50 protein-coding genes are annotated in these 57,671 nt (G+C 47.9%); 31 read left to right on the top strand and 19 right to left on the bottom strand.

The window, feature by feature from the left end; translation table 11 throughout:
* The first annotated feature begins 88 nt into the window (after window positions 1-88).
* Entirely contained in the window at window positions 89-1,063 is a 975-nt protein-coding gene (locus WBJ53_RS14085) for an AAA family ATPase (RefSeq protein WP_338876780.1), read from the top strand.
* Between the two features lie 349 nt (window positions 1,064-1,412).
* Here WBJ53_RS14085 and htpG read toward each other — a convergent pair whose 3' ends face one another.
* A complete protein-coding gene (htpG, locus tag WBJ53_RS14080) occupies window positions 1,413-3,257 on the bottom strand; it encodes a molecular chaperone HtpG (RefSeq protein ID WP_338876779.1) in 1,845 nt (614 codons plus the stop codon).
* A gap of 198 nt (window positions 3,258-3,455) precedes the next feature.
* Between htpG and WBJ53_RS14075 the strand changes: the two genes are divergently transcribed.
* Entirely contained in the window at window positions 3,456-3,764 is a 309-nt protein-coding gene (locus WBJ53_RS14075) for a rhodanese-like domain-containing protein (RefSeq protein ID WP_338876778.1), read from the top strand.
* Window positions 3,765-3,842: 78 nt separating this feature from the next.
* Here WBJ53_RS14075 and WBJ53_RS14070 read toward each other — a convergent pair whose 3' ends face one another.
* The 3 genes from WBJ53_RS14070 to rplS all read right to left on the bottom strand — a co-directional run bounded on the left by WBJ53_RS14070 (window position 3,843) and on the right by rplS (window position 6,081).
* Window positions 3,843-4,772: a bestrophin family protein gene (locus WBJ53_RS14070; protein ID WP_338876777.1), complete on the bottom strand. Its 930-nt coding sequence runs from the start codon at window positions 4,770-4,772 to the stop codon at window positions 3,843-3,845.
* Window positions 4,773-4,821: 49 nt separating this feature from the next.
* A complete protein-coding gene (dapF, locus tag WBJ53_RS14065; RefSeq protein WP_338876776.1) occupies window positions 4,822-5,595 on the bottom strand; it encodes a diaminopimelate epimerase in 774 nt (257 codons plus the stop codon).
* 111 nt (window positions 5,596-5,706) lie between these two features.
* Entirely contained in the window at window positions 5,707-6,081 is a 375-nt protein-coding gene (gene rplS / locus WBJ53_RS14060; protein WP_338876775.1) for a 50S ribosomal protein L19, read from the bottom strand.
* A gap of 114 nt (window positions 6,082-6,195) precedes the next feature.
* Between rplS and WBJ53_RS14055 the strand changes: the two genes are divergently transcribed.
* Together WBJ53_RS14055 and WBJ53_RS14050 are read left to right on the top strand one after the other, a co-directional pair.
* Window positions 6,196-7,698 carry an NAD(P)H-hydrate dehydratase gene (locus WBJ53_RS14055; RefSeq protein WP_338876774.1) on the top strand — a complete coding sequence of 501 codons (1,503 nt, stop codon included), beginning with the start codon at window positions 6,196-6,198 and terminating at the stop codon, window positions 7,696-7,698.
* A gap of 225 nt (window positions 7,699-7,923) precedes the next feature.
* A complete protein-coding gene (locus WBJ53_RS14050; protein WP_338876773.1) occupies window positions 7,924-8,088 on the top strand; it encodes a hypothetical protein in 165 nt (54 codons plus the stop codon).
* 66 nt (window positions 8,089-8,154) lie between these two features.
* Here the strand turns inward: WBJ53_RS14050 and feoB are convergent, their stop codons facing one another.
* The 3 genes from feoB to WBJ53_RS14035 all read right to left on the bottom strand — a co-directional run bounded on the left by feoB (window position 8,155) and on the right by WBJ53_RS14035 (window position 11,509).
* Window positions 8,155-10,269, bottom strand: a complete 2,115-nt coding sequence (feoB, locus tag WBJ53_RS14045) for a ferrous iron transport protein B (RefSeq protein WP_338876772.1) — start codon at window positions 10,267-10,269, stop codon at window positions 8,155-8,157.
* An 81-nt stretch (window positions 10,270-10,350) separates the two neighbouring features.
* Window positions 10,351-10,575: a FeoA family protein gene (locus tag WBJ53_RS14040; protein ID WP_338876771.1), complete on the bottom strand. Its 225-nt coding sequence runs from the start codon at window positions 10,573-10,575 to the stop codon at window positions 10,351-10,353.
* 109 nt (window positions 10,576-10,684) lie between these two features.
* Window positions 10,685-11,509 (bottom strand): TSUP family transporter, encoded by an 825-nt coding sequence (locus WBJ53_RS14035; RefSeq protein WP_338876770.1) that lies wholly within the window; start codon window positions 11,507-11,509, stop codon window positions 10,685-10,687.
* 41 nt (window positions 11,510-11,550) lie between these two features.
* Here WBJ53_RS14035 and WBJ53_RS14030 point away from each other — a divergent pair, with 41 nt between their 5' ends.
* The 8 genes from WBJ53_RS14030 to WBJ53_RS13995 all read left to right on the top strand — a co-directional run bounded on the left by WBJ53_RS14030 (window position 11,551) and on the right by WBJ53_RS13995 (window position 18,604).
* The gene (locus WBJ53_RS14030) at window positions 11,551-12,225 is read left to right on the top strand and encodes a heme exporter protein CcmB (RefSeq protein ID WP_338876769.1); all 675 of its coding nucleotides are present in this window, start codon (window positions 11,551-11,553) and stop codon (window positions 12,223-12,225) included.
* 91 nt (window positions 12,226-12,316) lie between these two features.
* Entirely contained in the window at window positions 12,317-12,976 is a 660-nt protein-coding gene (ccsA, locus tag WBJ53_RS14025; RefSeq protein ID WP_338876768.1) for a cytochrome c biogenesis protein CcsA, read from the top strand.
* Window positions 12,977-13,047: 71 nt separating this feature from the next.
* Window positions 13,048-13,302, top strand: a complete 255-nt coding sequence (locus WBJ53_RS14020) for a CcmD family protein (RefSeq protein ID WP_338876767.1) — start codon at window positions 13,048-13,050, stop codon at window positions 13,300-13,302.
* A gap of 79 nt (window positions 13,303-13,381) precedes the next feature.
* Entirely contained in the window at window positions 13,382-13,837 is a 456-nt protein-coding gene (locus WBJ53_RS14015; protein ID WP_338876766.1) for a cytochrome c maturation protein CcmE, read from the top strand.
* Entirely contained in the window at window positions 13,834-14,031 is a 198-nt protein-coding gene (locus WBJ53_RS14010; RefSeq protein WP_338876765.1) for a hypothetical protein, read from the top strand. Before WBJ53_RS14015 ends, WBJ53_RS14010 begins: the two co-directional genes overlap by 4 nt.
* A 259-nt stretch (window positions 14,032-14,290) precedes the next feature.
* Entirely contained in the window at window positions 14,291-16,954 is a 2,664-nt protein-coding gene (ccsA, locus tag WBJ53_RS14005) for a cytochrome c biogenesis protein CcsA (protein ID WP_338876764.1), read from the top strand.
* Between the two features lie 17 nt (window positions 16,955-16,971).
* Window positions 16,972-17,205, top strand: coding sequence for a hypothetical protein (locus tag WBJ53_RS14000; RefSeq protein WP_338876763.1), 234 nt, complete (start codon window positions 16,972-16,974; stop codon window positions 17,203-17,205).
* A gap of 109 nt (window positions 17,206-17,314) precedes the next feature.
* Window positions 17,315-18,604, top strand: a complete 1,290-nt coding sequence (locus WBJ53_RS13995; RefSeq protein WP_338876762.1) for a hemolysin family protein — start codon at window positions 17,315-17,317, stop codon at window positions 18,602-18,604.
* A 9-nt stretch (window positions 18,605-18,613) separates the two neighbouring features.
* Here the strand turns inward: WBJ53_RS13995 and WBJ53_RS13990 are convergent, their stop codons facing one another.
* Both WBJ53_RS13990 and WBJ53_RS13985 read right to left on the bottom strand, forming a co-directional pair.
* A complete protein-coding gene (locus tag WBJ53_RS13990; protein ID WP_338876761.1) occupies window positions 18,614-19,180 on the bottom strand; it encodes a DUF1572 domain-containing protein in 567 nt (188 codons plus the stop codon).
* Window positions 19,181-19,269: 89 nt separating this feature from the next.
* Window positions 19,270-21,177: a PAS domain-containing protein gene (locus WBJ53_RS13985; RefSeq protein ID WP_338876760.1), complete on the bottom strand. Its 1,908-nt coding sequence runs from the start codon at window positions 21,175-21,177 to the stop codon at window positions 19,270-19,272.
* 204 nt (window positions 21,178-21,381) lie between these two features.
* Here WBJ53_RS13985 and pyrE point away from each other — a divergent pair, with 204 nt between their 5' ends.
* The 4 genes from pyrE (at window position 21,382) to WBJ53_RS13965 (ending at window position 25,680) form a co-directional block, all read left to right on the top strand.
* Window positions 21,382-22,029: an orotate phosphoribosyltransferase gene (gene pyrE / locus WBJ53_RS13980; protein ID WP_338876759.1), complete on the top strand. Its 648-nt coding sequence runs from the start codon at window positions 21,382-21,384 to the stop codon at window positions 22,027-22,029.
* 127 nt (window positions 22,030-22,156) lie between these two features.
* Window positions 22,157-22,621 carry an OsmC family protein gene (locus WBJ53_RS13975; protein ID WP_338876758.1) on the top strand — a complete coding sequence of 155 codons (465 nt, stop codon included), beginning with the start codon at window positions 22,157-22,159 and terminating at the stop codon, window positions 22,619-22,621.
* Entirely contained in the window at window positions 22,618-23,052 is a 435-nt protein-coding gene (locus WBJ53_RS13970) for a (4Fe-4S)-binding protein (protein WP_338876757.1), read from the top strand. The genes WBJ53_RS13975 and WBJ53_RS13970 overlap by 4 nt, the downstream gene beginning before the upstream one ends.
* Before the next feature lie 429 nt (window positions 23,053-23,481).
* Complete coding sequence (locus tag WBJ53_RS13965; protein ID WP_338876756.1) at window positions 23,482-25,680, top strand: bifunctional alpha,alpha-trehalose-phosphate synthase (UDP-forming)/trehalose-phosphatase; 2,199 nt, start codon at window positions 23,482-23,484, stop codon at window positions 25,678-25,680.
* Between the two features lie 7 nt (window positions 25,681-25,687).
* Here WBJ53_RS13965 and WBJ53_RS13960 read toward each other — a convergent pair whose 3' ends face one another.
* Window positions 25,688-25,891 carry a hypothetical protein gene (locus tag WBJ53_RS13960; RefSeq protein ID WP_338876755.1) on the bottom strand — a complete coding sequence of 68 codons (204 nt, stop codon included), beginning with the start codon at window positions 25,889-25,891 and terminating at the stop codon, window positions 25,688-25,690.
* Window positions 25,892-26,122: 231 nt separating this feature from the next.
* Here WBJ53_RS13960 and WBJ53_RS13955 point away from each other — a divergent pair, with 231 nt between their 5' ends.
* Both WBJ53_RS13955 and WBJ53_RS13950 read left to right on the top strand, forming a co-directional pair.
* A complete protein-coding gene (locus tag WBJ53_RS13955; RefSeq protein WP_338876754.1) occupies window positions 26,123-26,800 on the top strand; it encodes a response regulator transcription factor in 678 nt (225 codons plus the stop codon).
* A gap of 12 nt (window positions 26,801-26,812) precedes the next feature.
* Complete coding sequence (locus tag WBJ53_RS13950; protein WP_338876753.1) at window positions 26,813-28,177, top strand: HAMP domain-containing sensor histidine kinase; 1,365 nt, start codon at window positions 26,813-26,815, stop codon at window positions 28,175-28,177.
* Window positions 28,178-28,522: 345 nt separating this feature from the next.
* On the opposite strand, the gene WBJ53_RS13945 is transcribed toward WBJ53_RS13950, so the two are convergent.
* Window positions 28,523-29,917: a DUF389 domain-containing protein gene (locus WBJ53_RS13945; RefSeq protein WP_338876752.1), complete on the bottom strand. Its 1,395-nt coding sequence runs from the start codon at window positions 29,915-29,917 to the stop codon at window positions 28,523-28,525.
* Between the two features lie 91 nt (window positions 29,918-30,008).
* On the opposite strand from WBJ53_RS13945, the gene WBJ53_RS13940 reads away from it, so the two are divergent.
* Entirely contained in the window at window positions 30,009-31,277 is a 1,269-nt protein-coding gene (locus WBJ53_RS13940; RefSeq protein ID WP_338876751.1) for a sodium:proton antiporter, read from the top strand.
* On the opposite strand, the gene WBJ53_RS13935 is transcribed toward WBJ53_RS13940, so the two are convergent.
* Entirely contained in the window at window positions 31,274-32,689 is a 1,416-nt protein-coding gene (locus WBJ53_RS13935; protein ID WP_338876750.1) for a chloride channel protein, read from the bottom strand. The two genes, WBJ53_RS13940 and WBJ53_RS13935, sit on opposite strands and share 4 nt — an antisense overlap.
* Window positions 32,690-33,024: 335 nt before the next feature.
* Here WBJ53_RS13935 and WBJ53_RS13930 point away from each other — a divergent pair, with 335 nt between their 5' ends.
* Both WBJ53_RS13930 and WBJ53_RS13925 read left to right on the top strand, forming a co-directional pair.
* Window positions 33,025-33,951, top strand: a complete 927-nt coding sequence (locus WBJ53_RS13930; RefSeq protein ID WP_338876749.1) for a hypothetical protein — start codon at window positions 33,025-33,027, stop codon at window positions 33,949-33,951.
* A gap of 40 nt (window positions 33,952-33,991) precedes the next feature.
* Window positions 33,992-34,210 (top strand): copper chaperone, encoded by a 219-nt coding sequence (locus tag WBJ53_RS13925; RefSeq protein WP_338876748.1) that lies wholly within the window; start codon window positions 33,992-33,994, stop codon window positions 34,208-34,210.
* Window positions 34,211-34,267: 57 nt separating this feature from the next.
* On the opposite strand, the gene WBJ53_RS13920 is transcribed toward WBJ53_RS13925, so the two are convergent.
* Entirely contained in the window at window positions 34,268-34,624 is a 357-nt protein-coding gene (locus WBJ53_RS13920; protein WP_338876747.1) for an STAS/SEC14 domain-containing protein, read from the bottom strand.
* Window positions 34,625-34,845: 221 nt separating this feature from the next.
* On the opposite strand from WBJ53_RS13920, the gene WBJ53_RS13915 reads away from it, so the two are divergent.
* The 4 genes from WBJ53_RS13915 to WBJ53_RS13900 all read left to right on the top strand — a co-directional run bounded on the left by WBJ53_RS13915 (window position 34,846) and on the right by WBJ53_RS13900 (window position 42,379).
* The gene (locus tag WBJ53_RS13915; protein WP_338876746.1) at window positions 34,846-36,558 is read left to right on the top strand and encodes a tetratricopeptide repeat protein; all 1,713 of its coding nucleotides are present in this window, start codon (window positions 34,846-34,848) and stop codon (window positions 36,556-36,558) included.
* 226 nt (window positions 36,559-36,784) lie between these two features.
* Window positions 36,785-39,979: a CusA/CzcA family heavy metal efflux RND transporter gene (locus tag WBJ53_RS13910; RefSeq protein WP_338876745.1), complete on the top strand. Its 3,195-nt coding sequence runs from the start codon at window positions 36,785-36,787 to the stop codon at window positions 39,977-39,979.
* On the top strand, window positions 39,976-41,184 hold the full coding sequence (locus tag WBJ53_RS13905; RefSeq protein ID WP_338876744.1) for a TolC family protein: 1,209 nt from the start codon (window positions 39,976-39,978) through the stop codon (window positions 41,182-41,184). The genes WBJ53_RS13910 and WBJ53_RS13905 overlap by 4 nt, the downstream gene beginning before the upstream one ends.
* Before the next feature lies 1 nt (window position 41,185).
* Window positions 41,186-42,379 (top strand): efflux RND transporter periplasmic adaptor subunit, encoded by a 1,194-nt coding sequence (locus WBJ53_RS13900; protein ID WP_338876743.1) that lies wholly within the window; start codon window positions 41,186-41,188, stop codon window positions 42,377-42,379.
* 315 nt (window positions 42,380-42,694) lie between these two features.
* On the opposite strand, the gene WBJ53_RS13895 is transcribed toward WBJ53_RS13900, so the two are convergent.
* Both WBJ53_RS13895 and WBJ53_RS13890 read right to left on the bottom strand, forming a co-directional pair.
* A complete protein-coding gene (locus WBJ53_RS13895; RefSeq protein ID WP_338876742.1) occupies window positions 42,695-43,054 on the bottom strand; it encodes a transcriptional regulator in 360 nt (119 codons plus the stop codon).
* A 124-nt stretch (window positions 43,055-43,178) separates the two neighbouring features.
* Entirely contained in the window at window positions 43,179-44,525 is a 1,347-nt protein-coding gene (locus WBJ53_RS13890) for an NAD(P)/FAD-dependent oxidoreductase (RefSeq protein WP_338876741.1), read from the bottom strand.
* Window positions 44,526-45,410: 885 nt separating this feature from the next.
* Between WBJ53_RS13890 and WBJ53_RS13885 the strand changes: the two genes are divergently transcribed.
* Entirely contained in the window at window positions 45,411-47,081 is a 1,671-nt protein-coding gene (locus WBJ53_RS13885; RefSeq protein WP_338876740.1) for a hypothetical protein, read from the top strand.
* Window positions 47,082-47,308: 227 nt separating this feature from the next.
* Window positions 47,309-47,782, top strand: coding sequence for a hypothetical protein (locus WBJ53_RS13880; RefSeq protein WP_338876739.1), 474 nt, complete (start codon window positions 47,309-47,311; stop codon window positions 47,780-47,782).
* Window positions 47,783-47,898: 116 nt separating this feature from the next.
* Here the strand turns inward: WBJ53_RS13880 and WBJ53_RS13875 are convergent, their stop codons facing one another.
* A complete protein-coding gene (locus WBJ53_RS13875) occupies window positions 47,899-49,530 on the bottom strand; it encodes an ATP-binding cassette domain-containing protein (protein WP_338876738.1) in 1,632 nt (543 codons plus the stop codon).
* 163 nt (window positions 49,531-49,693) lie between these two features.
* Between WBJ53_RS13875 and WBJ53_RS13870 the strand changes: the two genes are divergently transcribed.
* Both WBJ53_RS13870 and WBJ53_RS13865 read left to right on the top strand, forming a co-directional pair.
* Window positions 49,694-50,359 (top strand): DUF2461 domain-containing protein, encoded by a 666-nt coding sequence (locus tag WBJ53_RS13870; RefSeq protein WP_338876737.1) that lies wholly within the window; start codon window positions 49,694-49,696, stop codon window positions 50,357-50,359.
* A gap of 36 nt (window positions 50,360-50,395) precedes the next feature.
* On the top strand, window positions 50,396-52,129 hold the full coding sequence (locus tag WBJ53_RS13865) for a right-handed parallel beta-helix repeat-containing protein (RefSeq protein WP_338876736.1): 1,734 nt from the start codon (window positions 50,396-50,398) through the stop codon (window positions 52,127-52,129).
* A 67-nt stretch (window positions 52,130-52,196) separates the two neighbouring features.
* On the opposite strand, the gene murI is transcribed toward WBJ53_RS13865, so the two are convergent.
* Window positions 52,197-53,030 (bottom strand): glutamate racemase, encoded by an 834-nt coding sequence (murI, locus tag WBJ53_RS13860; RefSeq protein WP_338876735.1) that lies wholly within the window; start codon window positions 53,028-53,030, stop codon window positions 52,197-52,199.
* A gap of 105 nt (window positions 53,031-53,135) precedes the next feature.
* Here murI and WBJ53_RS13855 point away from each other — a divergent pair, with 105 nt between their 5' ends.
* Window positions 53,136-53,807, top strand: coding sequence for an ion channel (locus WBJ53_RS13855; protein ID WP_338876734.1), 672 nt, complete (start codon window positions 53,136-53,138; stop codon window positions 53,805-53,807).
* Window positions 53,808-53,911: 104 nt separating this feature from the next.
* On the opposite strand, the gene alaS is transcribed toward WBJ53_RS13855, so the two are convergent.
* Window positions 53,912-56,572 (bottom strand): alanine--tRNA ligase, encoded by a 2,661-nt coding sequence (gene alaS / locus WBJ53_RS13850; RefSeq protein ID WP_338876733.1) that lies wholly within the window; start codon window positions 56,570-56,572, stop codon window positions 53,912-53,914.
* A gap of 99 nt (window positions 56,573-56,671) precedes the next feature.
* Between alaS and WBJ53_RS13845 the strand changes: the two genes are divergently transcribed.
* Entirely contained in the window at window positions 56,672-57,031 is a 360-nt protein-coding gene (locus WBJ53_RS13845) for a MerR family transcriptional regulator (protein ID WP_338876732.1), read from the top strand.
* 10 nt (window positions 57,032-57,041) lie between these two features.
* Here WBJ53_RS13845 and WBJ53_RS13840 read toward each other — a convergent pair whose 3' ends face one another.
* Window positions 57,042-57,455 (bottom strand): hypothetical protein, encoded by a 414-nt coding sequence (locus WBJ53_RS13840; RefSeq protein ID WP_338876731.1) that lies wholly within the window; start codon window positions 57,453-57,455, stop codon window positions 57,042-57,044.
* Window positions 57,456-57,671 lie beyond the last annotated feature (216 nt).

The following is a 57,671-nucleotide window of genomic DNA, read 5'->3' as shown; positions in this document are numbered from 1 at the left end:
AGTTTTCGACTTATCGCTTTTAGTGCTTCGCGAGCGTAATGCAGCAGAGCACTAAAAACGATAAACTGAGAACTGAAAACTCACACCAATGCAAGCGACATCCTTTACATATCATACCAAAATCCACGAGGTATTCAACGAGATGAGCCAGGTTGTGGTTGGGCAGGAGCGCCTGCTCAATCGGCTGCTTATTGGGTTGTTTACGGGTGGCCATATTCTGCTCGAAGGTGTTCCCGGACTAGCCAAAACACTGACAATCAATACCCTGGCTAAAGTATTGGAGCTTGATTTTCAGCGCATTCAGTTCACACCCGACCTATTACCTGCCGACCTGATCGGAACCATGATTTTCAATCAGAAAACGGCAGAATTCGAGGTAAAGCAGGGACCGATTTTTGCCAACCTGATTCTGGCCGACGAAGTAAACCGCTCTCCGGCTAAAGTGCAGGCGGCATTACTGGAAGCCATGCAGGAACGTCAGGTTACTATCGGCGAAGAAACATTTGTGCTCGACCGTCCGTTTCTGGTGCTGGCCACCCAAAATCCCGTTGAACAGGAAGGAACCTATCCGCTCCCCGAAGCGCAGGTGGATCGATTCATGATGAAGGTCTTTGTCGATTATTTGAATAAGGATCAGGAACTGGAAGTGATGCGCCGAATGTCGAACATGAATTTCGACTATGAAGTAAAGCCCGTTCTGGGTAAAGAAGACCTCGTAGCCATTCGCGACGAGATCAACAGCATCAGCATCTCCGAAACACTCGAACGGTATATCATCGAGCTGGTTTTTGCCACCCGCCGACCGATGGAATATAACCTCCGCGACGAAGCCCGGTATATTCAGTTTGGTGTGTCGCCCCGGGCAAGCATCAACCTCAATCTGGCGGCTAAGGCGCTCGCCTATTTCGACCGACGCGAATATGTGCTCCCCGAAGACATTAAGGAAGTAGCACCAGATGTGTTCAATCACCGCATCATGCTTAACTACGAAGCCGAAGCCGATGGGGTAACAACGTTGCAGGTCATCGATTCGATCCTGCGAAAAGTAGCCATTGGGCGGTAAATCTATTGGGGTAGCTTTTTTTGTTATTTTTCGCGGGCAACCATGCGTCAGAGCCATATGATTACTGATATTTCGCAGCTCGACCCAAACATGCCGACTATCTGAAGTTAGATTACGCTGAAATAGCTTGACACTAACCGTGTAGAGTTATGAAAGTGAGCGGTTTTATTGGTTTCAAGAAAAAGTACAAAGCCAGTATCTTTCGATGGCACATAATTGAGCTTTACCGCTTAGGGCTAGTCAGTCAAATCCAGATTTTGGCGGAACTAAAATCTCCGCAACGGTGGCCCCATAAATAAGAAAAGGACTGCCCGGAATTGGCAGTCCTTTTTACTTCCACGAGAGCTACTTACAGCGTCGCTACCGTCCGGCGAACAAAAGCTGTCAGGTCGGCTCCGGTCAATAGGTTTTGCGAAAGCAGCGCCAGATCATAGACCTGTTTTACCAACGATTTCTGGACGTCGGCATCAGCTTCGCTCAGAATTTTGGCAGTCAGTGGGTGATTGGCATTGACAACCACATTGTAACTAACAGGCAGATTACCATAGAACGACTGTTCGCCCGAAAGCGCCGACATGTCTTTCATACGGCGCATAAACTCCGGCATAGTAATCGTTACGGGCAGTTCGTCGGTGGGCTGTGCTTCAATACTCACCTGGAGCATTTTATTGTCCAGCACCTGTTCGAACACTTCCTTCAGTTTGGTTTTGTCGGCTTCCGACAATACACTTTCGTTGTTGATGCCTTTATCGATCAGTTTGTCGAGCGTATCGGCATCGACCCGCTGGAACGATACTTTTTCCAGTTTGTATTCCAGCGAATTAATGAAGTGCGAGTCGATCACATTATCCATCAGCAGCACGTCGTAACCACGCCGACGGGCCGATTCGATATAGGCGTCCTGTTGTTTGCGGTCGGTAGTGTAGAGGATCACCAGCTTCTCGTCCTTGTCGGTCTGATTGGCCTGAGTTTTCTCGCGGTATTCGTCAATAGTTGCATACTCACCTTCCGTATTTTTGAGCAGCACGAAGTTTTTGGCTTTTTCCCAGAACTTATCGTCGCTCAGAATGCCATATTTAATAAACAGTCCAATATCGTCGAACTTCTCTTCGAAAGCTTTCCGGTCGGCATTGAAAATCTCCTGTAGTTTATCGGCTACTTTCCGAGTGATGTAGCCGTTGATTTTCTTCACGTTCGCATCGGCCTGCAGGAAACTCCGCGATACGTTGAGCGGAATATCGGGCGAATCGATCACGCCATGCAGCATCATCAGAAAATCAGGTACCACGTCTTTTACCTCGTCAGTAATGAATACCTGACGGCTGTAGAGCTGAATTTTTTCCCGCTGAAACCGCAGTTCGTTCTTGATTCGGGGGAAATATAAAATACCCGTCAGATTGAACGGATAGTCGACATTCAGGTGAATCCAGAAAAGCGGCTCTTCGCTCATCGGATACAACTCCCGATAGAACGTTTTGTAATCTTCGTCGGTCAGTTCAGAAGGCGCTTTTGTCCAGATCGGCGTTGAGTTGTTCACGACCTGACCATCAAACTCGACCGGCGTAGGCAGGAACCGGGCATATTTGTCCAGAATACCACGCAAACGCCCTTTGTTCAAAAACTCTTCCGAATCGGGCGCGATGTGCAGAATCACGTCCGTACCACGCTCGGCCCGTTCGGCGGGCGATAATTCGAATTCAGTAGATCCATCGCATGTCCAGCGTACCGCTTCGCTATTGTCGCGGTACGATTTCGTAACGATTTCGACTTTCTCGGCCACCATAAACGCCGAATAAAAGCCAAGCCCGAAATGCCCGATAATCTGGCCCTTATCGTCGGTTTTATCCTTATATTTTTCCAGAAAGTCGGCCGCGCCCGAAAAAGCGATCTGGTTAATGTATTTCATGATTTCATCGGCTGTCATACCGATGCCATTATCGCTGATGGTAATGGTTTTGGCTTCTTCGTTGAGCGATACTGTCACTTTTAAGTCACCCAGTTCGCCACCGAACTCGCCAAAGGACGCCAACTGACGTAATTTCTGCGTGGCATCAACCGCGTTCGATACTAATTCGCGCAGAAAAATCTCGTGATCCGAATACAGGAACTTCTTGATAATCGGGAAGATATTCTCGGTATGAATTGAAATCTGGCCCCGCGTGGACTCTCCTTTTTGGCTTTCTACGGCTTCCATAGTGTCTTATTTGATTCGATAATAGATATTAAACGGGCGTGATCAAATCTTGTTCCAGCCGCGTCTGGGCTGACAGATTGGCAGGAATCAGAACGAGAATGTAACGCAATCCTGCTCCACGTCTCTTGCTTACCCCCTCCCACTCTATAGTACCCAACGTCGTGAACAGACCTCAAAAATTACTTGTTACTTTCTTACATGACAACCCCCAAGTATACCGATATTTCGCTTTCTGAGCTGGAGCGGCTCAGGTTGGAGCCACACACGGCCATTGTCGACGTGCGCGACGAGTGGGAATTTGACGAATTTAACATTGGTGGGCTCAATATTCCGCTCCCCGATATTCGCGCCCGAAAAAACGAGCTTCTCCCCTATGAAACGCTCATCGCGATCTGTACCAACGGCGTTCGGAGCCGGATTGCCGCCAAAGATTTTCTACGCCAGCCCGAACTACAGAACAAAACAATCTATCATCTGCATGGAGGAATTATTGAGGACATTGGATAACAGACGTTAGATGTTAGATAAACATTGACGCTATAGTCTACTGGCTAAAATCCAACATTCATTATCTAACGTCTACCATCAGGTCATAATCGTAAAGCCCGGTTTGGCAGCCTGTTTTTCTACGTGTGGCAGACTTATCTGCAAAATTTCGTGGACATTTACCCGAATCATCTGGCTAAGTTGGTTTAGCGGCAGATCGTTTCGTTCGAAGCCAAATGGTTCTTCGATTTCCTCGCCAATCATTTCCAGCCCAACCAGCACATACGATGTGAGCACTACGGCCGGAATGGTCAGATAGCCGTAAGCCGTAATGACCGTAAAGGGCAAAATGGCTACGTAAATCATGATGAAGAGTTTGATAAACAAGTTGTAGGAAAACGGAATCGGGGTGCTTTTAATGCGTTCGCAGATACCGCAAATGTCCATCAGCGACGTTAAGTACTGATTCAGATTAATGTGTTGCGATTCAGAAATACGGCCTTCGCGGTACAAAAGCTCGGTCCGAACCCACAACTGATTCGACACCCTGGCCGGCTTATGGTCGAAGTTATTCAGATCGCTCCGTTCGCCTTCTTCAACCTCATCCAGTTCGTGCATACCATTCATCTCGCGCAGGTGGTTCTTGAGCGCAAAGGGGAAATTGGAGATGGCTTTGGCAAAAAAAATCCGGCTACCTTCATCATGCTGTGGCAGCACAGCATTGAAAAAGATAGCCAGATTACGGCAGTTATTGACTAGTGCTCCCCAAACCCGACGCCCCTCATAGAATCGGTCATAAGCCGTATTCGTTCGAAAGATTAGCAGTAAGCTCAGCAGAATACCGGTTGCCTGCAAAAATGAGCTGGGGGTATCTTTTAAGCGAAAATCGATGTAGTTTAATTCGCCCACAGTTACGATAGTTGCGTAGATCAACACAAAAACCAATCGTCGCAGAAGAGCTAACGCTGTGGGGCCAGTATGAAAATGCCAGATGGCTGGCAGCCAGTCTTTCTTTTTATAAATGATCATTCGCCGTGGTTAGCTTGAATTAACACTACCGGGTTAACTCAAGAATCCGCTAAACGGTTATCGATCCGGCAAAAACACGCTTAGCTGGACCAATCAAGTAAATATCCTCAAACTGACCGTCACCTTTTGGTTGAAAAGACACCCGCAAATTTCCGCCAATTGTCTGAATATGTACCGGATCGGGCATGGCAAGCTGTTGCTGGGCCACCAGCGCAACCGCCGTTACGCCCGTACCGCAGGAGTAGGTCTCGTCTTCAACTCCTCGCTCATAGGTTCTGACAAACAGTGTATGGCTGTCGAGCACCTGCGCAAAGTTGACATTCGTTCCGCCCGGCTGAAAGGTGGTACTATAGCGAATGGCACGACCTTCGGCAACCACATCCAGCGATTCCAGATCATCGACAAATTGCACAACATGCGGAGACCCCGTATTCAGAAAGGTAAGCCCACCGCGCGTTTCGATACCCGACACGTTACTCATTTTGAGCGAAATGTTCTCACCGTCTACTTCGGCCAGGTGTTCGCCATCGACAGCAATAAAACGGGTTTTCTGGTCAAAAATCCCCAGATCGTGCGCAAACCGAACAATACAGCGGCCACCATTCCCACACATACTTCCTTCGGCTCCATCAGAGTTGAAATACACCATTCTGAAATCATAGTCAGGGTCGTTCTGGAGCAGAATCAGACCATCGGCCCCAATGCCAAACCGCCGGTGGCACAATTGTTCAACAAAGGCCTGATCGGCAGCCGGAAACGTTTGGGCCCGATCATCAACCAAGACAAAATCGTTGCCTGTACCCTGATATTTAAAGAATTCCATAATCAGCGATTAACCAGTGGGCTTACAAAACGAGTGTGTAGTAAGGATTAAAACTAAAAAAAGCCACCCTTTCAGGCAGCTTTTAAAAAAATCGTGCTTGGAGGGGTGCAATTATGCAACGGCAGCCGCTTTAGGCTTACGCTCTTTCAGGCGAGCCGCTTTACCCTGACGTCCGCGCAGGAAGAACAACCGGGCGCGACGAACTTTACCCAAACGAACAACTTCGATTTTGTCGATGTTTGGCGACAGGATTGGAAAAATCCGTTCTACCCCAACACCATTCGATACTTTGCGGACAGTAAACGTTTCGCCAGCGCTGCTTGGGTTCCGGCGTTGAATAACCGTTCCCGTAAACACCTGAATACGCTCCTTATTTCCTTCGCGGATTTTAACGTGTACGTTCACCGTATCGCCTGCCCGGAATGTGGGCAAATCGGCGCGACGCTGCGCGTTGTCTGCCTCCACTAATTTGATTAACTCGCTCATGACCGTATATAAATCGCCAGATAAGTATTTGCGAAATGAGCCGCAAAGATAGTAAATTTCTCAGTAGATGAAAATACTTTTGCGAAATTACCCGGAGTAACCGACGCCAAATCGATGAAAATACTGAACGTTGACCAGATTAGAGCGCTTGATCAATACACTATCCAGCATGAACCCATTGCACCAATCAACCTTATGGAGCGTGCCGCTCTTGCTTTTGTTGACTGGTTTGCTGATCATTTTCCGAATACGACAATCACCAAAATCTTCTGTGGCCTGGGCAATAATGGGGGCGATGGATTAGCCATTGCCCGATTATTGCTGGAACGCGAATACCCCATTGAGGTATATGTTGTGCGGTATGCCCCCCGCGAATCCGACGATTTCATGCACAATCATCGGCGGCTAAAGCTCGTTACAGAGAACATTCATTATGTTGAATTATCGCACGATATTCCGGCCATCCGGCATAACGAAGTAGTGATCGACGCCATATTCGGCTCTGGCTTATCTCGCCCCACCGAAGGCATTGTTAAAAGTACGATCGAAACTATCAATAGAGCCCCGGCAACGGTCGTCTCTGTCGATATTGCCAGCGGTTTGTATACCGACCAACCCAACAGTTCTGCTGATACAATCATTGAGCCAGATTATACAATAACATTTCAGTTGCCGAAGCTAGCCTTTGTTTTACCCAAAAACGGCCGTTATGTTGGCGATTGGCATATTGTAGACATACAACTGCACAAACGGTATATCGACCTGGCTCCCACGCCCTATTTCTTTACGCAGCCACGCGATGCTCGCTTATTGCTCCATAAACGGGAACGGTTTTCCAACAAAGGCTCTTTCGGACATGCTTTATTATTGGTGGGCAGTTATGGCAAAATAGGGGCTGCGGTGCTGGCAGCCAGAGCCTGCCTGCGGTCGGGAGTTGGTTTACTTTCCGTACAGGTTCCACAATGCGGGTATGATGTTATCCAAACGGCGGTACCGGAAGCAATGTGTCGTGCCGATGAAGATCCGAAAGTCCTGACGGGTTACAGTATCGTTGAAGGCCCTGAACCGGCTGATTACTCTACGGTTGGCATTGGTCCGGGAATTGGCAAAGCTCCCGATACGCTGAAGATGTTACGCGATTTGCTTCCAACGCTTAAAAAGCCGATTGTTCTGGATGCTGACGCGCTGAATCTCTTATCCGAAAATCGGGCGCTGCTCAATAAAATCCCCCCGCACAGCATTCTGACTCCGCACCCGAAGGAATTTGAACGATTGACGCGCAAATGGGAAAATGATTACGAGAAACTAACGATTCTGCGCGATTTTGCTAAAACGTATAATGTTGTAGTTGTCCTCAAAGGAGCCTATTCGGCTGTGGCTACGCCGGACGGTGATGTGCACTTCAACTCAACAGGTAACCCAGGCTTAAGCACAGGCGGAACAGGCGATGTATTGACAGGTGTGTTAACAGCGCTCCTGGCTCAGGGATACGACCCTGTTGAAGCCGCTGTATTAGGTGTTTTTGCGCATGGATTGGCGGGCGATAAAGCTGCCGAACAACGCGGCCCTATCGGCATGATTGCCTCTGACGTTATTGATGCACTACGCTGGGAGTAGATGTGTAGAAGCCTGGTAACAAGACTGTAGAATCGGTGCCACACTTAGCGTGCAGGTAATATAGTGTTGCAACGAAGCGATACTACCGCTTAATAAACAGAACGTATAAGGGTTTATAGAAAATCAGGTAGTTATACGCAATGACAAAAATCCGGGTTTCCGCTCTGTTGTTCCCGACAGGACGGCCCCAAATTTGCATTGCCAAAATTACTACTGACAAATACTATGAAACCTACAGCCCACCGCGACTGGCGCGTAAGCCGCCCCTCGCGTAAAACCCGGGTCGCTTTCGACCAAACCACTGCCCTGGGCGGACTAACCGTTGCGTTGTTTGCCTACATTGTCTATCATTTTATTTACCCTCTGATTTCCAAAGGCTTACTTTGGTAAAAAAACTCATAAAAAAAGCTCCGTCAGCAGTGCTGACGGAGCTTTTTTTATGGCATAGGCACAGTGCTATTGCAATAACTGATATGTAATAAATGCCGATACGTAGGCAATAGTCATCATGTAAGCCAACTGAATGGCTGGCCATTTCCAGCTTTTGGTTTCGCGTTGTGTAGCGGCCAATGTGCTCATACACATCATAGCAAACACGTAGAAAATCAGCAACGACCAGGCCAGTGCGGGCGTGTACATTGGTCCACCCGTAGCCGGATTTCGCTCCTGATGCAATCGTTCTCTAATGGTAATTCCTTCATCGTCGGCCCCGTCGCCAATACTATAGATAGTCGACATGGTGCCAACGAACACTTCCCGGGCAGCAAACGAACTCAACAGGGCTATGCCAATTTTCCAGTCATAGCCCAGCGGTCGGATAGCCGGTTCAATCAAATGCCCGAACCGACCGGCATACGACGCTTCCAGCCGCTCAGAAGCAATCCGATTTTGTAGCTCTTCGGTCGTTACTTTGTCACTCTGCAAACGAGCTTGCTTTTCAGCCCGATCCATCGAGTCGCCCGGTCCGTAACTAGCCAATACCCACAGAATAATGGAGATGGCCAGAATAACCCGCCCGGCTTCCCAAACAAACGCCCGCACACTTTCCCAGATGGTTAACGCCACATGGTTCCAGCGCGGAAGCTTAAACGTAGGCAGTTCCATTATAAAGAAACTACGTTCTTTTGTACGGAGAAACAATTTCAGGACATAGGCCGCCAGCAAGGCGCTGACTAATCCTAACAGGTAAAGCCCCATCAATGCCAATCCTTGCAAATTGAACACGCCCAATACCCGCTGACTGGGCACGACCAAAGCAATCAGAATGGTATAGATCGGCAATCGGGCCGAGCAGCTCATCAGAGGAGTTACCAGAATTGTAATCAGGCGGTCGCGCCGGGTACCAATGCTACGCGTAGCCATGATGGCGGGAACAGCGCAGGCCACGCCCGAAATCAGCGGCACCACGCTTCGGCCATTCAGCCCGAATTTGCGCATGATGCGATCCATTATGACCATCACCCGCGACATATATCCTGATTCTTCGAGCAGCGAAACCAGCAAAAACAGAAAAGCGATTTGCGGGATAAATACCAGAATTCCTCCAACTCCGGCCAGTATACCATCGGTCAGCAGGTCGGTTAATGGCCCTTTGGGTAAACTTTCCTTCAGTTGCCCATTGAGCCAGGCTACACCCGCATCGATAGCGTCCATAAACGGCTGCGCCCAGGCAAAAATAGCCTGAAAAATGAGTAGCAGAATTAGACCGAAAATGGCATAGCCCCAAACCGGATGCAGAAGAACCCGATCAAGTTTCTGGCTCCAGGTGGGCTGATTAATCGGACGCTGATCCGTAACCACTTCCGAAAGCAGTTGAGCAATTCGTTTGTATCGGGTGATGGTTTCTCCGGCCTGGAACGTGGGCTCACTAAACTGGTGTTTCTCAATAATTGCATCGAGGCCAACCTGCTGCTGGCGGTTCAGAAATGTAAAACCATCGTGCTGAATAATGTATTGCAGCGCCAGGTAATTATTATCGAGATGGTACTGCCGTCTGGTATCGTCGATGAGTTCGGCAGCTTCTTCGCCTGGGTCAAAAAAAAGTTTACCCGGTAGCGTTGGCTCCCTGATCTGCCCCATCACCGCTTTTTTAAGCTGATCGACACCGTCGCCGGTGCGGGCATTGATGCGCACAACCGGTACGCCCAGCCGCATAGCCAGCTTAACGGCATTTATTTCTTTGGATTGCTGACGGGCTACATCGAGCATGTTCAGCGCCAGAATAACCGGCACACCCAGGTCCGCAACCTGGGTAAACAAAAGTAAATTTCGATGGAGATTGGAGGCATCGACCACCACAATAGCCACATCCGGATAATCGGGGTGGTCGGGGTTGGCCAGAATATCGGTAACGATTTGCTCGTCGAGCGACTTAGGATAAATTGAATAAACGCCGGGAAGATCGACTACCGTAGCAACCGTCTGCGAATCGATGGTCCAGCTACCCGATTTTTTATCGACCGTAACGCCTGGAAAATTTCCGGTTTTCTGACGAAGGCCCGTCAGTTGATTAAATAATGACGATTTACCGGCATTCGGATTTCCAACAAGAGCAATTACGGGGGAACTCAACTCAGTACAGTTTGAGACTTATGAATTGCTTACCAGCAACGCATAAGTTTATCAGCGATGTAGTAATGGTATTGAAGCACGTTAGTCAATAAAAATGGTAGCCGCTTCAGATTTCCGCATGGCCAGACAATAGCCCGACACACTCAGGCAGATTGGGTCGCCCAGCGGGGCCTTACCACTTAAACACACTTCTGCGCCAGGTAAACAGCCCATTTCGAGCAGTTTAAGCGACATTAACTGGTTTTCGAACGATTGAATGGTAGCTCGTTCTCCAATTTTTAAATCTGCAACGCTTCGCTTGCTCATGGTGCCGGTGGTAACCAATCTTTATTTAGATTCAGTTTAATTAACGCAAGATTACAACGGAAAGTTTATCGATGCAAATAGAAATGCATCTTTTCCCCAAATCAGCTCTCTATACCATCAAATCCGAGGCAAAGCGCAGAATTGTAGCCACAATAATCAGTAAAAAAAAGACCCGGATAAACTGATTACCTTTCAGAATAGCTAACCGAGCCCCCAGAAATGCGCCGGAAAGATTGGCAATAGCCATCGGGAAGGCAAATGCATAGAGAATTTTCCGTTCACTGATAAAAAAAACGGCACTGGCCAGGTTAGTGGATGCATTGACCAGCTTGGCATAGGCACTGGCTTTCAGAAAATCGAAGCCCACCAGAGCAATAAAACCCAGCACTAGAAAACTCCCTGTTCCGGGACCAAAAAAGCCATCATAGAAACCAATAAGCAACCCCATTGTCCACATCCGAATGCGTTGCTGCCGTGCCGAAATGTGCTGGACAGTAACCTGCCCAAAATCTTTTTTTGTGAGTGTATAGATAAACACAACCACCAGCAATACCAGCGCAAAGGGTTTCATGAAACTGTTTGGCACTCGGGTGAGCGTTAACGAACCAAGCCAGGATGCACCAAATGCAATGGTCATCATCGGGCCAATAGACCGACCAACCACCGCCACCCGACGGCTGTATTGAAAGGCCCCCATCAAACTACCGCACAACGAAGGTAGTTTGGTGGTTCCAATCAGCGTCGGAATCGGATACTGCGGTAAGGTAAATAAAATTGCAGGCGTTTGTATAAGTCCGCCACCGCCAATGATTGCATCGATAAAACCAGCCAGAAATGAAAAGCTACAGAGGGTAAGAATCGTAGAATAATCCATATTATAGCGGTGTTGGCTACCCACCGAATAGACATAAGGTAAAGTATTTCTTTTCTGCATCGTTGTTGCGCCGTAAATTTGCGCAATTATTGAACACCAGTATGACAGAATCAGTACGGCAGATGAGCGCACTAATGCGGAAAGAGTTTCTGCTGGAGTGGCGACAACGGTACGCGCTCAACGGAATGCTGTTGTACATTGTAGGAGCTGTTTTTGTCTGTTATCTGAGTTTTAATGCTCGTCGTGGCCAGCTTACCCCTATCGTCTGGAATACATTGTTCTGGTTAATTCAGCTCTTCTCGGCGATAAATGCCATTGCCAAAAGTTTTATTCAGGAACGATCGGGTCGACAGTTATACTACTATGTGCTGGCCAGCCCCGAACAGATCATCATCTCCAAAATTCTGTATAATACAGCGCTGATGCTGGTGCTTGCCTTTCTGGGGTTCATGGTTTATGCCTTTGTGCTGGGCAATCCGGTCAACGACATGCCCCTATACCTGCTAACACTCCTGCTAGGAGCGGTAGGATTTGCGGCTTCGCTGACTTTAGTAGCTGGTATTGCCAGCAAGGCCGAAAACCCGGCTACACTGATGGCCGTTCTGAGTTTCCCGATCATTCTGCCACTGCTGCTGATGCTGCTGAAGATTTCGAAAAATGCCCTCGACGGCCTCGATCGTGGTTCAAGCTGGGACGAAGTGGGCATTGTGCTGGCCATCGATGCCATTGTGCTGACACTGTCGTGGTTGCTGTTTCCGTTTCTGTGGCGGAGCTAATCAGTTAGTAACCCAGCCGGCCACGCCTGGGTTTTGTACTTAAAATTGCCCGGACGTGGCCATCCGGACTGTTGCTCCGGCAACGAATGCTATGAAAAAAAACTGGTGGAAGGCCCTTGCGGTCCTGATTCTGACCTATGTTGTTTTCCAGGGATTTCTGGGCGTAGTGCCCCGGCAGCCGATTCTAAACGAAAGTATCCGAAATGTATACTTTCATGTTCCACTCTGGTTTGGCATGATCACGCTACTACTCACCTCAGCCGTTTATTCGATTCGGTATCTGCGCAATGGCAAATCCGACGATGATCTGGTAGCAGTCGAGTTTGCCAATACGGCCATTTTATATGGTATTCTGGGGTGCGCTACCGGCTCACTCTGGGCCAATTTCACCTGGGGCGAGCCCTGGCCTAACGACCCGAAACTCAACAGCGTGGCCGTTGGGATGCTGATGTATCTGGCCTATCTGATTCTGCGGGGATCGTTTGACGACGAACAACGACGTGCCCGCATTTCGGCGGTGTATAACATTTTTGCATTTGCCGTTTTTGTTCCACTGATATTTGTGGTACCCCGCCTAACCGATTCGCTTCACCCCGGCAACGGCGGCAATCCGGCGTTTGGCCAGTATGATATGGATAACAACCTGCGCATGGTTTTTTACCCGGCAATTATTGGTTTCATCCTGCTAGGCTTGTGGATTACGGAACTCCGTGTACGGCTCCGGCGATTGAAAGTAGCACTGGAAGAATAATTCTCCCATAAAATCCCGGAATGATTCAGCTTATTTTTGCGTTAATTTCTAGACTTACTTCTTTATTCAAAATGCGACTGTCTTTTTTGACGAAAGCCCCACTGGCAGCTCTTCTTTTACTTAGCCAGAACATCATGGCCCAACAACCCGTATCCAACGGCGTTGAAATGGCCGACAAACTTCGGGCCGATGGCAAAATCTGGGTCGTTGTAGCAGTGGTAGCAGCCGTCTTCACGGGTATTATTATCTACCTTGTCAGCCTCGATCGGCAGATTGGCAAACTGGAGAAGGAAGTAAAAGAAAAAAAGAAAGATTACAGCTTATAGTTCACCCAATCCGGTCTACGTTTTCAGATGCTGAACGATTCGCTGATTCTGACGTATAAACCGTAATTCGTTAACCAACATGAAACTTTCTCACATTTTCGGCATCGTTGTTATCGCCCTCGCTATCGGTATCATTGTAGCCACAGCGGGTGATGCCAGCTCGTACGTTACCTTTAAACAAGCTACAGAATTAGCCAAAGACGGTGACGATAAACTGATTCACGTAGTTGGTAAACTTCAGAAAGATCAACAGGGACGAGTGGCAGACATGCTCTACAATCCGGCTATCGATCCAAACCATTTTGAGTTTACACTGATCGACAACGACAATCATGCGCAGAAGGTGGTTTATAACAGTCCCAAGCCGCAGGATTTTGAACGCTCAGAACAAATCGTGGTCATTGGCTCGATGCAGGGCGATCATTTTCAGTGCAATAAGATTTTGCTGAAGTGTCCGTCGAAATACCAGGAGAACAAGATCGAAACTAAAGAATATGAAGCCGGAAGCAGTCCGACTAAAACGGCAAAGCTATGAGCGTACGGGACATCGAAACAGCGGCTAAAGAGCTACCGGCTAACGAATTAGAAGGCATGCCTGGTCGACTATTTGACTTCTTCCATGAACGTTGGGATAAGCCCATAAAAGCCGATGCCGAATCAGGACGTCGGGATGCGTTAGTACAGGAAGCGCGTGAGGAAATTGGTCAGGGTCGGACACAACCTTTATAATTCATCGAGCTACCGCTAAATTCTGGAAACGATATTATTCATTACCCGAATCGGTTCAGGAACTAGCGGACAAAAACTTTGAGCTTCTTAAGGCCGACTCTTCTCATCCCTCGCTTCATTTTAAGGAAATTAGCGGTAAAGAGAATAGATAGTCAGCTCGCGTTGGAGATCATTTTCGCGCATTAGCGATTAAAGAAAATGACGAACTTTTTTGGTTTTGGATCGGCTCTCATGCCGAATACAACAGGATAATCAGTCAATGATACATACCACAGTCGGTCAGCTTGGCCATTTTTTCGTCATCCTTTCGTTTGTTACAGCACTGGTAGCAACGGTTGCGTATTTTCTGTCGGCGCTGGGTCGTCGGAACGCTTCTCAAACCGTTGAGGTCGAAGAAGCACAGCTTGCCTATGCTGGCGAAGCATCGTTCGGCGGAAAGACCGCGAAACGAAAAGCGCCCGTTCAAACTATATCAAAAACAACCGCTGTCGAAAAAGACGACTGGAAAACTCTGGCCCGCTGGGCTTTTGTTATCCATGCAATTGCTGTGGTAGGTGTAGGAGCTACGCTTTACTATATCATCTACAATCATTATTTTGAATACCATTACGCCTGGAGCCACTCGTCGCTGGCGCTGCCGGTTCAGTACATGATTTCCTGTTTCTGGGAAGGTCAGGAGGGTTCTTTTCTACTCTGGCTATTCTGGGATGCGCTGCTGGGGGTTTTATTGATTCGCTCGGCGGGGAAGCAATGGGAAGCCCCCATGATGACTATTTTTGCGCTCGTTCAGGCATTTCTGGCCTCTATGATTCTGGGTGTCGTTTTTGGCGATACCTTCAAGCTTGGTTCGTCGCCCTTCCTGTTGCTGAGCGAGGCCATGCCCGATGCGCCCATCTTCCAGGCTGACCCCAATTTTGTTCCGAAAGATGGGAATGGCCTGAACCCGCTACTCCAGAACTACTGGATGGTTATTCACCCGCCAACGCTCTTTCTGGGTTTTGCTCTAACCCTGGTGCCGTTTGCCTATTGTATTGCTGGTCTCTGGCGCAATCAGCCGCTCGAATGGATACGCCCGGCTCTGCCCTGGACTTTGTTTGGCGCCATGATTCTCGGCATCGGTATCATGATGGGTGGTTACTGGGCCTATGAAACCCTGAATTTTGGGGGCTACTGGAACTGGGACCCCGTCGAAAACGCCGTTTATGTTCCCTGGCTCGTGATGGTGGCATCGCTGCACACCATGCTGATTGCCAAACGTAGTTCTACGGGTCTGAAAACGTCGATCATTCTGACCATTACAACGTTCCTACTGATTCTGTATTCTACTTTCCTGACGCGGAGTGGCATACTGGGCAATGCGTCTGTACATTCATTTACCGATCTGGGACTATCGGGTCAATTGCTTGTTTATCTGCTGGTGTTTGTTGCGCTGGCCATTGCACTGGCTATCTGGAAATGGAAAACTATTCCGGCCGATGATCAGGAAGCTTCGGTTTATACAAAAGAATTCTGGCTTTTTATCGGTGCTACGGTTTTGTGTCTGGCCGCTTTCCAGGTGATTGCAACCACCTCCATCCCAGTTTATAACAAAATTCTGGAATCGTTCGGTAAAATCTCGAATCTGGCTTTGCCTGCCGACCAAATTGCACATTACAACAAGTTCCAGGTCTGGTTCTTTGTGACCATTGCCATTCTAACGGGTATTGGTCAGTTTGTCTGGTGGCGCAAAGTAGAGAATAAGAAGTGGGATGCGCTGATTACTCCGGCTATTCTTACTTTACTAGCCAGCGCAGCCCTGATTGCGCTCGGATCGGTTAAAAATCCGGTTTATATGGTTCTGCTGGTTGCTTCGCTCTTTGCTCTCTTAAGCAACGGAACCATTCTGCTGGGTATTATTCGGGGAAATTATCGGCTTTCGGGTGGTGCCATTGCCCACATCGGTCTGGCCCTTATGCTCCTGGGTATTCTTTACTCAGCAGGTTTCTCGAAAGTTATTTCGATCAATACCAGTGGCCTGCTCATCTCAAATCAGGAAGAGTTTACGAAGAACGACAACAAGGAAAACAAAGAAAATACCCTGCTCTGGCTGAATCAGCCCGAACGGATGGGGCAATATCAGCTTACGTATCGGGGTCAGCGCATCGAAGCCCGCGATGTACCCGGCTATCTTCCCAGTAAAGATGTTATGGTGATCGAAGGCGACTTCCACGGCATTGCGCAACGGGATATTGAACAGAACGGTAAGGTTTATTATAAAAAAGGCGATACACTGGCGCTATATCCGGAAAACACCTACTACGAAGTAGAATACCGCGAACCAAACGGGAAAGTATTCAGTCTCTATCCACGCGCTCAGGTAAACAAGCGCATGGGCCTACTGGCCTCACCCGATACGCGTCATCAGCTCGATCGGGATATTTATACATACGTTAACTCGGTACCCGATCCGGAAGCCGAAAACAAGTGGGAGAAAACCGAAACCTTTAGCGTAGCCATCAAAGATACGTTCTTCCTGAACGATTATGTGGCTATTCTGGACGATGTGGTCCGAACAAACGAGGTCGATGGTATGGAAGTTGGCCCTAATGATGCCGCCGTTCGGGCTCGGGTACGCGTACTGAGCAAAAACGGCGAACAAATTCTAAGTCCGGCATTCGTGATCAGAAACCGTATGGTTGCCCACCCTGCCGAAACAAGTGATGAATTAGGTATTCGTATTCAACTGAACGAAATTGACCCGCGCACAGGCAAGTTCACGTTTGCTGTTAATCGCACACAACGCGATTATATTGTGATGAAGGCTTTCGAAAAACCATTGATCAATGTGCTCTGGATCGGAACGTTGGTCGTAATGCTCGGCTTCAGCATCTCAACCGTCCGTCGATACCGCGAGTTCAGAAAAATGCGGGACAAACTGGTCTAGTATAGCCTGCTTACCTAATGAAACTAAAACTTTCGGAAATATTGCTTCTTTCGGCTGGTGCCGGATTTCTGATCCTGTGGATTGCCGAATACCAGCGAACAACCTTTGCCGATAGCTACTGGTTGTTAATGCTGTGTTTAGGTTTTCTCCTGGCGTTCCAGTATTTTAAAAACAAACGGCTTGAGCGCGAAAAAACTGTTTCGCCCACAATCAAACAAATGATCGAAGACCGAAAGAAGAAAAAGAAATAGTTATTCGGTTTATGGTTTATAGTTTACGGTTGCTCCGCTAATGCATGTTGACAGGCAGCGCAACCGTAAACCGTAAGCCATACACCCAACCACCATCATCGACTCCCACTTGGAACCCTACGCGTTACTTTTTGGTGCTATTCTGGCTCTTGTTCTGGCAGGTTTCTTCTCGGCTGTCGAAATGGCCTATGTATCGGTTAATCGACTGTATTTTGAGCTTCATAGTAAACAGGGCCCCCTGGGAGAAAAGCTTGTTTCGAGCTTTCTGAAAAACCCTATATTGTTCATTGGCACCACCCTCACCGTCAATACGCTGTTTCTGGTTTTGTATTCCGTTTTGGGCGTACTGGCACTTAATCCACTGCTAATGAGTGCCTTACCCGAAACCTGGCTTAAACAGGAATTCGTTTTTATTGCACTCGAAACGCTAATTCTGACTATTATTTTTCTGCCTCTGGCCGATTATTTACCCAAAAGTCTGGCCCTGATTCATCCCGATCGGTTTCTGGAAGCACTGGCCGTACCGCTCTGGATAATTTATAAGACCATAGCGCCGTTGGTACGCCTGCTGGTTGGCACAGCCCGCTTTTTTATCCAGTACGTTCTGGGCAAGCGTAACCCTGAAATCAAACCTGTTTTCGGGCTAACCGATCTCAATCAGTACCTGCAACAGTTAAATCAAAAAGCCGATCCAGAAGAAGAGCTGGAAATTGATACCCAGATCTTTAATAATGCGATCGAATTTCGGGATGTACGCGTGCGCGACTGCCTTGTTCCCCGCACCGAAATTACGGCTATTGAAGTAGAAGACTCGGTCGAAGACCTTCGGCGGGCTTTTCAGGAAAGTGGTCATTCTAAAATTATCATCTATCGCGATACCATTGATGACATTATCGGCTACAGCCATGCACTCGCCCTGTTCAAAAAACCGCAGACCGTAGCCGAGATTGTTACGCCCATCATCACAATACCCGAAACAATGCCCGCTCAGGATCTGCTGCTCCGGTTTCTGTCTGAACGAAAGAGCCTGGCCCTTGTGGTCGATGAGTTTGGCGGAACGGCAGGAATCGTTAGTCTTGAAGATATGGTGGAACAGATATTTGGCGAAATTCAGGACGAGTATGACACCAACGAAGACTGGACCAACCAGCAACTTGACGATCATACCTGGCTGCTGAGTGCCCGGCATGAAATCGACGACCTGAACTCCACCTATGGCTGGACAATACCAGAAGGCAGCTATGATACACTGGGAGGGCTGATTCTGGCAAAAAATGAAGACATACCAAAGGTGGGTGATGTAATCGAATTCCGGCCGTTTACGTTCACGATCGTTTCAATGAACGGCAACCGAATCGATACAGTAAAGGTACGTTTAAACAGGAAATTTCCTGAGTGACACTAACTATCAGTCGGTTTTCAGGAATTCATCGGTAAAATGTTCTCTTCGTCGGGGTTGTGTAAATTTCCGGTTGTTATACTCCTGCGATTTTCCCCGTGGAATCGACAGCGAGTTCCAGTCCTGATTTTTCACCATCTTACCAATAAACACAATCTGCCCAACATGGTAGGGATAATGGGCCAGCTGCCGGTTAATGGCTTCCATGACTGTATGCCCCATATTGCGAATATAAACGACGTTATCCAGATCGGCGGGCGTTAGCATTTTCAGGGCATTCAGCAAACAGGTCCAACCTTCCTCCCAGCGGGCCAGCACTTCTTCTTTGTTCGTGCTATCGTTTTCAAATTCGGCCTCACGGTTTCGCCATTCTTTTTCGCCATCCGATGTTAGAAAGTCAGTCCAACGGGATAACATATTGCCCCAAAGATGCTTGATGATGGTTGCTATACTGTTGCTTTCTTCATTGTATTGCCAGAAAAGCTCTTCGTCGGAAAGTTGCTCAATTGTTTTATCGCCCAGCAGTTTGTAGTATTCAAACTGCCTGACAACGCTATTCAGATAGTCAGTATCCATAGGTTTAGGTTGATTTATGCTATTCGATTCATGGCTTATGGCTGCAACTTACCCGCGACAGCGCATAAACCGATTCCCGAATCTCAACTTCATACGGGCAAATAAACGGTAAAGATGGCTCCTTGTCCCAAACGGCCGGTTGCGGTGATGGCGCCATGATGATTTTCGGCTACCCGCCGACAAATAGCCAGCCCAACGCCCGTTCCTTCATACTGTTGGCGGTTATGAAGTCGCTGAAACACCTGAAAAATCTGTTCTGAATACTTTTCTTCAAATCCGATTCCGTTGTCAATTACAGCAATCTTGTGGTAGAACCTGGCTGGCTTTAATTCGTCGGGGCCTTCTGCACCAGCAACCGTTTGGCTTTTTATCTGAATTCGGACCGGCCGATCGGTTGGTCTGAATTTTAGGGAGTTGATCAGTAAATTGCTAAATAGTTGGCGCAATTGCACAAAATCTCCCAGAACGATCGGTAAAGATTCAATCAGCAATTTGGCACCGGCCTTCTCCATTTCGGGTACTAATTCGGCTTGAATATCGCTCAGCACCTCTTCCAGCAGCACGGGCTGAAAGGGAACCCGATGGGTACTGATTTTAGAATAGGCCGACACATCTTTAATAAGCGCCGACATGCGTACGGCGGCCGACTGCATTCGGGTAATGATATCTTTTCCGTAATCATTGAGTTGGGCAGTAAACTGATCGCGCAGTATATCGCCAAATGCCATAATTTTCCGTAACGGTTCCTGCAAATCGTGGCTGGCCACATAGGCAAACTGACGCAGGTTATCATTGGCCTGTTGAAGTTCCCGGTTTGCCAGTTCCAGTTGCTGCTGATGTTTCTTTTTCTCGGTAATATTGACCAGAGTAAGCACAATACCATCATCCCATTTAACAACTGAAATCTCATACCAGCCCGTCATCAGATCGTGATTATACTCCTGCTCGAAGCGCGCAGGCACTCCCGTTTCCAAAACCTGAATATAACGATCGAATAAGCCGGTTTGAATTACGTGCGGAAAATGTTCAAGCATCGTATGCCCAATCACTTGCTCATCTGTTCGGCCCGGATTTTGCCGGTTGGCCTCATTCTGGGCTACATACCGAAAATCAATAACCTTACCCGATTTCTCTTCCCGAATCGCACTAAAAGCAATAATTGCGCTCGACGAACAGTCCAGTACCGAACGAAGTAGCTCGGCCTGTTGCTGATTGGCCAATTCGGCACGTTTCAGAGCCGTTATGTCAACAAACGTAGCAATGACTCCATCGCCCAATGGTCGTATCCAAATAGTGTACCAGCCATTATAGCCATCGACGGGTAAATTGACGCTATTGATTCGGGCAGGCTCATTTGTTTCGGCAACCTGAATATGCCAGTCGAGCACGCCATTGGTTTGGGCCCCAGGCCAGGTCTCGGAATAAAGCAACCCAATCACATCAGCTTTAGGCCGTTTAGTAATCCGTTCGGCGTTTGTATTGATGTGCGTAAACCGGAAATCGACAACTTTCCCATAGTCATCCCGCACCGATTGCATTACGGCGATTCCGGTCTGCGTATTATCCAGAATAGCCTGTAGCAGCTCGGTTTCCTGCTGCCGTTCCAGTTCGATTCGTTTTTGATCAGTTATGTCGGTCCAGGATGCCAGCACACTGTCGTCGTAGCAGGCCAATGACTGCGTCATCCATCGATCGGCCGGTTTCAGATAATGCTCAACATGGGCTGGCAGTCCGGTTTCAACAACTTCTTTATACTGGTAGAAAATACCGCTGCAACTGCCATGCAAATCGAGTTCGAGCATGGTGCGGGACAGCATCTGCTCCTGGCTTAGTCCACTCATGGCAGCAGCGCGTTCGTTACAGCGAACGATTCGAAAATCGACTATTTCGTTCTGTGTATTCCGAATAGCCTGACATAATACTATTCCATTGAGAGAGTTTTGAAAAACACTCTCCAGCAACGGATTAGGGAGCTGGTTGGATAAATCAACTTTCATTTTAGGAAGGTAAAGCGTAGTAGATGAAGCGTAGTGACCCGAACTTATACTTAGATCTATAGCAAACTAACAATTTATTTATTGACCGACAAGTCTATGGCGTCAGTGTTAGTATTTGGCAAGATTAAAAACAGATTAAAAAAACAAATAAAGAAGGTTTGCGTCCATTTTCCTACTTTTGGGTCGTTACTTTTTCTCTTATTCGTGAACTCACTATCGACTCAACAAGCCGTTGCCCGGCACCTTCTGACCGTTCAGGCCGTTCGTTTGCAACCCAATGCCCCCTTCACCTGGAGTTCGGGCTGGAAATCACCTATTTATTGCGACAATCGGGTTACCTTAGCTTATCCTGAAGTACGCTCATTTATTAAAAATGCGCTGGCCGACCGGATTCGGCAGGCTTTTCCGCTGGCCGACGTGATTGCGGGTGTTGCCACCGCCGGTATTCCTCAGGGCGTACTCGTTGCGGATGTGCTAAACCTACCCTATTGCTATGTTCGGCCCGAACCAAAGGCCCATGGCATGGGCAAACAGATTGAAGGACGACTGGAAGCGGGTCAGCGGGTAGTTGTCATTGAAGACTTAATTTCAACGGGCGGTAGCTCGCTGAAAGTAGTGGATGCGCTTCGGGGAGCAGGGGCCATTGTGCTGGGTATGGCAGCTATTTTTACGTATGGTTTCCCGGTTGCGACTCAAAATTTCGCCAACAAAAATGTTTCGCTGGAATGCCTGAGCAACTACGACGTGTTGCTGGCCGAAGCGCAGCAACTCAATTATATTTCGGCCGAAGCGATGGGTTCGCTGGCGGCCTGGCGCGAAAAGCCAGCCGAATGGGGTCACGAGCCCAACTGAGGTCATTGAAATAAATGAACCCAGTGCTTCGTCAACTTACCCCTAAACGGGTTTGGCAACCGTTTAGGGTTGTTTTTCAGCAGAACGGGTCTATGATCCATAGGCCTTTTCTAAAACAAATTTCAATATGGCTTCTGTAACGGCACGCATTGAACGAACTCCCTATGAAACTCACCTTTCAACAGCCTCGCAGGTTATTGTTGTCGATGAACCGCTCGACATGGGTGGGCAAGATCGGGGAATGCGTCCAGGAGAGTTACTGGCAAGTTCATTAGCTTCCTGCACAGTCATTACGCTACGGATGTATGCCGACCGAAAAGGCTGGCCTCTCGACTCAGCCGTGGCCCATGTAGAATACACCCACGACACGCAGCAAAAAAGGTCGCAGTTTACGATGAAGCTTATCCTCAATGGCGACTTAACCGCCGAACAGCGGTTGCGGCTTCTCGAAATTGCAGACCGCTGCCCGGTGCATCGTGTTCTGGAAAATCCTGTCGATTTTGATACAACTCTGGTTGATGCCCCACATTACCACGAATCATCGTCTACGGATAGCAAGCATCTGAACGAAAACCCGTCTCTATTACCATGAGCGAAACGCCTGACATTACAAAAACCTATTCGAATGGTGAAATCACGGTTGTCTGGAAACCCAGTGTCTGTATCCATTCTAAACTTTGCTGGACTCAGCTTAGCGACGTATTCGATCCTCGCAAGAAGCCCTGGGTCAACATCAACGGTGCTGGCTCAGAGCGAATTATGGAACAGGTAGACCGTTGCCCGTCTAAAGCCCTAAGTTATTTTAGAAACGAAGACGCCGTGCAGCCCGACGATATACAAGCCGAGAGTCTGGTTGAGCCGCTGCCCAACGGCCCCTTATTGGTTTATGGCAACTTACGGATAAAAGACGCCGAAGGCCACGAAACTCAAAAAAATAAAGTAACCGCTTTTTGTCGGTGTGGTGGTAGCCACAACAAACCTTATTGCGACGGCACCCACTTAAAAATAGGGTTTGTGGGCTAACAGGACCACATTCCATTGCATTTTCAGAAAATTATCCCCAACAAAACGCTTTCCGTTCAGTTATATCCTCATCAGGGTTACTCTAATCCGGTTGCTTTGGTAGACCTGTGGGCAGCGTATGTTCAAGATCCCCCCCCTGAAACGGTAATTGGAGTTTCGGGGAAGCATGTCGACGATCGCAGGAACGTACAATGCAAAACATTGGCAACGGGGGATTTGTTGACTGGACTCAGCAATTACTCCAGAACAAGAAAGAACGCCTGTTTACCGCTGGAATCAGAATTGAGCTACTTCATAGGCTCCGCCAGCAACCATAACCGATAGCCCCGATACTTCTAAGGAGTTTCTAAGATTTGCTTAAGGGCATTTTAAGTGAATCAATCGTCTTTTGTGCCAGTAACAGGCTCTTCCCAGGAGCACAAAAACTACATGAACAACCTCAATGGAACATTTACACGATTAATTATAGTAGCCTATCGCCTACCTTTCAGCATAAAAAAAACCAAAGATGAAGTCAGCCTTTTTCAAAATTCGGGCGGACTGGTTTCGGCAGTTCTGTCGCTCGCTGAGCGAATGGGGCAAACCGGAGACGAGCATGCGCCTAAAATTCACTGGATCGGGCACTGCGACAATAGCCTGAAAACAATTGAGCAATCGGCTTTTGAGAACGAACACTTTGTTGCCCATCCGGTATTTGTCGACGACGATATACATCAGGCATTTTACGAAGGGTTCTGTAATGAAATAATCTGGCCGCTTTTTCATTATTTCCCTTCCTTTGCTTCGTTTCAGGAAAGTTATTTCGATGCTTATCAACAAGTAAACACCCGTTTTCTGGAGGAATTAACATCAATTATCGAACCGGGCGATCTGGTCTGGATTCATGATTTTCAATTGATGTTATTGCCCGAAATGTTGCGCAAAGCCGTACCCGACGCCACTATCGGCTATTTCTTTCACATTCCGTTTCCAACCTATGAAATCATTAAGCTTCTGCCCCGAACCTGGCGACAGGCACTTGTTGGGGGCATTTTAGGCTCCGATGTCATTGGTTTTCATACGGCCGACTATACCCAGCATTTTTTTCAGAATGTAGCCGAAGTGCTGGCATTGCCCATAATCGAACAGCGTATAGTGCTTGCCGACCGATCGGTCTACGTTGGCGATTTTCCTATCAGTATCGATTTTACAAAATTTGATGAGGGAAGCCAGGCCGAAGCTGTCCTAAAAACCCGCAGGCAACACAAACAACTGCTGCGTCAGAATAAAATCATCTTTTCGGTCGATCGTCTCGATTACTCTAAAGGCATCACCTATCGTTTACAGGGCTATGAGCGGTTTCTGACCCAGAATCCCGACTGGCACGACCGCGTAACGTTTGTTATGACGGTGGTCCCCTCGCGGGATCGAATCAGCCATTATCAGGAAATCAAGCGGGAAATTGAAGAAACGGTTGGTCGTATCAATGGCCTATTCGGTACAATTGGGTGGCGTCCGGTCGTTTATTCTTACCTCTCGCTGACATTTACGGAGTTGTTGTCTCTCTATACCGGCTGCGATATAGCCCTCATTACCCCCATCCGCGACGGCATGAATCTGGTGTGCAAAGAGTTTGTTGCCAGTCGGCGCGATAATCAGGGCGTGCTCATTCTGAGCGAACTGGCCGGGGCTGCTCAGGAACTCCCCGATGCGCTGATTATTAACCCAACCGACACGCAGGAGGTAGCAACGGCGATTAAGGATGCGCTCGACATGCCGGTTCAGGAACAAAAGCGACGAATGAAAAAAATGCGTCAACATATTCAAAACCACAATGTTTTTCGATGGAGCCACAATTTTCTGGGGGCTTTTTCACAAACACAAACCACCGAAATGGCTACAAACTTACCGGTTCCCGAATTCAGTGAAGCCTACCAGAAAGCCCAACACCGGCTGCTCCTTTTTGATTTTGATGGAACCCTGGCTCCCATTGTCAATGATCCGGCCAAAGCACAGCTTTCCAACAACATCCGGCCCATGCTAGACCGGTTAGCTCAAAAAAACGATCTGGTAATTATCAGCGGACGAAACCGGGCTTTTCTGGAAAAAGCAATGGAAGCACTTCCTGTTACGCTGGTTGCCGAGCATGGGGCGTTTATCAAAAAACCAGAGCAGGACTGGCAACAACTCGACCTGACAGACTCCGACTGGGTTGAGCCGATACGAGCCACAATGAGCGACTATACAGCTCTATTTCCGGAATCGTTTATTGAACAAAAAGAAACGGCCATTGCCTGGCACTTTCGAATGGTGCAGGCCGACGACGTGGAAGGAAAAGCCATAGAACTGGCTACTATGCTCCGAAATATTCCGACAGCAACCAAGCTGACAGTTATTCAGGGCAACAAAGTAATTGAAGTTAAACCAGAGTTACACAGCAAAGGAACAATAGCGCAAAAGCTTTTTGAACAGGATAACTACGATTTCATTGTCAGTATCGGCGACGATACAACCGACGAAGATATGTTTCGACAGTTACCAAATTGGGCCTACACGCTGAAAGTTGGTCCCGGAATTTCCTTCGCACGGTATCAACTGGCACGACAGCGCGACGTAGAGATGCTGCTGGAGCTGATCGACCAGAGCTAATTGGTCTTCATTCAACCGTATTTTCCTCCACAAAATCTTCTTCCTGCTTCGAAGAAGATTTTGTCTTTGGTTTGAAACGGTCCATTAATTTCCGGTAGTGCGGAGGCTGCATTCCCATGCCCGACGACTGATAGCCGAACCAGGCACTCGTCAGATAACTAATTATCCCAACCAAGACGATCACAACCGTTATGATAAGAAATTGTGCCATAATTGTGTTCGTTTATGGGCAGTAAGGTACTCTGGCCGAATAAGGATAAACTTAAGCAGAGCTTAAAATTTCCTTAGAATGTACTATTCACCCAAATTTCCCGGCTTGCGTGAGTTCGAAATAAGTTGTCCAATTGTTTAACTTACCTGCCGTTAAATCGTTATAACTTTACGGTAAACCTTCCGCTGTAAACTACTTACTCTAAACATTCCGACCTACCTCAACACGGTTATGAAGCTTTTAGTCGTCGAAGATGAACCCAAAACCCTACAAGCAATTCAGCAAGGGCTCGAAGAAAGTCAGTTTGAAGTAGACATTGCCTACGATGGACTGATTGCCAAACGATTAGCACTGAAGAATAACTATGCCGCCATTATTTCCGACGTAATTTTACCCGGTCTGAATGGTTTTGAGCTATGCCGACAACTTCGGGCTGAAGGCTTAACAACACCAATTCTTCTGCTAACTGCGCTGGGCGAATCGGACGACAAAATTTCGGGCTTCGATGCTGGTGCCGACCAGTATTTGACCAAACCTTTCCAGTTTACCGAGCTATTGGCCCGCGTTCGATCGCTTACCAAACGGGGCACCCAGGTTTCCATGACAGCACAAACGCTGCGTTTTGGCGGCATTGAAATGAATCTGGATGCTAAAACTGTCAGCCGCGATGGTCAATCGATAGAGCTGACCGCCCGTGAATTTGCGCTGCTCGAATTCCTGATGCGGAATCAGGGGCGCGTATTATCGAAACCCGAAATTGCCGAACACGTTTGGGACCTTAACTTCGATACGGGCACCAATGTAGTGGAAGTATATATCAATTACCTGCGCAAAAAAATAGACAAGGATTTCCCAACCAAACTCATTCATACTCAGTTTGGTATGGGGTATGTATTTAAGGAGGAATAGTACTGGCTGCTCATGACCATCCGCAACCGTCTGGCATTTCGTTTCACAGGGTTAGTATCGGCCATTTTGCTACTAACGTTTGTGAGTATTTATGCCTTCTGCTGGTACTTTATTGCGTCTGACTTTTACCGTCGGCTCGATCGAAAAGCCAACACACTGGGCGAAATGCTTATTCGTCATCGGTTAGATGCTCAGTTGATACGTCAGCTCAGCAATATTCGAAAAGACCAGCTCCCCAATCAGAAAATCATTGTTTTCGACCGGCGGGATTCGCTCATTTACGTAACCAGCGACGCCGTAAAACTGGCTATTTCACCCACTACGATTTCCAGCATTCGAAAGCAAAAACGCAGGGAATTCCGGCAGGGCGAATACTACGTATGTGGCATTCGGTTCATGACTGCATCGGGGCAGTATGTGGTGATAGCCAGTGCCGAAAACGTATATGGTGATGTTTTTTTACGCCAACTTCTCTGGGCGCTTATTGGCCTGTTTATCCTCTCGATCGGTATAACGGCTTTTTCGGGTTGGTTCTTTGCGGGCGATGCGCTTCAGCCCATGCAGCGGATCGACCAGATTCTTAACGCCATTTTCCCACAAAACCGCAATGAACGGTTGCCTGTAAACCCCGACGACGATGAACTAAGCCGGCTTTCGGTAACGATCAATCGATTGCTCGACCGCATAGCCGAATCATTTCGCCTTCAGCGGATGTTTGTGGCCAATGTTTCGCATGAACTGAAAAATCCACTCACACAGATTAGCTCGCAACTGGAAGTTAGCCTGCTGAACCAGCGCGACCCTGGTGCCTATCAGCAGACGATCCGTTCCGTTCTCGACGATGTTACGAGTCTCTCAGAACTGACCCATGAACTGCTGCAGCTTTCGCAGATTAGTCAGGACAATACCGATGGATTACTGACCGACGATGTCCGAATTGATGAACTCGTCTGGGATATTCGGGATGAAGTGAATGCAATAAATTCCCGCTATGAGGTGAGTGTCGATTTGGGGGAGCTGCCCGATGACCCTGAACACCTGACGGTTCGGGGAAACAAAACTCTTTTGTGTGCGGCACTGAAAAATTTAATCGAAAATGCCTGTAAGTTTTCGTTCGATGGCCATGCAAATGTGCACATCAATTTTTCGCCCAGCACACTTCAGGTGAGTATAACAAATGAAGGGCCGCCCATTCCGGAAACGGATCTACCCTATATTTTTGAGCCTTTTTACCGAAGCCGGCAAACCGCCGAAGTTCGCGGGTATGGAGTCGGGCTGTCGTTGGTTGAACGAATTATTCGCTTACACGGTGGTCAGATAACGGTTTCGTCGGCTCCCAGCCAACCCACAGTATTTCGGATGGTTTTAAACCGATAATAGCTTTTCTAAGCAAATTCTAAGGAGTTTTTCAGTTCATACTAAGGTGTAGGTTCCACTTTTGGTTTAGCAGCCACTGGCTATTTACCAAAATGAAAACACGCTATGATATACGAAAAAATCCCGTTTAGCTATACTTCTTTTTTCCCACCTTCATCAACCAAACAGGATGAGCCCACCAAAAAACCCAAAAGCCCCTTCGAAGAACCTCCCAGCCGCCCTGATTGGCTCCTGATTTTTGTCAGTATCCTTTTTCTCTTGTCGTTATTGATTGTGTGGCTCGTTGATTTCCCCAGTTTGCTACGATAGGAACTCCAAAGCCAGCCACTCGTTTACTCCCCTATCCTACTCAACAATCAACTTGATGTGTTTGCTTTTCGTGCGGGATTTAAGCCAGCTTTCGATCCGTCTGCGCTCAGATGCTTTATGCCTGCGGGAAAATTTGGCATAAACAAGCATGACTGTATCTGGCTTCGTGCTGTTTTGCGATAACACCAACGATTGAGCGGCCGTAAAGGTCTGCACATCCGGCATCAGGGTCTTTAGTTCATTCCGTAAATCGGTCACCGGCACCTTCGAGAGCTGAGTCAGTTCAATATACTGCCGCAAGGAGTCGATGGTTTTATCTTTAAACGCAAGTGATGCCTGATTGTATCGAAACACCTGATCGGTAACCGAGTTGGTAATAGCATCAAGATCGACGGGAGCATCTTTAAAACTTCCCTGTTTCACAATCAGTTGGGCGTCTTTCAGTCCATAGGCTGGCATTTTGGATTTGAGCAGATTGATAGAATCAGTAGGTAATGGCTCGCCAACCAGCGTTAGTTCAAGTCGGCTCTGATGGCGGTTAAAATGGGCATCATAGTTAATGAGCTGTCGGTACTGGAAATTACATTCATTGGTAACAAATCGTTTTGCTTCCTGCTCAAAAATTGTTTTTCGAACAATCTGATACCCCAGATACGTGCTCGGCACAACCACAATGAGAACAGCCACCCAGATGGTATTCCGTACGCGCCGTTCAATTTCAACTGTTGGGTACTCTTTCTGATGATACCCTAAAAAGCGCACAATGAGCAGCGTTGCCAAACTTATGCAGACGCTGTTGATCAGAAAAAGATAGAACGCACCAGCAAAATAATAGAGGTTTCCTGTCGAAATTCCATAACCTGCCGTACAGAGTGGAGGCATAAGAGCCGTAGCAATGGCAACACCCGGAATCACATTCGTTACTTTGTCCCGGCGCGACCCAGCAACAATACCTGCCAGCCCACCAAATAAGGCAATAAACGCATCCCATACGGTTGGCGAAGTGCGGGCCAGCAACTCCGACTGTGCAATATGCAGGGGGCTAACCAGGAAATAGCTGGTAGAGGTAAGCAAACTAATGAATACGGCAATGCCCAGGTTTTTTAACGCCCGCTGAATCATTGTCAGGTCGTTAATACCAACGCCTAACCCAATGCCCATTATTGGGCCCATGAGCGGAGAAATCAACATGGCGCCAATAATGACGGCCGTAGAATTAACATTCAGTCCAATAGACGCAATGAAAATGGCAAAAATAAGTGTCCATAGATTAACACCCCTAAATTCGATACCCCGACTAATTGTCTGAATGATAGCCTCTTCATCTGCCTTATCCTCTTCCAGACTGAACCGTTCCCGGACAATGGCGGCAAAGCGAGAAAATATATCTGGCTTACGGGTTCGGAGAGGATTCTGTTCGTCAACAATCATCGTTCAGCACTATGATTAAACTAATAGACCACTTCTGAAGTGGTTTTTAACCGAAAGTTAACGTATTCTTGTACAATACAAGCGTCATTCTATGGACTTATTTACCTTAATAACACTCCTCATCGTTGCTGCGGCTTTTTTTGCCTATTTAAATACAAAGGTCTTAAAACTCCCCGACGCCATCGGAATTATGGTGGTCTCGCTCAGCTTCTCCCTAGTGCTCATTGGCCTCAATGCAATCAATCCACACTGGTTCGAGCTCGTGCGCCAAACCATAGCCGAAATTGATTTTGGCAAGGCTCTTTTCGATGTTATGCTGAGTTTTCTGCTCTTTGCGGGAGCATTCCATACCGATGCCGCTCAACTACGAGTACAGCGCCGATCGGTCATGCTTTTTGCGTTTGTAGGCGTTATACTCAGCACAGCACTGGTTGGCACTGGCCTCTACTATGCTACCCAAAGTTTTGATCTGAATTTATCCTATCCACTTTGCCTGTTGTTCGGAGCGCTCATCTCCCCTACCGATCCAATTGCGGTATTGGGTATTCTGACTAAATTCAAACTCCCCGAAAGCGTAAAAATCAATATTGTTGGCGAGTCATTGTTTAACGATGGCGTTGGCGTTGTAGTGTTTGCTTCTATCTATCAGATCATTCAGAATGGCGCAGAAAGTGTAACCGCCGGAGAAATTGCGTGGCTATTTGTGGAAGAAGCAGGGGGCGGGGTATTGTTCGGAATTGCACTGGGTTATGCTCTCTACTGGATTCTGCGATCAATTAACCACTACCAAACCGAAGTTATTATTACGGTGGCGGGCGTTATGGGAGGCTACCTGCTAGCCCAGAAACTCCACATTTCGGGTCCATTAGCAATGGTAGTAGCAGGCTTACTGGTCGGTGATCACTCTTCCCGGAAAGATGCCATGAGCCATACCACAGAAGAATATGTCGATAAGTTCTGGGAGCTAGTCGATGGTATTCTGAATGCGCTACTTTTCGTACTGATTGGTATTGAGCTACTCGTTATTGATTTTCAGAGTACGCAATGGATCATTTATCTGATCGTTGTGCTGATCGTGCTGCTGTCTCGGTATCTGGCTATTCTGATTCCGTTTACACTGGCCCGGCGCTGGCTCGATCTGGACAAAAAAGCGCCTATTCTGCTCACCTGGGGAGGCCTGCGGGGCGGGCTATCCATTGCCATGGCACTATCGATTCATAGTTCGATACCTTACAAAGATTTTATTGTAACGATTACGTATGCAGTAGTGCTGTTTTCGGTTATCGGTCAGGGACTAACCATGGAACTGCTCATCCGTCGACTTTATCCGACCGATGAACAGACCGTTGAGCAGCCTTAGGTAAGATCGGGCTGTTTTTCATCCGCTTTCCGATGAGCCGGTTCTTTACGGGCAGGTTGCGCCAGCGTTTCACGGACAAAACCCGATTTCAAATGCTCATAAAACGAAACGGGATCAACCAGCGACGCAGCCCCCTGTGCCATTAAGCCTCCTAAAAGCAATTGGAAAATAGCCGAATGCCGGTCGGTCATTTCCAGTACCAGAATAGCGGCTGTAAACGGCGACCGAACCACACCTGTCAGAAAACTAACCATACTGACCAGAATAATCAGGTTCGTATCGCTGGGCGTAACGCGCGCAAGCCGGGCAAGGCCATCGCCTAAAATAGCGCCTGCGCTCAGCGAGGTTGCAAAAATACCACCGGCAGCCCCGCTGCTATAGCTTAAGGCCATACCCGCAAATCGGATCGGAAACAAATACCAGGGGGTTAAATGGTCGTTCTGAAACAACAGGCGGTTAATGATTGGTTTTCCGGTACCAACCGCATCAGTGCCCACAAAATAAGCCATTACGGCCAGCAATAAACCACAACCCGCTACCCAGCCCATTTGACCAGCTCTTGTCCGAAACTGCCGCCGGTAGGTGTTGAGCCAAAGCAGCGATTTTGCCAGAACCGCCCCGGCAAACCCACAAAACATCGATACCAGCACCACAATTCCCAGGGCCCAGCCCGTTGAAGCCGTTACCCTCGGAAAACCCAGATACAGATAAGGCCCCTGAATAGCCTGGGCCGTCATCCCGGCAATAATAACGGCCGTAAAAACGGCCGTTCGAAATCGGGTTATATGCGTTTGGGTCAACTCTTCAACCACAAAAACAATTCCGCCCAAAGGCGTATTGAAGGCCGCAGCCAACCCAGCGGCTCCACCCGTAACGAGTGCAATCTGACGCGATAATTGCGGCCACCCCGCTGGCTGAAGTCGATTGATTGCCCGAAAAATAGCCGCTGAAATCTGAATTGTAGGCCCTTCGCGACCAATAACTCCTCCTCCAATCAGCAAAACTGCACTGCTAAGTAATTTAACGAAAGCAACCCGAAGGCTCAACAAATAGGCTGTTCGTCCATGATGAACTGGATTCGACAATTCAATACCAGCCATCACCTGCGGAATACCACTTCCTCTGGCTGCCGGAGCCAGTCTGGCTACTAATAACCACGCCACCACAAAAGCGACAGGAATTAAAATAAACACCAGCAAAGGCTGGGCTCTAATCCAGGCAAAACTTATTTGTTCGGCCCAGACAAACAGTTCTTCGTAACCAACCGCTGTTAATCCGGCCAGAAGGGAGGCCACCCAGAATGGTAAACTTTGTAAAATAATTCGTCGAACCTGCTCGGTATAGAGCCGTTTTATGATATGCTGATCCAGCCAGGCCAGCACCTGAGTATATCGGGAAGTCTTATTGGTCATTCGTTAAACAATCGGGTCTTTTTTGTAACACAACTTTTGCCGAAAGTAGTGCCCCTGTTTCTGACGAGGCTAAAATAAAAGGAATTGGCCGGTTAGTTGGCACAGTTTTCTGCTTAAGCCCTGTGTAAGTAAACACACAGATTCGCTATGTGATTGACAATCTGGCTAATTCTAAGCAAATTTTAAGTTTTCTTTAAGTCTGCTGTAACCAATTAGCCACAAGTTTGCAGTATAAATTAGTTGGATAGTAGTCATTGGGGGTACTGGCACCCCAATAGATATGTTCTACCAATATCCAATGACAACCTACTTCATGAACTGCAAATCGAACGGATATGGAATCTGGCACACTAAATCATAAAGCAAAAATAACGGCTAGCCTTCTAACAGCGCTGGTGGTTTTATTTTTGGCAGGAGGTATCTATTATTGGAAAAAAAGCTGGAGTCTGGCGAAACAAAACGACCTCAACGAGTTACGGGCCGATTCGCTGCTATCGGCTAAACTACGGCTGGAAGGCGATCTGCGTACGCTGGCTAACCAGCTCGACATGGCAAAAGACGAAAGCCAGTCACTGGACAATCGAATCAATCAGTTGCACGGTCAACTAGATCGTCAAACGAATACGATCGGAGGCCTTCGCCGGGAAAACTCCTCCCGCGACCGTACCATTGGAAGCCTGCATCAGGATTTAAGTACTCTTTCCGTGAAAGGCGACAGCATGCAGAATCAACTGGAAGCCTCGCGTGACAAGATTAGTTGGTTAACCCAAAGCAACGAGTTGTTGATTTCACAAAACAAAGAACTCCAGCAAAAAGTAAGTGATCTTACGGAAACGCTGGCTACCAAAGCTCCACGTGCTGCCATTACTGGCGATGCCTTTCTGGTGGAAGCCACCAAGCCCAATCAGAAACAGACAGCAAAGGCAAAGAAGGTTCATCGGCTAATGGTTTCGCTGAACGTACCAGCCGAAATGCAATTGAAAGGAGTTCAGGACGTATACCTGAGCCTGACCGACAGTCAGCATAATGCCATGATGAGCCCGCTGCGTAGCACTACAATTTCGCTATCGAATGTCAACCAGGTTATTCCGGTCCACGCTATACAGGGAGTTGATTTCAGCCGGAACCCACAACGAATTTCGTTCAATATTGCTCCCGATCATACGATTCGGCCTGGGCACTACCGCGCAGCAGTCTTTACCAAAGATGCTTATCTGGGTTCCGTTGAGTTTCAGTTTCGTGACAGCTTTCTCTTTTTTTAGTTAACATAGAAACCAGTGCCGAAACAAACGAACAAAAGCAATGGAAACGCTGAATTTCAAAACTAACATTAAATCGAGCGAGGACGTAGCGGCTGTTACGCTCAACCTGAATACGATTGAACAGGTTGATGGCTGGAACATTGATACCAGCGCCCAGAATAATCTGCTAACCGTACAAACCACCGACAACCGAATCGCAGACCTGGTGCAACAGGCGGTTGAAAAAGCCGGTTTTCGGGCTGAGTTAGTCGACGTATAATTGGTATAACCCTCCCCGGATTTTTACTCTGTGGGGAGGGTATCCTTTGGATGATAGCTAGGCTTTAATCCATTCATGAGCCTGTTCCTGCTCCGAACATGAAAATAACCGGACCTCCAGGCCCGGAATCAATCCGGCAGCCTTGCCAGTAATACCTACCCAGTCGGTATCGGTCACGACGGCCACTTTCTCAAAATCGGTAAAGTGAGTTATATCAAATTTAATATCTTCCCAAATTGCGCCGAGCGATAGTCCATTCATTCTGACATATTCGGCATACACCCTCATTTTTTTGTGTTCACGTTTTTTTTCTTCCACTCGGGCAAAGAGGGGTTTCAGTTCGGCGGCCGTAATTTTGCCTTCAATTCGGTAGCCCAGTATCCTGTCGTCATTTAGATCCAGTGCCTTAATCATATCGTTTTATAGTTGCTCCATAAGCTATTAACCCGTTAGCAGGCAAGCGGTTTGCTGAATGGGCAAGAACTTGGTTTAAACGTCTTAAACCACTCTTTTTGGCATTTCTAAGCGAATTCTAAGCAGTCTTTAAGTCCGTTCTCAGCTTCATGCTGCACCTTGCATATGATCGCTAATCAGCGGTAAACTATCGCCGGTTAGTAACCAAACCTAAGCAAAACATGAAAACGCACATAACTTTCTTACTTCTATCCGGATTAGGTGGGATTGCGTTCGCCCAGAACCCCACATCAGATCCCAACACCTTAATGAATCTGGGCCGCTTCGATGAAGCCAAACACATGCTAACCCAGAAGGCCGAGCAAAATCCAGGCATGCAAACCTATTTCGATGCTGGCTATGGTTACCTCAAAGCCGGGCAACCCGACTCGGCCCGCATCTGGTTTGAGAAAGGGATTTCCATGGACGAAAAACGAGTACCGCTCAACGAAACTGGAGCGGCTATTACCTACCTCGTAAAAAACGACATGGCTAATGCCGACGCTAAACTAACTACAGTTGTCGATAAGAGTAAAGGCAAAAATGCCGATATTCTGTATCGAATTGGGGAGGCTTATACGGGTTATCTAACTCCTGGCAATGGCTCCATCAAACCGGTCTATCCAAAAGCCGTTAATGCAACTAAAGCGCTCGACTTTCTGAATCGGGCCAGCGAACGCGACAAAAAAAATGCATCGATCCAGCTTGCGCTTGGCGATGCCAACTACCTGAATAAAGACGCCGGAACAGCCGTTTCCCGTTATGAAAGTGCCCTCGAAATGGGCATGGACCCATCGCGTGTGTATCAGCGCATTGGCGATATTTACTGGCAGGGCCGCAATCTGAATCTGGCCGTAGAGAACTACAAAAAAGCAATTGAAGCCAACCCATCTTATGGGCCTGCCTACAATCAGTTAGCCGAGCTATATTTTCTGGTCAATCGCTACAAAGATGCCGCCAATTATATGGACCAGTATGTATCTGCCACGCACGACAATCGGCAGGCAACCCTGCTTCGGCAGGCACAATTCCACTTCCTGGCCAAAGATTTCAAGCGCGCAGTTAATCTGATCGACAGTAATAGTACGGCTCTGGGCCAAAACCCAATCGTATATCGAATTAAAGGCTGGGCTTATTCGTCGCTAAAAGAGCCCCAGAAAGCGATCGAAAATATTAACACATTCCTGGAAAAAGCCCCGGAAAAGGCCATGCCCGACGACTACAAATACCTGGGTCGTGCCTATATGGAAACCGATAGCGCCAGCGACGATTCACTGGGAGCCGTATTTCTGGCAAAAGCCGCCCCATTCGACACAACTGAGAATTTATATAGCGACATTGCCAAGTATTACTATCGGACCAAGAAACACCCCGAAGCCGTGGCCATGCTCGACTCGGCGGCCAAACATGGTTTCAAATCGGATGTACAGGATCTGTTCCGCTATGGCATGAGTAACTACACACTCGGCTTCCAGCGTGATACTGCGGGTAAACTGGTTCGCGATACGGTTCGCTTTGCGCTGGCCGATTCGGCACTGGCACTAGCTCAGAAAGGAGCCCCCGACTATGCGCCCACCGTCCTGTATCGAGCCAAAGCCAACTATTATGCCTATACACCCGAAGAAGCTGTTTTGAACGGCAAGGCCAAGCCCTATTTTGAGCAATTTATTAGTATGGTTGGCGATAAGGAAGAAGAGCGCAAACGCTATAAGAAAGATCTGGTCCTGGCTTTCAAATACCTGATTGCCTATAACGATCTGGTAGCTCACGACGAGGCAGCTCAAAAAGAATGGCTTCAGAAAGGACTTTCCTACTTCCCTGACAATAAAGATCTGGCTAAAATAGCTTCGTCAGATGAAGAAAACACAGCGGAAACGGATTCGACAAAACAGTAACCTTTTTTCATAGAATTAGCGAGTCGTAACGCTACCGGGGCTCAGATCCCTGGTAGCGTTTTTGTATTATTTCTTTACAATATAGCAATAGAACTAAATTTCTAAGCGAATTCTAATATTTTTCTAAGCTAGTTTTTATCCTTCGTGTGCTATTTGCTATTAAACCAATACTGTAGACTGTGTTGGTTAATCAGCGTATATCTACCTTTCTTTTATCTACCTTTTCATGATTGACCGTTTAATTGCCTTTAGTGTCCGAAGTCCCTGGACCATTGGCCTGCTACTGCTGGCGCTCATTGGTTACGGGGCCTACTCCCTGAAAAGCCTGCCGATTGATGCCGTTCCCGACGTCACCAATCAGCAGGTCGACGTAATTACCAACTCCCCGAATCTGTCGTCGCTCGAAATCGAGAAATTTATTACGACGCCACTCGAAATGGCTATGGCCAACATTCCGGGACTGATTGAAGCCCGGTCTGTTTCGAAATTTGGCTCCTCGGTTGTCAAGCTCATTTTTACCGACAATACCGATATTTACTGGGCCCGGCAACAGGTATTCGAACGGCTCGAAGGCGTAAAAGCCGATATTCCTGAAGGAGCCGGTACGCCAATTCTGGGGCCAGTTTCGACGGGTCTTGGCGAAATTTACCAGTACGTAATCCGCCCTAAAGACCCCGAACATCCCCGCTATACACTAACCGAAATCCGTACGCTTCAGGATTGGTATGTACGCCGGAAACTGCTGGGTATGCCCGGTGTAGCCGACGTGAGCGGTTATGGTGGTTATAGTAAAGAATACCAGGCAAAACTCAAACCCGAGCGGATGCGGGCCCTGGGCATAACGGTCGATGACCTGTATACGGCGCTGTCGCAGGGAAATGGCAACACTGGCGGAGCCTATATTGAAAAAGATAATAAAGCCTTTACTATCCGGGGTATTGGTCTGGTCAACAACCTCGACGAAATTGCGCAGACTGTTGTTCGCAAAAATGGCAATGTTCCCGTATTAGTTCGCGATGTAGCCGATGTTGAAATGGGCTCGGCGCTGCGCTTTGGTGCTCTGAGTGAAAATGGCACGGGCGAGGTTGTTGGCGGTTCGGTTCTGATGATGAAAGGTGCCAATGGCAATGAGGTCATTGGGCGTTTGAAAGATAAATTCAGAGACATTCAGGCAGGATTGCCCGATGGGCTGGAAATTGTTCCGTTTCTGGATCGATCCAAAATTGTAACAGCCGCTATCGATACCGTAGCCCATAACCTGATCGAAGGCGCTGCTATTGTTGTGCTCGTCATTCTGGTGTTATTGGGTAACTGGCGGGCCAGTTTGCTGGCTGCATCGGTTATTCCACTGGCTATGCTGTTTGCCTTCATCTGGATGCGGCAACTGGACATTGTTGGAAACATCATGAGTTTAGGGGCCATTGACTTTGGCTTGCTGGTCGATCCGGCCATTATTGTGGTCGAATCGGCGGTGCTATTTCTGGGTCTGGCTATGGCCCGGCGACTGGACGAAAAACGAGAAGCGAATGGACATGATGGGTATCTAAGCAAGCTAACCTATAAAGACCGTCAGGAAGTCGTAATTGCATCGGCATCGGCCGTTAAACAGTCGGTTGTGTTTGGAGGCCTGATCATTCTGATTGTCTATTTCCCGATTCTAACCCTCGAAGGGGTCGAAGGAAAAATGTTCGCCCCAATGGCCAAAACTGTCGGTTTCGCCATTATGGGAGCCCTCCTGCTGTCAATTACCTACGTACCAATGATGAGCGCGCTGCTGCTACGGCCGCCCAAATCGCTCCACGATCATGGTTTCTCCGAAAAAATCGTACAGTTCTTCTACCGGTTGCTGCGTCCTGTTCTGGCGGCTGGGCTACGGGCCAAATTTGTGGTTGTAGCGGTTGCAGCCGGTATTTTAACAGCGGGTATAATTGGTTTTAGCCGGATAGGTGGTGAATTTATTCCCAAGCTTCAGGAAGGCGATATGATGATCGATATGGATTTGCCAACGGGCACCCCCCTAACCGAATCGATCCGGCTAAGCCGCATTTTTCAGGAATCGCTGTTAAAAGCATTTCCGGATGAAATTTTGGGAGCCGTTTCCAAGATTGGCACATCGGAAGTAAAAGTTGATCCATTACCGCTCGAATCACAGGAAATTTACCTGTCTCTGTCGGATAAGCATACCTGGAAAAAAGCCGATAATCAGGAAGACCTGGCAGTGGAGGTTAACAAATTCATGAGCCAGTATCCGGGACCGATTTACGCCATCACGCAGCCTATCGAAAGCCGGGTCAACGATATGATGAACGGTGCCCGCACCGACGTTGTGGCTCAGCTTTACGGCGATAATCTGGATACGCTAGTCAATAAAATGCGGTCCATTATTCAGGTGATTCGGCAAGTGCCCGGTGCGGTCGATGTGAAAGCAAGTAAGGTATTTGGCTTACCTCAACTCAACATCAAATACGACCGGCATCGACTGGCCATTCATGGCATTAAGGTAGAACAGGTAAACCGGGCTATTCAGATGGCCTTCGGTGGTGCTACAGCAGGCGTCGTTTATGAAGGCGATAAACGTTTCGATCTCACCTTCCGACTGGCGGGCGACGACCGCGTTCGCCCCGAATCAATTGAGAATTTACTGGTAAATGATCAGAATAACAATCCAATTCCACTGCGCGAACTTGCCGAAATTACCGAGGATGTTGGTCCATCCGAAATTACGCATGTGAACCTGAAACGAGTGGTCAATATTGGATTCAATATTCGGGAGCGCGATCTGGAATCGGTCGTTAAAGATGTCATTAAGGCCGTCGACCAGAAGGTGAAGCTTCCCGACGAATATTCCATAACGTATGGTGGTGAATTTGAAAACTTTAGCCGTGCCAAAGATCGGCTCTCACTGGTGCTGCCCATTTCGCTGCTTGTCATTTTTGGCCTGCTCTATCTAACGTTCGGCAACTTCCGCGACAGTCTGCTTATTTATGCCGTTGTACCCCTGTCGGCTGTGGGAGGCATTTTCTCCCTGCTTCTGCGGGGCATGAACTTCAGTATTTCGGCGGGTGTCGGTTTCATTGCCCTGTTTGGTGTTGCCGTATTGAATGGAATTTTGCTGGTGAGTCATTTCAACGCACTGGCCGCCGAAGGCGTCAGCGATCCTAACCAACGGGTATTGCAGGGCTTACGCGAACGACTGCGCCCTGTACTGATGACATCGTTTGTGGCAGCACTGGGTTTTATGCCCATGGCACTGTCGACCAGTGTTGGCGCCGAAGTGCAAAAGCCGCTGGCGACTGTCGTAATTGGAGGGCTGTTAACAGCCACGGTACTGACACTGATTGTTTTGCCTGTGTTATATGCCATGTTCTCGCCTAAAACTCACCAGCCAGAAGAAGTAGAAAAGGAGGTGGATGTAGCATGAGACAAATCATATTAACACTAAGTATCTGTTTCGGCGCATTGTCGGTAATGGCCCAGTCGTATCATGTCATAACACTGCCCGAAGCCATCAGCCGCGCCACGAGCGATAACCCACAAGTCAATGTTGCGAATCTGCGGATCGATAAACAGCGGGCATTGATTCCGGGCGCATTGAGCCTGTCGGGCCCCGAACTGATTTTCGAAGCCCCCACCACAACCCGTTTTCAGCCGGGTGTACTCTTGCCGGTTTCGCTGCCAACGGTCTATAAAAACCAGCGGATTGTGCAGGAACAGCAGGTAAAACTGAGCCAGCGCGAAAAAACGATCACAACCAATACATTACGGTACAACGTCCGAACGATCTACAACAACCTGTTGTATCTGCGCGAAAGCATCGGCAACTACCGCCGTCAGGACAGTTTGTTGCTGGTGTTTGCCAATGTTACCGAAACGCGTCAGCGAGTGGGTCAGATTTCCCGCATTGAAGTGCTCAACGCCAAATCGCAGCAACAGGAGTTAAACTACCAGCTCGATCAGACCCGCGCCAAAATCCGCAGCAATCGCATTCAGTTAGGGTTGCTTATTGGAACGCCCAATGATACCAGTATCCGGGTGACGGGACCATTCAGGCCCATGCAGTTTGCTCCCGACCGTCAGTTTTATCCGTTTCTGGCTACTGACACTACCTTTATCAGAAACCCGCAAACAGCATTTTACCAGCAGAACGAAGAGTTAAGCGCATCCTTACTGAAGCTGGAAAAAAAGCGTCGGCTCCCCAATATCATCGTTGGGTATTTGAATCAGGGCAGTCCCGATTCGCGTTTTCTCTACCGATTACGCTTTGGCTTGTCGCTGCCCATTTGGGGCTGGGTGGCCCGGTCACGGATTAATGCTGCCCAAACCGATGTCGCTATTGCTAAAAGTCAGAGCACCCTCAATCAGTATGAACTTCGGGGCGACTACGACAAAGCTATAGCGGATTATTTACAGTATCAGGAAGCATTGGATTACTACAATGCCACCGGATTGCCACAGGCCGAAGAAATCATTAAGGCCGCCAGCGATGGTTACCGTCTGGGCAGCATTGGCTATTACGATTATCTGCTCAACGTTCAGCAGGCATTTAAAATCCGATTGGGCTATCTGGATGCACTCCGGTCGTTCAATCAGGCAGTCATCACGTTGCAATATCTTAAAGGCGAATAACATGAAACCCATCCATATATTTTCTCTTCTTGGCACCCTTCTAGCGCTGGGTGGCCTTATCTCCTGCGGTGATTCGAACGGCAAAGATCAACCTGCCGAAACGGTAAAGAACACAAAAGTGTCGAGTGCCGACTCGGTCAGGGTAACGATGAATCAGTTAAAAACAGTTGATGTCGATCTGATTTCGTTCGAAAAGCGGGCCTTAAAACCAATTATTTATGCCAATGGTGTTCTGCGCCTTCTACCCGACAGCCGGGCAGAAGTGAGCAGTCATATCACCGGAAAAATTGAAAAGATCTTTGTCCGCGAAGGGCAACCGGTTCATAAAGGCCAGCCCATTGTTCGCCTGTCTAGTTTTGCCCTGCTGGAATTGCAAAACGACTATGCAGCCGCCCATGCCGATGTTGAATACCTGGAAGCCGAGTTTAAACGGCAGGACGAATTGCGCAAGAGCAATATTGGCGTCCTGTCGCAGTTTCAGTCGGCCGACGCCAAACTCCAATCGGCCCGAGCCCGCGAACTGGCCCTGAAAGATAAACTGACAATTATTGGTATCAGTACGGATAAAATTATCCATCAGCGCCAGGTTAGTCTGAGTTCTGGTCTGATTATTCATTCGCCAATTGATGGGTATGTTTCCCGATTTCATGAAAATCTGGGCGCTCAGGTCGAACCGCAAACGCTGCTGGCCGAAATTGTTAATCCCAATCGGATTGAAGCCAACATTTTTGTTTACGAAAAAGATGCCGATTATGTGCGCGAAGGGCAGGAGGTTGAATTACGGTTTTTGAACCGATCGATTGATCCCGTTAAAGGACGCATCGCCTACATTGCCCGGTCGGTAAATGACGAAAATCGGGCGATCACGCTGCACGTCAATTTCGCCCGTCCGAAAGGTGAGCTACTCGCTGCCGACATGAACGTACAGGCTCGAATTATTGGTGTTGGCGAGCGCATGAGCGACCAAACCATTCCCCGAACGGCTTTGCTGGACGATGGCGACGGCAAGTTCATTTTCGTTACCGACCACGCCACAACCGATACGATTCCATTCCGGAAACAGAAAGTTGAAGTTACTAATCAGGGTGATCAGTTTGTGGAAGTGCGTCCTGTAGGGAAGCTACCGACCGCTGGCTTAAAAATTGCGAATAAGAATGTGCTGGCTCTGGAAGCCGAACGCAAGAAGAATGAATAAGTAAGCTAGTTGAGTTAGCTTTTAGTTTCTCACTGATTTTTACAATGACCCTGTTTAACCTTTTGCCTTTTTACCGCAGAGAATACAACGAAGTTCTGCTTAGCGGGCTTTGCGTTCGCTGCGGTAAAAAGAACGCATTTGATGATTATTCCAGAACGTTTAAACAGTCTCAAAATAAGCGAGCAACTAAAACGCGACTATTTTCTTAAAATAAATCAGACTGTGCTCGGGCGTATTCTGGTCTCTGACCGGCGTCAAAAGCAACCCGGTTTCCGACCAGAGTACGCTCAACAACAGACCAATTGCAGACTCAAATCAGTAAGCAGCAATTAAGCTCTCGGCGGGGATACCAAGGGTAGCATGCAGCCTTCTGATCATATCCAGATTCAACTTACGCTTACCGCTCAGAATCTCCGATTGTCGGTTTCGTCCGCCTAGTATTTTACTGAGTTCACTTTTCTCTTTACCCATTTGCTCCAGCCTGAACAGGATTGCATCAATAGGGTTTGGTGGAGCAATTGGATACTGTTTAGCCTCATAGTCTTCAACAAACAACACAAGTGCATCCAGTTCGTCAGATTCCGGTGAATCTTCCACCAAGTCAAGTTGCATCAGTTCATATACGCGTTCCAGAGCCTCCTCGTATTCTCTGTTATTCTTAATTACTTTTAACATACTTAACAGTCTTTACGTCAATCTTATCATACGCTGCATGCGGCCCGATCCAAACGATAAAAACTAATTTTTTAAACTAGCCTGTCAGATTTGGTTCATAATGCATTAAACGCATGCCTTTCTTTTAGGGCAGCATCGAACTCATATCCGAAGCCTGACTAGGGTACGCAAACAACATATCACCCAGCGCTTTTGCCGGAATCTTATGTTTTATCGCCATCGCAAACAGATTGATCACTTCTTCGCTACCCGAACCCAGCACATGAGCCCCAAGAATCTGATCGGTTTCCGCATCGACTAAGGTCTTAAAACCCGAAACTGGCTCGTTAATCCGACGGCTGATATACCAGTCGGCCGTTTCCTGATAGGTGATTTTTACCGACCTCCCCTGCTCATGAGTCTGTTCTTCAGTCAGGCCAATCGATGCCAAAGGCGGCACTGTAAACACCGTTGTCGGTACCGGGTCGTTTGAATAGGTTTTCTGATTGCCATTCAGAATATTATGCGCTACAATGGCCCCCTCATAGGAAGCTAACGGCGTCAGCGGCAAGCCTTTATTGGCCACATCACCACAGGCATACACACGCGGGTTCGACACACTTTGCAGGTATTCATTGACCGTAACACCTTTTTTCCCCGTCTCGACGTTGGCCCTTTCCAACGCCAGTTCAGCGACATCGGCTACCCGCCCAGCCGCGTGAACAGCCAGTTTAGCCGATGTAGTGTAATTCTCGCCATTGCGCTGATAATGAATGGTTAATTCGCCCGATTTGCCATCAATAGTGGTCACCTGAGCCTCAAGAACAATGAAGATTCCGATGTCGCGCATGGCTTTCACCAGCAGTGCAACCACATCGGCGTCGAAGCCTTCGAGCGGGCGTTTGCCCTGATGCAGAATGGTTACCTTCGCCCCGGCACGGGTAGCCAAATGTGCGAACTCGAAAGCGATATAGCCTCCACCCACCATCACGATTTCGTCGGGCAACTCGGCCATATCCATAAAGCCAGTGCTGTCGGTCAGCAATTCCTCGCCCGGAATGTGTAGCGGCTGTGGCCGATTGCCAGCCGCAATAACGATGTGTTCGGCTTGCAATTCCTCGTCGTTGACCCGAATCGTGTTCTCCGATACGAACGTAGCCACGCCATGAAAGCTCCGAATAGCCTGATCAGCCAGTTTTCTTTCGGTATTTTCAGGAATGGGGTCAGTAAATGTTTTTTTGAAGCGAATCAGGTCTGACCAGTCGATCACGGCGGGGCTGTTTATGCCTTTTCCGGTCAGTTGCCCTGTTCGGGCTACCAGTTCGGCGGCACCGACCAGCACTTTTTTGGGGTCACAGCCGCGTTGCGAGCAGGTTCCGCCGAAGGGTAATTTATCGATTATGGCTACTGATTTTGTAGCCTGCCGAACGGTCTCGGCAACGGTTTTCCCGGCCGACCCGGTTCCAATTACAATAACGTCGAATGATAGCATAGACATGGTATAAGACATGCTACCTATATAACACCATTTTTGGGCAACCTTCTAAAAGAAAGTGGAGAAGCGGACCATTTCAAGAGTTCATGCTCTCCCGCTCGTCTGCGATTGCATCGCGGATAAGTGAGGTATAATTATGTAAACCCAAAAATTTCAGTTCCCTGCCCCTGTTATTACTGCCTGCAACAATCTGTCACAACTGGTAAACTTAACAAACGATCTCCAGTAACATCCTATTGATGGCGTGTTTATGCTCATCAATAAGCAATCAATTTATTATTAATATATACAAATTAAGATACAAATTATATGTTTTAATACAATACATGCTGTAAATTAAATATGAAATCAAAAATCAGCCCTTTGGGTGATTTCGTCCGGCAAAATGGTGATTTCATACAAAATCCCCTCTATTCGATAGTCACTAAAAACGAATCAGGCATCTAATATTGCAAAAGCCCCACGACAGTTTGGCGACCGGACGCGGGGCTTTATTCAGCTTAATTGTTCATTAAACCTGCTTCAATTTATGAATACTTTTATCAAAAAGTATCATGAGCCTGTGTTTTTGGCTCTGGTTTGGGTATTTACCTTCGTGGCCTGGCCACATTCGCTTTGGGCCGATAACCCACCCTACCGACCCTAACCCTAATTTAGCCGCTTTGCAGCAAATTCGATACCGACCCGATTCGCTTTAGTCTTACGGCTAATAAGCAACTTGTTAAACCTGGCGAAGAACTTGAACTGACCATTACCGCCCAGTATCTGAAGATTCTCTCTTCTCAGCTATTTATTCTGCCCGGAGCCAATGCTTTTCGACTCAAACTGCTGCTGCCTGAGGGATTCGTACAAACAGGTGGCAGTTATGCCGACTTAGTTGGGATGGAGCTCTCGGAAGCGAATCCGCTGGTATCCTATACACTCAAAGGTTACTTTTCTCAGGCGGCCAGCCATACTACACCTGGCCGTGCTCAGTTCCGGCTCCTACGGGGAGGGGCTCAGGCCACCGAGACGAGTCTGTTTATCGAAAAAACCGATCTGTGGATTCAGGTCGATGGCCGACAGGCCGCTCGACTCGCCAGCGACTATGCCAATCTGAGCGTGGACTGTGGCAGTTCTACGCTCACAGTCAGTGGGGTATTGACCACCGGCAATAACCGGGTAGGCATCCTGATCTTTAAAGACGGAGCCGTTGTCAACTCGGCTTCCGACCTGATTGCGCCCTCTTTCAACAAGAGTTTTCCCATAAGTGGCTCAGGAAACTATTATGCCAAGGTTCGCGAAGTCAATAACGACGCGAACGAAGTCAACTCGGCGAACGTATCAGTGAATTGCTCAGGTGGTACCACTAATCCACCTACTAACCCGAATCCGCCAACGAGTGGCTGTAGCTACAGCGAAGGTCAGTTTTTATTGAATTTCTATAGCGAAGCCATCTATTCTCACTATTACAATGGCATACTATATGCTGCTTATCAAGACGGATCTAATTTCAAACCTCGTCATTGGCTGGTAGCAGCAGGTTACGATTCAAACCTGAGTAACTGTTTTGCCGAAGATGATCCTCACAACACTACTACCACTCCCCCAACCAATCCGAATCCACCTACCAGTGGCTGTAGCTACAGCGAAGGTCAATTCCTATTGACCTTCTATGGCGAAGCCATTTATGCTCACTACTCTAATGGCATCCTCCCTTTCTCAACGGAATTAGGGCAAGTTTTTGGGCGCGGCTTGGATATTGACAGGTACTACGAAGATGAGCTTCAAAGGATGTCGACTATTATCTTGGGTAAATTGGGAGTAAGTAGTATAGATAAGCTTGACCAACCGCCTTTTTTACCTGTCCTATACGTGGATGGCTTGAGTCAGGTGATTCAAGTATCACGTGAGTATGTTTATGTAAAGCAAAAACATCCTACCTGGAGTAATAACAGATGCTTAGCTCAGGCATATATGAATTACTGCTTGAGGACTGTTCACTTTGTTTTAGATGTTGCTGGACTTGTACCTGGTGCAGGTGAACTTCCCGATGCCATTAATGGCGGCATTTATTTACTGGAGGGAGATAAAATAAATGCCGGACTCAGTCTAGCTGCTACCATACCGTTTTCTGGTTGGCTCGCCACGGGAGGAAAATGGGCGAAAAATGGCTTAAAGGCTCTAGGCGGGTCTACATTTGTATCAGCAGAAGGGTTAATCTGGGCGAGCAGAACTTATGCATCAGACCCAGAAAGCTTACATGCTTTAAACCATGTTTATAAGCATTTTAACGAAAATTTAAATAAAAATGCTCACGGAATATTTACAACAATTCCAACTAATGAGTTAGTTGGATTAATTGATGCTGCCTGGTCGAAGGTTAAAAACAATACTCCTGGCGTAATAAAGAAATTAAGCGGCAAAAACATAGTATATCAAATTCCTATGAATGTTGGTCCTTTGGGAGTTCACGGAGGTAAAAAAGGAACGGGACAGACTTTATATAATATTACCTTAGTCATGGATGGCCAAAACGCTAACCATGTTGTTACAGCTTTCCCCTCATTCTAAAATTTCTTAATAAGAGGTATCTGCAATCGTGCTATGCAGATACCTCTATTGGCTTATTTCAGCTTTCCTTCCCCTAAATATCAATTAATCCCCCAGAATAAAAGAAGAAACTGAGAAATGTATAACTTCCAAAGTTGTTTTACAAGTCTTTTTTCTCATAAGTTCATGTGGCACTCCTAAGAAGGATACATATGCAGCAATTGTTTTTCCCTAGATAAAAATAGACCATGTTCAAGATCACGTTGAATTCACCTAAGGCGTATGAAACCATAAAAGTTCGCTTAGGTAACGAAGACTTCTACACTGATTTGTATTATTACTGTACCGATAACACCTTTTTTGAAGAACACGCATCGATGTCTAAAGGCCTTCTCAATTTTGTGTGTATGGTTGAGAACTGGAAAGTCAGTATCAAAAAACTGGGAATTGGTTCGTCAACGGCTTTACCCTTCGATTTCAGTGATGAATATGTCGGTTTTTTTATTGTGACAGCGAAAAATGACAAGGAGGTCAAAATACAGTCTGCATATACCAAAGGGATTCATGGTGTTGCTAATAGCCCATCTGACTTCAACTCAACAAACTTCCTTGATGAACCCTACGAAGTAGATGACAAAAGCTATACGATGCCGGTTCAGGAACTGCTCGACAGTATAGAGGATTCAATGACTGCTATTTTCAGCGAGTTTTATAAGAAGTAGTGCGTGTAGTTTTCGATGTCCCATGCTCGTCCGCGATTATATATCGGACGAGCAATAAAAATGGGTAATCAGCTTCTATGACCTGATTACCCATTTCTTTATGTATTTCTCTATTCTTACGCTACGGCTTCATACAGCTCTTCGCGTTGCGCTTTCACGCGCTCGTCGGAGAGGAATTCGTCGTAGGTCATCAGTTTATCGAGGATGCCCGCCGGGGTAATTTCGATGATGCGGTTGGCAATGGTATGCACAAACTGATGGTCGTGCGACGTAAACAGCACCGGACCTTTGAAATCGATCAGACCGTTGTTGAGCGATTCGATGGATTCGAGGTCGAGGTGGTTGGTGGGCTCATCGAGCAGCAGCACGTTGGCACCCGATAGCATCATTTTCGACAGCATACACCGCACCTTTTCGCCCCCGCTCAATACGGTGGCTTTTTTCAGCGACTCTTCGCCCGAAAATAGCATTCGGCCCAGGAAACCCCGAATAAAGCTCTCATCTTTCTCAACTGAGTACTGCCGCAACCAATCGACCAGGTTCAGATCAGTCTCGAAGAATTTGTCTTTTTCGGCATCCGTTGGGAAGTACGACATTGTGATGGTTATACCCCATTTAAACGTACCTGAATCGGCTTTACGCTCACCCGCCAGAATATCCATCAGCGCCGATACGGCCAGCCCGTCGCGGCTATAGAGGAAGATTTTATCTTTCCGATTTACCGTAAATGACAGGTTTTCGAACAGTTTCGTACCATCTTCGGCCGTGTAGGTCAGGTTTTCGACCGTCAGAATCTGATCGCCCGGCTCACGTTCTGGCTTGAAGTTTACGTATGGATATTTCCGCGACGATGGCTGAATATCGTCGATAGTGAGTTTTTCGAGCAGTTTGGCGCGGCTCGTAGCCTGTTTCGACTTGGATGCATTGGCCGAGAAACGCCGGATGAATTCTTCCAGTTCTTTCCGTTTATCTTCGGTTTTCTTGTTCTGATCCTGCCGTTGTTTCAACGCCAGTTGGCTCGACTCGTACCAGAACGAATAATTACCAGCAAAGAGCTTCACCTTGCTGAAATCGACATCGACAATCTGGGTACAGACCTGATCGAGGAAGTGTCGATCGTGAGAAACCACAATTACGGTGTTGTCGAAATTAGCCAGGAAGTTTTCGAGCCAGATACTCGATTCTACGTCGAGATTGTTGGTCGGCTCATCGAGCAGCAGAACGTCGGGGTTACCAAACAGCGCCTGCGCCAGCAGCACCCGCACTTTTTCGGAGCCGTTCAGATCCGCCATCTGCGCATAGTGCATCGCTTCTTTAATGCCCAGACCCGACAGCAACGCAGCCGCATCTGACTCGGCATCCCAACCGTTCATTTCGGCAAATTCGGCTTCCAGCTCGGCAGCTTTTTCGCCATCGGCATCCGTAAAATCGGCTTTGGCATACAGCTCATCTTTTTCCTGCATGATGTCGTACAGGCGCTGGTTCCCCATAATTACCGTTTGCAGAACCGGAAATTCGTCATAGGCCGACTGGTTCTGTTTCAGCACCGACATCCGCTCACCGGGTGTAATGGTCACACTACCCGTTTGCGGCTCAATTTCGCCCGATAAAATTTTCAGAAACGTTGATTTTCCAGCTCCATTAGCGCCAATGACGCCATAACAGTTGCCAGAGGTGAATTTTATATTAACATCGTCGAATAACACCCGCTTTCCATAGCGGAGGGAGACGTTTTGTACCGTTACCATGCGTGTTGATTTCTGTTCAGAATTGAACGGCAAAATTACGACTTTTTGATGTGAAAAGGGAGTTTTCGCCCAAAAGGACTCGATTATACCCGGAAAAGGAGTCAATTAGAGTACGATTTTCCAAAATCCTTAGCTTTGCCAGTGTTTTATCTTATAACCGCTCATGCTACAGACAACCACGCTGACATTCCTGAACGATTTAAAAGCCAATAACACCAAAGCCTGGTTCGACGCCAACCGAACCGCCTACGAAGCCGCCCGCGCTGATTTTATTCAGTTTGTTGGTAAGTTGATCGACGGACTCAACGAGCAGGACCCGGCCATTGCCGAAACGCCTTTGCAGCCCAAAAGCTGCATCTTTCGCATCAACCGCGACGTTCGGTTCTCGGCTAACAAATCGCCCTACAAAACCAATTTCGGGGCCTGGTTCAACAAAGGCGGAAAGAAGCTGGAATCGGCCGGTTATTACTTCAATCTTGAACCGGGAAAATGCTTTGTTGCTGGCGGTATGTATATGCCCGAAGCCGCCGTACTGACTGCGATCCGGCAGGAGATCGATTACAATGCAGAAGAATTTGAACGTCTGCTAACCCAACCTTCTTTTACAAAACATTTCAACGGCTTAAGCCGTGGCGAAGCCCTGCAACGCCCCCCAAAAGGCTACGCTGCCGACAATCCGGCTATCGAATACCTGAAGTTGAAAAGCTTCACGGCCAGCTATAACCTCCCCGATTCGGCGCTAACGAAGCCCACACTGGCCAAACAGGTTCTGGATGGCTTTGCCGCGCTGCAACCGCTCGTAGCGTTTCTGAATCGGGCGGTTTCGTAGCGAATCGCCTTCCCTAACCAATCCAATCCCCTATCCATGCCAACCTATAAAATCCTGTCTTTAAATCTGTTGCTCCTTAGCTATACAACCGCTTTGGCACAGAGCTATTATGTATGTCAATCCTGTAGTAATGCCAATGACCTCAACGCAGGTACTCTGGCCGCACCCTGGAAAACCATTGGCCGTGCCTGTCAGACGGGCGCTGTTCCGGCAGGTAGTACGGTTTATATTCGGGCCGGAACGTACATCGAAAAGCTGATCATCAATGTATCAGGCACTGTAGGAACCCCCATCACATTCAGGCCGTATAATTCCGATCAGGTGCTGATTGATGGCAACTATTCGGCTGGTGTGTTACTGACAATTCAGAATAGAAGCCATATTACCATCGACGGGCTGACGTTTAGAAATGCAGTAGGAAGTAATTCGGATGCCATTCAGATAACCGGAAACGCGCAACACATCACGCTACAAAACTGCTCTATCTATAATATTGCCTTCGATGGCTCACTAACGACGCCTACCAATTCTTCTCTGCATAATGCACACGGAATTCTGGTGAAAGGCGACGATCCCAATAACCCAATCAGTAATTTATTAATCCAGGGAAACACACTTAACCAAATCATGCCGGGCTATAGTGAAGGACTTACGCTGGTCGGAAATATTGCGGGTTTTCAGATACTGAACAATACAATTACCAACGTTGCCAATATTGGTCTGGTGGTTGCCGGTTATTACGATTGGGCCTGTCCAACATGCCCACTAACGGCCACAACCCAAAATCAGACTCGTCAGGGAATCATTGCCCAAAACCGGGTTTCGTCGTGTCGGGGACCGCTCGCTTTTGCGGCTGGCATTTATGCCGATGGCAGTAAGGATCTGATCATTGAAGGAAATTTAGTAACCGACTGCCAGCGCGGTATTCAGATCAACTGCGAAAATCCAAAGCAAATTGTCGGAGCCAGTGCCAGCAACGTAACCGTGCGCAACAACCTGATTTACCGAAATTCAAGGGCAGGTCTTGGTTTGGGAAGCCACAGCTACAGCACGAATTATGGTAAAGTGGCGAATTGCTCAATTGTCAACAATAGCTTGTTCGATAATTATATAAACCGGCCGGAAGCCGGAGCTGCTATTGAAGATTTTGGTGAAATCACGCTGAGCTATTCCGAAAACTGCCGCGTTGAAAACAATATTTTTCATGCAGGCAGTCGGGACCGACTACTAAATTCGTACGATACGCCCAACTCGGTCAACCTGACGGTTAACTACAATCTTTGGTACACTACCAGTTCGAACCCGTTTTGGGTGCTTTTTTCGGCCGTTTATTATGGTTTCAACACCTTCCGAAGCAGCACTGGTCAGGAAACGAACGGCGTGTTTGGCAATCCGGCTTACCAGAGCACAACGGCTCCGCTTAATCTGAGCATTACTTCGGCATCGGCAGCCATTAATAGCGGCAATCCGAGCGCCACAACGGCGTTGGTTGGTGCAACCGACTACGCACAAACCAGCCGCATTCGGGCCGGACGTGTCGATGCTGGTGCCTACGAATTTCCGAAACCCGTCACGAGTATAGTTGCCACTGGTTCGTGGCACACAGCCAGCAGTTGGGACTGCAACTGCATTCCAACCATGGCTGATGTTGTTACAATTCAGCCGGGTCATGTTGTTTCGGTTACCAATAACAATCTGGCAACAGCTCAGCAACTGGTACTAAAGGGTCGTTTACAATTTCAGAATACGGGAAAGCTACAAATTAAATAAGCGGAAGAGCCATTCGGCAAACAAGCTACTGAACTACAGTACCTTATTGCTTTAGTCACCCTTTCGTCTACAACGTCAACTGTTCTGAACGGATAGCTTCGCCATAAAAAATGGTAGCCTGCCGGTCGAAGTCTTCAGTTGAATCGGTGGTCAGAAAACTACGCTGGCCATGTTTACTACACTGGGTTTCAATTTCGGGATGGCGCTTTAGATAATCGGCCAGACTGGCGGCCACAATACCGCCCTGGCTCAAAATGGTTGCGTTGGCGGGCGCATATTGCCGAATTTTGTTTAACAGAAGCGGATAATGCGTACAGGCCAGCAGAATCGTGTCGATAGCTGGCGATTTGCCCATCAGCCGGTCGATATGTTGTTTGACAAAATAATCGGCACCGGGGCTATCATATTCGCCATTTTCAACCAGCGGCACCCACATCGGGCAGGCTTCCTGAAATACGCTTAGTGTTGGGAAAAATTTCTCAATTTCAACCACATACGATTCCGACGTAACGGTTCCCCGCGTAGCCAGAATGCCAACATTCCCGGTTTTCGAGTAATTACCGATCACTTCCGTAGTCGGTCGAATCACACCCAACACACGCCTATTGGGACCATCCAGTCCGGGGGCCAATATCGGCAAATCGAGTTGCTGGATATTCCGCAGGGCTTTGGCGGAGGCCGTATTACAGGCGAGTACAACTAACCGACAGCCCCGGTCGAACAGATGACGGACACATTCGAGCGTATAGAGATAGACCGTCTCGAACGATCGGGTTCCGTAGGGTGTGCGGGCATTGTCGCCCAGATACACGTAATCGTATTGCGGAAGCGTCTGAACTAGTTCGCGGAGAATGGTCAGGCCACCGTATCCCGAATCAAATACACCAATCGGTTGATTCATAGTTTATAGCTGAGAGAATCGAGTCAATATTATTAGTTTTACTCACCTACCAGTAGGTAGAAAGGTTCAACGAATACCTACCGTATCACTTTATTGAAAACCATTATGAAACCAACAAAACAAACGATCCTTCACAAGAATAAATACGAATTTCTACTGGCGGCTTTATTTCTGCATTTGTTCACTGCCACCTTTATGACCAATCTGACCTTTTATGCGAAAGTGCTCTGGCCATTGAACATGGTTTTGCTGGGCATTTTCAGTATAGGGATTTTTTCTGATCGCGGAAAAATTCACCTTATCCTAAAAAATATACTCTTGTTGCTCGTGATTGCCCTGCCAATTATAATTTCATTTGTTGAACCCACGCTTACGTACATGAGCATCCTATCGGGCATTTATATTACGTTTTTTGGCGTTCTCTTCGTAGCAGTTCTGCAATTTCTGATTCGGCCCAGCTACATCAGCACCGATGTTATTTCGGCATCGATCTGTGGCTATTTACTGCTGATTGAAATTGGTGTCTTTACTATGCAGCTCATATACGCGGGTATCCCCAATGCATTTAAAGGACTGGATACCAGTACATTTACAACTACTTATCTGGACATTGTTTATTTCTGCACCATTACGCTCACCAGCATTGGCTTCGGCGACATTACACCGGCGCATCATATTTCCAAACTGGCAACAGCCGTTTTGGGTATTGTAGGGCAGTTTTATTCCGTTGTACTCGTTGGTATTCTCATTAGCAAATACAGCTCATCTACCCAGTAGCGTCTACAGACAGGCGTTATTTATGTTCACCTTTTCCTTAAAACAAAATTCGTGGTCTGAGGTAGGAGTACCTCAGACCACGAATCGGTAAGTCTGGTTTCCAATTATCCCAGCAATGCCTTACCCTGGGCCAGTGCAGCATCCAGCCCCGACGCATCGGAACCGCCAGCCGTAGCAAAGAATGGCTGCCCACCGCCACCACCTTTAATGTTTTTGGCAAGCTCTTTCACGACCTGACCCGCATTTAGATTTTTACCCTGAATCAGCGAATCGGGCAGCATAACGGCTAGTTGAGGTTTGCCGTTAATATCAGCGCCCAATACCAGCGCCAGGTTATCGACTTTAGCTTTCAGATCGTAGGCCAGTTGTTTCAGCGCATCAGCCGACGGAACATCGACACGCTCAACCAGGCGCGCGTGCCCATTGACAGTTTCAACTTTCTCCAGCAACTGATTTTTCAACTGCTGCACTTTCTCATTCTGCAGTGCTTCGACCTGTTTTTGTAGCGCACTGCGTTCTTCAAGCAGGGTCTGAACCGCTTTCACCACATCTTTGGGGGCTTTCAGCAATTCTTTCAGTTCCGACACAACGGCCATCTGTTCATTCACCAGAGCTTCGGCACCGGCCGACGTTTTGGCTTCTACCCGACGAACACCCGTCGATACCGATCCTTCGCCCGTAAACTTGAACAGACCAATATGGCCCGTTGCCGGAACGTGGGTGCCACCACAGAGTTCGACCGAGTAGTTTGGATCGAAGGTGATGACCCGAACGAAATCGCCGTACTTTTCGCCGAAAAGCGCTGTGGCTCCCATTGCCTTAGCCTGCTCGATGGGGACGTTCCGCTTCTCATCGAGCTTAATGTCTTCCCGAATTTTTTCGTTCACGATCCGCTCCACCTCAGCCAGTTGTTCGTCGGTTACTTTGCTAAAGTGCGAGAAGTCGAAACGTAGGGCATCGGGACCAACATACGAACCTTTCTGCGCTACGTGCGAACCCAGCACTTCACGAAGAGCCGAATGCAGGAGGTGTGTAGCCGAGTGGTTGCTGGCAGTCAGTCCACGACGAGCCGTATTGATGATGGCATAGACCGAATCGGCTTCGACCAGAAGATCGTCGATACCGTCGACGTTCTGGACTATATGAATGGTCAGGTCATTTTCTTTCTTCGTATCGACAACCGTCAGCGTACCGATCTGGTCAGAACCGGCATACAGTTCAAGCGTACCCGTATCGCCAATCTGCCCACCCGATTCAGCATAGAACGGTGTTTTGTCGAGCACTACCTGAATCTGGGTTCCCTGCTTGTTCTGAATCTTCCGATACTTCACAATCTGGGCGTAGGCTTCGGGCTGGTCGTAGCCCACAAACTCAACTTTATCGTCAAGTTCAGCCAGCTCAATCCAGTCGCCAGCCGACGAAGCCGCATCTTTGCGCGATCGGACTTTCTGTTCCTGAAGTGCTTTCTGGAAGCCTGGTTCATCGATACTCAGTCCTTTTTCTCGGGCAATCAATGCGGTCAGGTCAGCCGGGAAACCGAAGGTATCGTTCAGTTCGAAAACCGTTTCGCCGGGAATTTCTTTCTTGCCATCGGTAGTAAGTTGACCAATAATCTGGTCCAGACGCCCAAGTCCTGTTCCTAACGTCCGCAGGAAAGCAATTTCTTCTTCCCGAATTACGGTGGCCACAAAATCCCGTTGCGTATTTAGTTCGGGAAATACATCGGCAAACTGCATGGCCAGTGTGGGCACCAGTTTGGTCATAAACGGCTCGGTCATGCCCAGATATGAATAGCCATACCGAATAGCCCGGCGCAAAATCCGACGGATCACATAACCGGCTTTGGCATTCGACGGCACCAACCCATCGGCAATGGCAAACGACACAGCCCGGATGTGGTCGGCAATGACACGCATGGCCACATCGGCTTTGTCCATTGTGCCACCGTATTTCTTACCCGACACTTCTTCGATTACGTGGATCGTACCCGAAAACACATCGGTGTCGTAGTTCGATTTTTTGCCCTGAATAGCCATGCACAACCGCTCGAAGCCCATACCCGTATCGACATGGCGGGCAGGTAGTGGTTCCAGCGACGCATCGGCCTTGCGGTTAAACTGCATGAACACCAGGTTCCAGATTTCGACCACTTGCGGGTGATCGGCATTAACAAGCTCCTTGCCCGGTTTTTCGGCTACTTCTTCGGGCGAACGCAGGTCAATGTGAATTTCGGAACAGGGGCCACAGGGGCCGGTATCGCCCATTTCCCAGAAGTTATCCTTTTTATTGCCGTAAATGATCCGGTCTTCGCCAACAATGGGTTTCCAGAGGTCGAATGCTTCCTGATCGAAGGGAACATTATCTTTCTGATCGCCCTGAAAAACTGACACATACAGCCGGTCTTTAGGCAGTTTATAAACGCCGGTCAGCAATTCCCACGCCCATTCAATCGCTTCTTTTTTGAAATAATCCCCGAACGACCAGTTGCCAAGCATTTCGAACATGGTATGATGATAGGTATCGAAGCCTACATCTTCGAGGTCGTTGTGCTTACCCGATACGCGCAGACACTTTTGCGTGTCGGCCACCCGTTTCGAAGGCGGAGTACCATTGCCGAGGAAAAAATCTTTAAACTGCGCCATGCCCGAGTTGTTGAACATCAGCGTCGGGTCGTTTTTGGCAACGAGCGGAGCCGATGGCACAATCAGGTGCTGTTTAGAGCGGAAGAAGTCGAGAAAATGCCGACGTATTTCGTGGGAAGTCATATCAATATAGTTAAAAGCCCCCATCCCCCAAAGGGGGCAGGGGGCCACAAAATTACGTTAAAACTTGCAGGTTTACCCGAACCTCAGCAAGTTTGTCGTATGGAAAGCCCCGGCAAACTGTATTATGGCATTAAAGAGGTAGCGGAGATGTTTGGTATCAATGCGTCCAAACTACGGTACTACGAAAAGGAATTTCCGACGCTCAGGCCCAGGAAAAACCGCTCCGGCGACCGTGTATACACCCAGGCCGACATCGACCACCTGACCGAAATTCTGGATTTGATTGATCGGCAGAAGTATACCCTGCCCGGTGCCCGCGAATTTCTGAAAGAACGCGATGCCCGTCGGCGGGAAAATGCCCGCTACATTGCCAAGTTGCAAAAACTGAAAAAGTTTCTGGAAGAAATTCGCGATAATTTGGGCGAACCGCAGGAGCAGTCCGTACCTACCAACGACTAATACCTCTCCATCAATCAAACGGCAGTAGCTCAGGCTCCAGGTATTGTTTTCTGGCCCGCTCTGATGAAAAAATATCGGTCTGGTAATGGCAGGCTAACAGTTCCCGAAAATTGAATTTCAGCCGGGGGTTTTCCAGAATAAAGTCAGAAAAAGTATCGGTGTTCGAGTTGAGCATAAAATGATAAACCGCCCGGATGGCTGCCACCGTTACCGTTTCGTTGTATTTATCGCTGGCTCCAAGCGCAGCAACAAAACTCTGAAGCTGCTGCGTAATGTTCTCAATAGCCTGCCCAACTCCATAGTTGTGGATATGAATCCAGGCGAGCCGTAGGTGCGCTTCGTGGCTAAACAGGGATGGATCGAGCAAACAACGGGCAAACTGCTGTTCAAACTCAGGATCAGTCAGGGCGGAATGTGTTTTCATGATTCGATCAGTAAACCCGTTTTTTCAGCGGTATAGCTCGCCAAATAAAGAAAATTCGCCAGCCTTATCCAATTGCGTGAGTCTTTCAGCCAGAAGTTTCTGATAAAAGATGAGAACACGCATAACACTGATAGAGCGGATTGTCACTGATAAAATCTGTCCAATTGGTGTTATGCGTGTTCTCATCTTTTAGTCATACGTGAGAGAATGCCGCTT

The organism is Spirosoma sp. SC4-14 (genome assembly GCF_037201965.1).
Taxonomy (GTDB): Bacteria; Bacteroidota; Bacteroidia; order Cytophagales; family Spirosomataceae; genus Spirosoma.
The sequence above is the reverse complement of the archived record's forward strand: the minus strand, read 5'-3'. Positions and strand labels throughout refer to the sequence as shown.

Excerpts from the sequence above, each read along its gene's own strand:
- WBJ53_RS14085 (WP_338876780.1), top strand. The coding sequence starts at position 89 with ATGCAAGCGACATCCTTTACATATCATACCAAAATCCACGAGGTATTC.
- htpG (WP_338876779.1), bottom strand. The coding sequence starts at position 3,257 with ATGGAAGCCGTAGAAAGCCAAAAAGGAGAGTCCACGCGGGGCCAGATT.
- WBJ53_RS14075 (WP_338876778.1), top strand. The coding sequence starts at position 3,456 with ATGACAACCCCCAAGTATACCGATATTTCGCTTTCTGAGCTGGAGCGG.
- WBJ53_RS14070 (WP_338876777.1), bottom strand. The coding sequence starts at position 4,772 with ATGATCATTTATAAAAAGAAAGACTGGCTGCCAGCCATCTGGCATTTT.
- dapF (WP_338876776.1), bottom strand. The coding sequence starts at position 5,595 with ATGGAATTCTTTAAATATCAGGGTACAGGCAACGATTTTGTCTTGGTT.
- rplS (WP_338876775.1), bottom strand. The coding sequence starts at position 6,081 with ATGAGCGAGTTAATCAAATTAGTGGAGGCAGACAACGCGCAGCGTCGC.
- WBJ53_RS14055 (WP_338876774.1), top strand. The coding sequence starts at position 6,196 with ATGAAAATACTGAACGTTGACCAGATTAGAGCGCTTGATCAATACACT.
- WBJ53_RS14050 (WP_338876773.1), top strand. The coding sequence starts at position 7,924 with ATGAAACCTACAGCCCACCGCGACTGGCGCGTAAGCCGCCCCTCGCGT.
- WBJ53_RS14040 (WP_338876771.1), bottom strand. The coding sequence starts at position 10,575 with ATGAGCAAGCGAAGCGTTGCAGATTTAAAAATTGGAGAACGAGCTACC.
- WBJ53_RS14035 (WP_338876770.1), bottom strand. The coding sequence starts at position 11,509 with ATGCAGAAAAGAAATACTTTACCTTATGTCTATTCGGTGGGTAGCCAA.
- WBJ53_RS14030 (WP_338876769.1), top strand. The coding sequence starts at position 11,551 with ATGACAGAATCAGTACGGCAGATGAGCGCACTAATGCGGAAAGAGTTT.
- ccsA (WP_338876768.1), top strand. The coding sequence starts at position 12,317 with ATGAAAAAAAACTGGTGGAAGGCCCTTGCGGTCCTGATTCTGACCTAT.
- WBJ53_RS14020 (WP_338876767.1), top strand. The coding sequence starts at position 13,048 with ATGCGACTGTCTTTTTTGACGAAAGCCCCACTGGCAGCTCTTCTTTTA.
- WBJ53_RS14015 (WP_338876766.1), top strand. The coding sequence starts at position 13,382 with ATGAAACTTTCTCACATTTTCGGCATCGTTGTTATCGCCCTCGCTATC.
- WBJ53_RS14010 (WP_338876765.1), top strand. The coding sequence starts at position 13,834 with ATGAGCGTACGGGACATCGAAACAGCGGCTAAAGAGCTACCGGCTAAC.
- ccsA (WP_338876764.1), top strand. The coding sequence starts at position 14,291 with ATGATACATACCACAGTCGGTCAGCTTGGCCATTTTTTCGTCATCCTT.
- WBJ53_RS14000 (WP_338876763.1), top strand. The coding sequence starts at position 16,972 with ATGAAACTAAAACTTTCGGAAATATTGCTTCTTTCGGCTGGTGCCGGA.
- WBJ53_RS13990 (WP_338876761.1), bottom strand. The coding sequence starts at position 19,180 with ATGGATACTGACTATCTGAATAGCGTTGTCAGGCAGTTTGAATACTAC.
- WBJ53_RS13985 (WP_338876760.1), bottom strand. The coding sequence starts at position 21,177 with ATGAAAGTTGATTTATCCAACCAGCTCCCTAATCCGTTGCTGGAGAGT.
- WBJ53_RS13975 (WP_338876758.1), top strand. The coding sequence starts at position 22,157 with ATGGCTTCTGTAACGGCACGCATTGAACGAACTCCCTATGAAACTCAC.
- WBJ53_RS13970 (WP_338876757.1), top strand. The coding sequence starts at position 22,618 with ATGAGCGAAACGCCTGACATTACAAAAACCTATTCGAATGGTGAAATC.
- WBJ53_RS13965 (WP_338876756.1), top strand. The coding sequence starts at position 23,482 with ATGAACAACCTCAATGGAACATTTACACGATTAATTATAGTAGCCTAT.
- WBJ53_RS13960 (WP_338876755.1), bottom strand. The coding sequence starts at position 25,891 with ATGGCACAATTTCTTATCATAACGGTTGTGATCGTCTTGGTTGGGATA.
- WBJ53_RS13955 (WP_338876754.1), top strand. The coding sequence starts at position 26,123 with ATGAAGCTTTTAGTCGTCGAAGATGAACCCAAAACCCTACAAGCAATT.
- WBJ53_RS13950 (WP_338876753.1), top strand. The coding sequence starts at position 26,813 with ATGACCATCCGCAACCGTCTGGCATTTCGTTTCACAGGGTTAGTATCG.
- WBJ53_RS13945 (WP_338876752.1), bottom strand. The coding sequence starts at position 29,917 with ATGATTGTTGACGAACAGAATCCTCTCCGAACCCGTAAGCCAGATATA.
- WBJ53_RS13940 (WP_338876751.1), top strand. The coding sequence starts at position 30,009 with ATGGACTTATTTACCTTAATAACACTCCTCATCGTTGCTGCGGCTTTT.
- WBJ53_RS13935 (WP_338876750.1), bottom strand. The coding sequence starts at position 32,689 with ATGACCAATAAGACTTCCCGATATACTCAGGTGCTGGCCTGGCTGGAT.
- WBJ53_RS13930 (WP_338876749.1), top strand. The coding sequence starts at position 33,025 with ATGGAATCTGGCACACTAAATCATAAAGCAAAAATAACGGCTAGCCTT.
- WBJ53_RS13925 (WP_338876748.1), top strand. The coding sequence starts at position 33,992 with ATGGAAACGCTGAATTTCAAAACTAACATTAAATCGAGCGAGGACGTA.
- WBJ53_RS13920 (WP_338876747.1), bottom strand. The coding sequence starts at position 34,624 with ATGATTAAGGCACTGGATCTAAATGACGACAGGATACTGGGCTACCGA.
- WBJ53_RS13915 (WP_338876746.1), top strand. The coding sequence starts at position 34,846 with ATGAAAACGCACATAACTTTCTTACTTCTATCCGGATTAGGTGGGATT.
- WBJ53_RS13910 (WP_338876745.1), top strand. The coding sequence starts at position 36,785 with ATGATTGACCGTTTAATTGCCTTTAGTGTCCGAAGTCCCTGGACCATT.
- WBJ53_RS13905 (WP_338876744.1), top strand. The coding sequence starts at position 39,976 with ATGAGACAAATCATATTAACACTAAGTATCTGTTTCGGCGCATTGTCG.
- WBJ53_RS13900 (WP_338876743.1), top strand. The coding sequence starts at position 41,186 with ATGAAACCCATCCATATATTTTCTCTTCTTGGCACCCTTCTAGCGCTG.
- WBJ53_RS13895 (WP_338876742.1), bottom strand. The coding sequence starts at position 43,054 with ATGTTAAAAGTAATTAAGAATAACAGAGAATACGAGGAGGCTCTGGAA.
- WBJ53_RS13890 (WP_338876741.1), bottom strand. The coding sequence starts at position 44,525 with ATGCTATCATTCGACGTTATTGTAATTGGAACCGGGTCGGCCGGGAAA.
- WBJ53_RS13885 (WP_338876740.1), top strand. The coding sequence starts at position 45,411 with ATGGAGCTCTCGGAAGCGAATCCGCTGGTATCCTATACACTCAAAGGT.
- WBJ53_RS13880 (WP_338876739.1), top strand. The coding sequence starts at position 47,309 with ATGTTCAAGATCACGTTGAATTCACCTAAGGCGTATGAAACCATAAAA.
- WBJ53_RS13875 (WP_338876738.1), bottom strand. The coding sequence starts at position 49,530 with ATGGTAACGGTACAAAACGTCTCCCTCCGCTATGGAAAGCGGGTGTTA.
- WBJ53_RS13870 (WP_338876737.1), top strand. The coding sequence starts at position 49,694 with ATGCTACAGACAACCACGCTGACATTCCTGAACGATTTAAAAGCCAAT.
- WBJ53_RS13865 (WP_338876736.1), top strand. The coding sequence starts at position 50,396 with ATGCCAACCTATAAAATCCTGTCTTTAAATCTGTTGCTCCTTAGCTAT.
- murI (WP_338876735.1), bottom strand. The coding sequence starts at position 53,030 with ATGAATCAACCGATTGGTGTATTTGATTCGGGATACGGTGGCCTGACC.
- WBJ53_RS13855 (WP_338876734.1), top strand. The coding sequence starts at position 53,136 with ATGAAACCAACAAAACAAACGATCCTTCACAAGAATAAATACGAATTT.
- alaS (WP_338876733.1), bottom strand. The coding sequence starts at position 56,572 with ATGACTTCCCACGAAATACGTCGGCATTTTCTCGACTTCTTCCGCTCT.
- WBJ53_RS13845 (WP_338876732.1), top strand. The coding sequence starts at position 56,672 with ATGGAAAGCCCCGGCAAACTGTATTATGGCATTAAAGAGGTAGCGGAG.
- WBJ53_RS13840 (WP_338876731.1), bottom strand. The coding sequence starts at position 57,455 with ATGAAAACACATTCCGCCCTGACTGATCCTGAGTTTGAACAGCAGTTT.